Source organism: Clostridium sp. SHJSY1, from assembly GCF_031626875.1.
Classification (GTDB): domain Bacteria; phylum Bacillota; class Clostridia; order Clostridiales; family Clostridiaceae; genus Clostridium.
Genome location: NZ_JANDMF010000024.1, coordinates 1 through 57,671 on the forward strand (window position 1 = coordinate 1; position 57,671 = coordinate 57,671).

The window sequence follows — 57,671 nt, forward strand, 5'->3', positions numbered from 1 at the left end:
TTTGTTAACATTTTTATCACCCAAGAATATTTTATTATAAAAACGAAAGAGTGTCGACTTTGTCGACACTCTGAAATACCGTATTTTAGAATACGGTATTTTGCTGTTTATCATTTGAACTATTTACTTTTAATACTTTTATTCCTTTATTTTCTATCTGCTTAATTTCTTTTTCGTCAGCATTTGAATCTGTAACTAAATAAGATATTCTATTAATTTCACCAACTAAAAAATTATGATTTTTACCTATCTTTGAATTATCAGCTAAAATTATTGTTGGACCATTACATTTTTTTAGCATCATTGAATTAATAGTTGTTTCTTGAAGTACACATGTGCTAATTCCTAAGTTTGCACTTATTCCACTAACGCCTAAAAAACATTTATCAGCTGTAATCTTGGATAGCAGTTGTGTAGCATAATCTCCAACCATACAAAGCTTCTTTTTGCTAACTTCGCCACCAGTCAAAATTAAATCTATATTTGGACTGAGTGGTAATTGAAGTGCCTTACCATTATTGGTGACTATTGTAACATGCTTATCTTCTAGATATTCAAGTATTAGGAGTGCTGTAGAGCTAGAATTTATAAATATTATATCTCCATCTTCAATTAATTCAGCAGCACGTTTAGCAATTGAGTGTTTAAGTGATAAATATTCTTCACTAGAGTCATTAAATGAAGGGTCATTGTCTAATTCTTTTGATATAAGTTTTGCACCTCCATAGAACTTCTCTACTATTCCATTTTTTTCAAATATTTGCAAATCTCTTCTTATGGTTATAGGAGAAACTTCTAATTTTTTTGAAAGATCATCTATTTTTACTGTTCCATTATCCTTTAAATCTTGAAATATGAGTTGTTGTCTTTTGGATACTAAGCTATTGCTTTTTTTCATAATTATTTATTTAACCTCCTAGATTTTATCTTAAATTTTAATGCAAGTTCATTTGTTCTTTTTTGTAATCATTAAATTAAATGTTTCTTTAATTATATTATATATGTATACAATCAATAAATCAATCATAAAAAGTAAAAAGACGATTGATTCGTCAAGGGAAAAGAACATAAAAAATAGAAGCAAGGAAGTTTTATGAACGTTCTGAACTTTTTTTGATAAAAAATATGAATTTTTTCAAAAAAACTATTGCAAAGTGAACAAAAATGATTTATTATCATAGTATAGAAAACGATAACAGAACAAATTATATGAATGTTTTTAAATTTTCTTAAAATTCGACAAATTTGTATAATAAAAAAATGAAGTTGGAATAATAACTATAATGTTATGAAGAATTAAGGAGGAACACAAATGTCAAAAATTGATGAAATCACTAGGGATTCTTGGATATTAAGCACATTCCCAGAATGGGGTACATGGCTAAATGAGGAAATTGAACAAGAGGTAGTTAAACCAGGTACATTTGCAATGTGGTGGTTAGGATGTACGGGTATTTGGGTTAAATCTGAAGGAAATGCAAATTTTTGTATAGATTTATGGGTTAATAGTGGAAAGAAGACAAAAGCAAATCCATTAATGAAATCACAGCATCAACATCAAAGAATGATCGGTTGTAAAGCGATGCAACCTAATTTAAGAAATTCAGTTTGTGTAATTGATCCATTTGCAATCAAAGAAGTAGATGCTATTTTAGCAACTCATGATCATAGTGACCATATTGATGCAAATGTTGCAGCAGCTGTAATGCAAAACTGTTCATCAGAGGTTAAATTTATAGGACCAGAAGCTTGTGTAGAACTTTGGAAAAAGTGGGGAGTTCCAGCTGAAAGATGTATAGCAGTAAAACCAGGTGATGTTGTAAAAATCAAAGATACAGAAATAGTAGCACTTGATTCATTTGATCGTACTGAACTTGTTACAGCACCACAAGGAGTTATTTTAAAAGATAAAATGCCACAAGATATGGATAGATTAGCAGTAAACTATTTAATTAAAACTCCAGGAGGAAATCTATACCATAGTGGAGATTCTCATTATTCAAATTATTATGCGAAACATGGAAATGAACATAAGATAGATGTTGCATTAGGGTCATATGGTGAAAATCCAAGAGGGATGACTGATAAGATGACTTCCGTAGATATGTTAAGAATGGCTGAATGTTTAAATACAAAAGTAGTTATTCCATTCCATCATGATATATGGACTAATTTCATGGCTGACCCAAAAGAAATCATTGTATTATGGAATATGAAAAAAGATAGATTAAAATATCAATTTAAACCATTTATATGGGAAGTTGGCGGAAAATTTGTTTATCCAAATGATAAAGATAATATGGAATACCATCATGATAGAGGTTTCCATGATGCATTTGCGATAGAACCAGATTTACCATTTAAGTCTTTACTATAATTAAAAAAATCTTAATTTAAGGGGGGGAATTATGTTTAAAGAATTATTAGAGAAAAAAAGATACTCATTTCATGAAGGTTTTGATAATTGGGAGGATGCAGTTGCAGCAGCAGTTCAGCCTCTTATAGAAGAAGGAGTAGCTCTTCCAGAGTATGTGGATGAAATTATAAGTTCTGTAAAAAAACATGGGCCTTATATAGTTATTGCACCAAATATATGTATACCACATGCTCAAGAAGGAAAAGGAGTTAAAGATACAGCAATCTGTTTTATGAAAACAGATAGACCTGTTCATTTCAGTGATGATCCAGAACATGATGCACAGTTGTTTTTTGTGTTAGCGTCAACAGATAATGAAAAGCACATGAATAATCTTATGCAGTTAGTTGGATTTATTGAAAATGAAGAAATAGTTAAAAAATTGTTAGAATCTCATTGTTATGATGACATCAAGGATTTAGTTTAAAAAAGTTAATAATAAAAGGGAATTCATTGAGAAAAATATGTGCTTTTTAATAATGATGAAATAAAAAAATATGCATTTATTTTAAAAAGCATATATTCTCTCTCTTTATATTTAATCAACATAAGAATAAAGATATTGGAGGGTGTAAAAATGGACATTATTTTAGGAATTTGGAGCTTTTTCCAAACAAATATCCTTACTCAACCGGCATTTTTCATAGGTTTTATTGTATTAATAGGTTATTTGCTTTTAAAGAAACCGTTTTATGATGCTATAGCAGGGTTCATAAAAGCAACAGTTGGTTATTTAATATTGAATGTTGCAGCAGGTGGATTGGTAAGTAACTTTAGACCAATATTAGCAGGACTTAAAGATAGATTCAACTTAACAGCAGCAGTTATAGATCCATACTTTGGTCAAACAGCAGCACAAACTGCTATAGAAAAAGCAGGTAGATCATTTTCACTTATGATGGTAGTTTTACTTATAGCATTTATATTTAATATTATCTTAGTATTACTTAGAAAATGGACTAAAGTTCGTACAGTATTTATAACAGGCCATATAATGGTTCAACAATCTTCTACAGCTTTATGGATGGTATTGTTCTGTTTCCCTGGTATTCCAGATATGAAAGCAGTAATATTATTAGGCTTGTTACTTGGAACTTATTGGTCAATTTCCTCTAACCTTACAGTTGAGGCAACTCAAGAATTAACTGAAGGTGGTGGATTTGCAATTGGACATCAACAAATGTTTGGTATTTGGTTAACAGATAAAGTTGCTAAAAAGTTTGGAAATAAAGGGAAGAAGATAGAAGATTTAAAACTCCCAGGATTTCTTTCAATATTCAATGATAACGTTGTCGCAACAGGTATTCTAATGATGATTTTCTTTGGTGTAATAATGGGAATACTAGGATCAGATTTAATGCATGAAATAGACAAAGGTTTTGCAGCAAATAGAAATTTTGGATTCTATATAATGGAAAAATCCTTAAACTTTGCAGTTTACTTAAGTATATTACAACTTGGGGTAAGAATGTTCGTTTCAGAACTTACAGTATCATTCCAAGGTATTTCAAACAGAATATTACCAGGTTCAGTTCCAGCTGTTGATTGTGCAGCAGTTTATGGATTTGGTCATGCAAATGCTATAACAATAGGATTTATATTTGGAGCATTAGGACAATTACTTATAATATTAGGTCTTGTTGTATTCAAAAGCCCAGTATTAATAATTACTGGATTCGTTCCTGTATTCTTTGATAATGCAACATTTGCAGTATATGCGAATAAGAGGGGCGGATTAAAGGCAGCCATGATTATTCCGTTTATTTCAGGTATGATTCAAGTTGCAGGAGGAGCTTTTGCGGCATATTTCTTCCAAACAGCACAATATGGTGGATGGCATGGAAACTTTGACTGGGATACAGTATGGCCAGTAGTTGGGGTGATGATGAAATATGGTGGATATATAGGAGTAGGAGTAGCTATTATATTAATGCTTGCTATACCACAACTTCAATATATGAAAAATAAAAAGCATTATTTCTCAGTTACTGAGGATTATGAAGCATATGCAAAAGATATGGTTAAAGAATAAGATTAAAAATTATATTTAATTAATACATACAGAACTAAGGTTTAGTTATTTATTAAATCTTAGTTCTTAAATAAAAAAATTTGGAGGTATAGAGTTATGTTAAAAGTAATCGCAGCATGTGGAAATGGAATGGGATCAAGTCAAATAATAAAAATGAAGATTGAGAAAATATTTAAAAAACTTAATATAGAGGTGCAAATACACCATAGTAGTGTAGGGGAAGCTAAAACACAAGCGTCAAATTATGACGTAGTATTTTGTTCAGAAGCTCTTAAAAATAATTTTGCTCAAGCTGAAAAAACAGGAACAATAATTATTGGACTTAAAAATCTTTTGTCAGAACAAGAAATTGAACAGAAGATAGTTGAAAATATAGTTGATAAAAAATAATTTGTAGGATTTGTTAAAACACAGATGGGTTTTAATAAATCCTACAAATTTAATATGGTAAGTTATTTCTTTTTGAATGAAATTTAAATAATATTGTTTTTTATAGTATAAATTAAAGTAATTATTGAGGTGAATGTAGATATGAAGATAGAAAAAAAGAATTTAGATGAAATGTATCGTGCATATTCAGCAAGTTCAATTGAAATTGATGGGGAATTACATTTATTAGTGGCTTCTGAAGAAAAAGGATATCCTTGTTATTCTTATAGTGGTAAAGATTTTAATTATCGCCATACTGTTTGGGAGAACGGTGGAGGTTGTATGTCAATCATTCCTATTCCAAATCGTCAAAATGAGTTCTTAGCTGTTAGAGATTTTTATTTAAAAGAAACTCCAAGCAGTGCTCAATTAGTATGGGGACATTTAGTAGATGGAGAATGGGTGACTGAGACAGTTGTGAAGTTGCCATATTTACATCGGTTTGATGTTTGGGATGTTGATGGAGAAATTTATGTTATATGTGCAACTATAGCTGATGAAAAAGCTTCAAAAGATGACTGGAGCCATCCAGGAACAATTTATTATGCTAAATTATCACAAGTACCAACTGATGGATTGGAACTTAAAGTTCTTAAGAATGGATTGTTTAAAAATCATGGATACACACGTCATATGGTAAATGGAAAGCCTCAAGGAACTATTGGCTCAGATGAAGGAGTATTTGAGATTATTCCTTATAAGGATAAGGAATGGGAAGTTAAGCAGCTAATGAGTGGCCAAATTGGTGAAGTTGCTTGGTGTGATTTAGATAGTGATGGTGAAGATGAGTTAATGACAATTGAACCTTTTCATGGAAATTCAATAAAAATTTATAAACTTATTGATGGAAAATATACTGAAATTTATGTATATCCATATGAAATTGACTTCGCTCATACTTTAGTAGGAACAACGCTTTGTGGTGTACCAACCTTTGTTGGTGGTGTAAGACGTAAAGATGCTGAATTGTTCTATGTACAATGGGTTGATGGAAAATGCAAAGAAACAATTATAGAAAAGGGTGCTGGTCCAGCTAATGTGGCAGTAATAAATTTGGAAGACTGTGATTTGATAGTATCAGCTAATCATACAGAAAATAAAGCGGCAGTGTATAAAGTAACAAAAGCGTAAATTTAATTATTTTTCTAAACAGACAGTTTAGAAATTTGTAGAGTGGAGTGAATAGTATGTTAGAAGATTTAAAGAAAAAAGTTTATGAAGCAAATATGCTTCTTCCAAAATATAAATTAATAACATTTACTTGGGGGAATGTTTCAGCAATTGATAGAGAGTCTGGACTTATAATTATTAAGCCTTCAGGTGTTGAATATGACGATATGACTGCTGATGATATGGTGGTAGTAGATCTTGAAGGTAAGGTAGTTGAAGGAAAATTGAATCCTTCTTCTGATACAGCAACACATGTTAAATTATATAATGATTTTAAAAATATAGGTGGAGTGGTTCATACTCATTCTAGATGGGCAACAATTTTTGCCCAAGCAGGTAAAGGTATAAATGCTTATGGAACAACTCAGGCTGATTATTTCTATGGACAAATTCCTTGTACTAGAGATATGACAAAAAAGGAAATAGAAAATGATTATGAACATAATACTGGAGTTGTAATAACTGAAACTTTTAAAGATATAAATCCAGATCATATGCCAGCTATATTAGTAAAAAATCATGGACCTTTCACTTGGGGAAAGGATGCTTTTGATGCTGTACATAATGCAGTTGTACTAGAAGAAGTAGCAATGATGGCTTTTAACACAGAACTAATTACAAATTCTTCAGTAGATTCAATGCCACAAATGTTATTAAATAAGCACTTTATGAGAAAACATGGACCAAATGCTTATTATGGACAAAAAAATAAAGAATAAGGCAGGTGATTATTATGAAGGAATATATGTTAGGACTTTATGAAAAGTCAATGCCTATTGAGTTAACCTGGAGAGAAAAGTTATTATATGCTAAGGAAGCAGGTTTTGATTTTCTTGAGATAAGTGTGGATGAAACAGATGAGAAACTTAGTAGGTTAGATATGTCAAAAGAAGAAAGGCTTGAAATTGTTAAGGCGATGATGGAAACAGGACTTCCTATAAGAACTATGTGCCTTAGTGGGCATAGGAAATATCCTTTAGGTAGTAGTGATGAAAATGTTAGAAATCGTGGATTAGAAATAATGGAGAAGGCAATTGATTTAGCTTGTGATTTAGGGGTTAGAATAATTCAAATTGCAGGTTATGATGTATATTATGAAGAATCAACAGAAGAAACTAGAGAGTTGTTCAAAAAGAATTTAGCTAAAAGTGTTCAAATTGCAGGAAAAAAAGGAGTAATTTTAGCTTTTGAAACAATGGAAACAGAATTTATGAATACAGTAGAAAAAGCAATGTATTATGTAAATGAAATAAAATCACCATATCTTCAAGTTTATCCAGACTGTGGAAATATAAAAAATGCAGCAGTTATGTATAATAAAAATGTATTGGATGATTTAAAAATTGGTGAGGGGCATATTAGTGCAATGCATTTAAAGGAAACTGTTCCAGGCAAGTTTAGGGAAATTCCTTTTGGAACAGGGCATGTTGACTTTAAAGAAATGATTAAAACTGCATGGTTAATTGGGGTAAGAAAATATGTTGCAGAATTTTGGTATGTTGGAAATGATAACTGGAAAGATGTAATAATAGATGCAAGAAAGTTTATGGATAAAAACTTTAATGAGGCATTAGAAGAGATTAAATAGTATAAAAAATGACTGTAGAAAAATAATTATCTACAGTCATTGTATTATTTTAGAAATGCATTTATATTTTTTGTAATATCATTGTTTTTAAATACATCAGATCCAACAACTAATAAATCAGCTCTAGCTTTTACTAGTTCTTTATAATTGTTAGATTTAACACCGCCATCAACACTAATATTAAAAGACAAATTTAGTTCTTTTCTAAGTAAATAAAGTTCTTGGATTTTATTTAATGTGAATGGAATAAGAGATTGACCACCAAATCCAGGGTTAACACCCATAACTAGAATTAAATCTATATCATGAATTATGTGTTTTAGTGAACTTACTGGAGTAGCTGGATTTATTGCTATACCTGCTTTAATATTATAAGATTTTATTTGTTGTATTAATCTATGTAAGTGGTAATTTCCTTCATAGTGTACTGTGATGATGTCTGCACCATAATCTACAAATTCCTTAATAAAATTACCTGGATTATTAATCATAAGATGTACATCTAAAGTTAAATTTGTTGAAGATCGTATTGCTTGAAGTATTGGAAAACCAAAAGAAATATTAGGAACAAATTGGCCATCCATTATATCTATATGAATTGTTTGTATATTATTTTTTTCAAGTTCTTGTATTTGAGAACCTAGATTCAAAAAATCAGCAGATAGTACAGAAGGTAAAATTTTTGTCATAGTTAAAACTCCTTTTTATTAAATATTTTTATATTGAAGTAGTTTGAGTATTGTTTTATCATCAGTTATTAAGGTTTTTATGTAACCACCTCTTAAAGCGCCTAAAAGTGCTTTAGATTTATTTTCACCACTAGCTATACAGATTACATTTTCGATATTTTTTAAATCGTCTAGGTCAAGCCCAATTAACTTTTTATCAATATCAAGATCAATTTTATTTCCATTCATATCAATAAAATGTGCACAGATATGACCTACAGCGCCTTTTGATTGAAGATGATGCCTTGTATAGCTATTAAGGTAACCACGCCATAATGTTGTTTCAGATTCATTATCAACAGTACCAAGCCCAGTAAGTACAATATTTGAATGTTTAGCTAAGTTTAAAGTATCAGCTATTATTGGATCTTTAATTAATGTTTCTTTAGAACTTATATCCTCAACATAAAGTGGTGCATATAAATAATGATATTTTCCACCATAAGTTTGAGCAATTCTCCTAGTTAAATCTATTGCATCTATTTCAGGATTGTTCTTAGAAGCTGCCCCCATAATTTGAACCACTGTTAATGGTATGTTTTTGCTATTATTTAAAAAATTTATAGTGTTAGAAATAGTTTTCCCCCAAGAAACTCCAAGTATAGTATTTTTATCTATAATATTTTCTAAGTAATATGCTCCAAGTCTCCCTAGTTTGGAAGGAATTTCATCATCTAAAGAATTCTTGGTGTTGAGTACTCTAATATCTTTTAGATGAAACATACTCATGATTTGGTCTTCTAAATCAATAGATCTTTCCCAAGGTTCATTTATGTTAATTTGAACTATTCCCTTATCTTTAGCTTCTTTCAAAAGTCTTGAAATTTTGGATCGAGAAGTAAAGATTCTACTTGCAATTTCAGATTGAGTCATATTGTGGTTGTAATATAAACTAGCAACTTCAGATAAAAGAAATAATTTTTCATTTTCATTTAAATTGTCATAATCTTTCATTAGTATCACCTCGCGTTGAGAAAAAAATAAAATTTTGAACAAATGTTAATACAATTATATTAAACAAATAGATTTTTTTCAATAAAAATAGTTGTATTAGAAAAAGAAAATGAACAAATGTGCAAAAGATGAGAAAAAGTTGTTTAACTCGAAAACATATGATAATATTTAGGCAAGAAGAAAAACCTAAGGTTATAAATAAGAATTTATTATAAAAGCAGGAGGTTAAAAGAATGGATAAAGAAGTTCTGTTTAATAAGTCAAAAGAGATTAGAAAGAGTATTATTGAAATGATATATGAGGCTAAGTCAGGACATCCAGGTGGAGCTCTATCATGTACAGATATCATTACCTATTTATATTTTGAAAAAATGAGGGTTGATGTAAACGAACCTCAAAAGGATAATAGAGATAGATTTGTATTAAGTAAGGGTCATGCAGCTCCTGCACTTTATGCAACTTTAGCAGAGAAAGGTTTCTTTAGTAAAGATGAGCTAATAAAGTTAAGAAAGATAGGAGCTTTACTTCAAGGGCATCCTGATGCCAAAAATATTCCAGGAGTAGATGTATCTACTGGATCATTAGGTCAAGGAATTTCAAATGCTGTAGGAATGGCGTTAGGATTAAAATTAAAGAATAAAGATTCAAAAGTTTATGTTGTTTTAGGAGATGGAGAGCTTCAAGAAGGTTTAGTATGGGAAGCAGCAATGTGTGCAGCTCATTATAAATTAAATAATCTAGTTGCAATAATTGACCATAATGGATTCCAAATTGATGGAAAAAACGAAGAGGTTATGGGAATAAGTCCATTAGATGAAAAATGGAGAAGTTTTGGATGGAAAGTAATTGAATGTGATGGACATGATTTTGAAGAATTGAATAAAGCCTTTTATGAAGCGGATAAGGCACAAAATGCTCCTGTAGTTATTATTGCTAAAACTGTAAAAGGTAAAGGAGTAAGTTTTATGGAAAATCAAGCAGGATGGCATGGGCAAGCGCCTAATTTAGAACAAAAAGAAAAAGCAATAGAAGATATTTGTAAATAGGAGGAATTTAATTATGGGCAAAGCAACAAGAGAATCATATGGTATGGCATTAGTTGAACTAGGACATAGGAATGAAGATATTGTGGTTTTAGATGCAGACCTTTCAAAGTCTACAAAAACAAATGATTTTAAATCAAAATTTAGTGATAGATTTTTTAATATAGGAATAGCTGAACAAAATTTAATGGGAGTAGCAGCAGGATTAGCCAATGTTGGGAAGATACCATTTGCAAGTACATTTGCAGTGTTTGCAACAGGAAGAGCTTTTGAAGTTATAAGAAATTCAATATGTTATCCAAAAATGAATGTGAAAATTGCAGCAACTCATGCAGGAATAACTGTAGGTGAAGATGGGGGTTCACATCAATCAATTGAAGATATTGCGCTAATGAGTGCACTACCAAATATGACAGTAATAGTACCAGCAGATCATAAAGAAGCAATGGCAGCTGTTTATGCAGCTGCTGAAATTAAAGGGCCTGTGTATTTAAGATTTGGAAGATGTAATACAGAAGATATATTCGATGATAACTATAAATTTGAAATTGGTAAAGGTGTAGAAATTAAATCAGGAAATGATGTAGCAATAATAGCTACAGGTATGATGGTTCAAAAAGCTATTAAGGCAGCAGAAAAATTAGAAAAAGAAAATATAAGTGCAAGAGTAATAAATATCTCAACAATTAAGCCAATTGATGAAGAAATAATTTTAAAAGCTGCTAGGGAAACTAAGGCTATAGTAACTGCAGAAGAACATTCAATAATTGGTGGACTTGGGGCTATAGTTTCTAGTTTAGTGTGTGATAAACATCCAACAACAGTAAAAAAGATAGGTATTAAAGATGTTTTTGGTGAATCAGGAACACCAGATGAATTAATGGAGAAATACAAATTAACAGATGATGAAATAGTTAGAGTAGTAAAAGAAACCATAGCAAAATAGAAATTTAATTTAGAAATATAGATTAAAACGAGGAGTGAATAAAATGAAAATATTTATTGATACTGCCAATGTTGAAGAAATTAGAGAAGCGAGCAAATTAGGAGTATTAGCTGGAGTTACAACAAATCCATCATTAATAGCTAAAGAAGGAAGAGATTTAAAAGAAGTAGTTGAAGAAATTTGTTCAATAGTTGATGGACCAATAAGTGCAGAAGTTATTAGTCTAGAATCAGAGAAAATGATAGTAGAAGCAAGGGAACTAGTAAAATTACATAAAAATATAGTGATTAAAATACCAATGTGTGAAGAAGGATTAAAGGCAGTAAGTGTGCTATCAAGAGAAGGAATAAAGACAAATGTAACGTTAATCTTTTCACCACTTCAAGCATTATTAGCAGCAAGAGCTGGAGCTACATATGTAAGTCCATTTTTAGGAAGATTAGATGATATAGGAAATCCAGGTATAGATATAATAAAGCAAATTGTAGCAATATTTAAAGTACATGATATTAAAACTGAAATAATATCAGCAAGTGTAAGAAATCCAATGCATGTACTTGATGTTGCTATGGCAGGATCACATATTGCAACTATTCCATATAGTGTTATAATTCAGATGACTAAACACACATTAACAGACCAAGGTATTGAAAAGTTTTTAGCAGATTATGATAAAGCTTTTGGTAACAATTAAATAGTTAGACAAATTCATTTCTATAAATTATAAACTGCTATTACAAAATTAAATGTAAATTTATATTTTGTAATAGCAGTTTTAGTTTGGTTAGAATTGCATTAATTTTTTGATATTTTATTTTAAGGGATTAATGAGAAAGCTAGTATGATTCTAAAAATGTAGCAATATACTTATCATATAATGAATTACCAGATATTATAAGCAAAAGGGGTGAATTTATTGCTCAATTTTCTCAGATATGATCAGCCAGATAATCCTACAGATTTAGAAAGACATACTATGATAAAAATAGCACTAGATGAAGTAAAACGTAATGAAGATTATAATAATATTATAGAACTTTTAAGTCCACCAAAAGATATCACCACAATTGGAAATCCTGGAGAATTTAGAGGAATTAAAGTTGGAATAATTGGAGGAGGTCTTGCAGGATTAAGTTCTGCTTTTGAACTTAGAAAACTTGGTTTTGACATTACAATTTTTGAAACTCAAAAAAATCGTATTGGTGGTAGGGTTTACACCTATTATTTTGATAGAGAGAAAAGATATTATGGAGAATTTGGGGCTATGCGTATTCCAGTTATTCATGAAACTACATGGCACTATATTAATCTTTTTAGATTAAGGACAAGACCCTTTATTCAGAGCAATAAAAATGGAATAATATATATAAGAAATAAACATGCTAGGAACGATCCAGAAGGTAAAAGTGTGATGAGAAATATTTATCCTGAATTTCAATTAACTCCAAAAGAACAAAATACACCATGGCAAAAGATTTTAGGAAATTCATTAGGGAGTAATATTTACAAATTAGAGACATCGGTAAGAAAAGAGATATTACAAGTAAAAAAGAAATATTCACACTCTATTGAGTGTTATGGAAGACTTGGAATACGCAGGGTTCTTGAAGAAATGGAAGTGAGTAAGGGGGCTATTGAATTAGTTTCAGGAATTATCCCTTTCTTAGGTGCATTTTATTATAACAGTTACTATGAAAATCTTCAGGAAGAGTATACTGTAGATTCTGCATTTAGATATGAAATTGTTGGAGGAGCAACCAATTTACCTCTTTCATTTTATTATTCCTTAATGTCAAAAAATCCAAAGGAGTATCCTAACATTGATAAAAAATATTTAGGAAATGTAGATTTGAAAAGTGGGAAAACTGTAACAGGAATATATAAAAAAAATAATAAAGTTACTCTTGAGTATAAAGATAAAATAACATCACAAGTTCTATTTCAAGATTTTGATTTTATTATCTGTGCAATTCCTTTTTCTAGTCTTCGCAATATACGTATATATCCTATGTTTAGTAATGGAAAAATGCAAGCAATTAAAGAAGTTAATTATGTTTCATCTCAAAAAACAATTTTTATGTGTAATGAGCGTTTTTGGGAAAGAGGTGGTGTAGAAGAAAAAATAGTTGGGGGAGGATCAGTTACAGATTTGCCAATTCAGACTATTTGGTATCCAGGATATCATGAATTAATAAATAGTAAAAATAATAATTCATATATGGAGCCAGGGGCTTTGGTTGCGTCCTATAGCATTGGACAAGATGCTACACGTTTAGGAAATTTAGATGATACAATACGGTTTGAAGAAATAAAGAGACAACTAGAAGCTGTACATGGATTTCAAAGAGGATATCTTGATAAAATTGTAGAAATGCATAAAACTGTTCAATGGAATACAGAGGAAGGATTTTATGGAGCATTTTGTTATTTTACTCCTGAACAACAAGCTAACTTTTCATATTCAATGTCAATACCTGAATATAATAATAGAATATACTTTGCTGGAGAACATATATCTTTAACACATGGATGGATAGAGGGAGCAGTAAATACTGGAATGAAGGTAGCTAATGAAATTACAACGTATTGTAAATCTATTAAATAGGTGTAGAAGAATTATTATAAATATATAAAATTAATATTTAAAGAATCTTTTATCATATATAGCTAAAGCGGTGATAAAGGATTTTTTATTTTTTACTAATGTTGTTTTAAACAAGCTTTTATGATACTATTTCTAATAAAACATAATAAAAATTAGGTGATAAGAATGATATATAGTTTAAAGGATAATATTTTGCAAAAAGATAGTTGGGATAACTTTAATAGTGATAAAAACAATAAATATATTTACATTTGTAATTTTAAAGAATTAGATAATGTAAGTGACAAGATTGGAATGGATAAGGAATTAGTATCACAATGCATTAATGGGATAACATCAAAATTTGAAAGTCATTTTGGATTTGATTATATGGCATTAATGATTCCTGATATGAATAATCCATTAAGTGATGCAGAGAGAGTTTGCATTTATTTTAATAGTAATATTTTGATGTTTATTTGTAATGATGAAGAAATAATTACTAAATATATAGGAAATCTCTTTGAAGGAAATAAAAATATTTTAAGCATAGGTAGAGTTCTTGATCTTTTCCTTGATAAACTTACAGTTGAAGATACATATGTCCTAGAAAATATAGAAGAGGAAATTTCTGAATTAGAAGAAGGACTTTTTAATTCAATTAATAATGAATGCCTTAAAGAAATAATGATATTAAGAAAAAAACTATTAAAACTTAAAAGATATTATGAGCAATTTTGCAATATAGCAGAAGGAATAGAAGAAAATGAAAATGGATTAATAGACAAAAAAACTATTAAATCGTTTAGAATGCTTACAAATAGGGTTAATAGATTATATTCTAATGTAATTAACTTAAGAGATTATGTGAGTCAAGTTAGAGAAGCTTATCAAGCACAAGTGGATATAAATCAAAATAATTTAATGAAAGTATTTACTGTAGTAACAACTATATTTTTACCTCTCACATTAATTGTTGGATGGTATGGAATGAATTTAAAAATGCCAGAAGTTGATTATCCGTATAGTTATCCTATATTGATTTGTGTAAGTATAATTATAGTTTTAATTTCTGTAATTTATTTTAAAAAGAAAAAATGGTTCTAGGCTTAGAAATAAATATAAAATTTTATCATACATTTTATTGAAGAGAAATATTTAGAAGGTATATGTATGAGTTTAATAAGCAAAGCACTTTATAAATTTGCTATTATTGCTGGAGGAAAACTTAAAAATAACTTTAATAAAATAACAAAGGATTCTAGAAATGTTAATGAAGAAATTTTACAGAAGATATTAAAATCAAATTCTAAAAGTGAAATTGGAATTAAGTATGGATTTCAAAATATAAAGTCTATAGACAACTTTAAAAGAAAGGTCCCAATAAGTGAATATAAAGATTATGATAATTATATAGAAAGAATGGCTAATGGAGAAAAGAATATATTAACTAGCGATGATATACTGTACTTTGGACATACATCAGGAACTACAGGAAAGCAAAAGCTAATTCCATGTACAAAGAGAAGTAGACAAGTTGTTGCAAAATATATGGCATTACTTATTATTAGATTTTCATATGACAATTTCAAAGATAAGTGGAATTATGGAAAAGGATTAATGATATCAGATATGGTTATGACAACTTATACTAAAGGAGGGATTCCTATTTGTTCTGCTACTTCAGGTGGAATGAAAGGAATAAAAAGTATATATTCTTATTTATACACTTCCCCAATAGAAGTTATGGAAATAAAAGATAAAGATGCTTCAATATATTTGCATCTTTTATTTGCATTAGAGGAAATAGGACTCCTATATATAAGTGGTGTTTTTGTTTCAAGTGTTTTAGATTTATTTAGAGTTCTGGAAGAAAGACATGAGGAGTTAGTCATTGATATAAGAAAGGGCGAGATTAATAAGAAGTTAAATATAGATGAAAGCATAAGGAGTAAATTGAAAAAATATTTAACTCCAGATACTAGTAGAGCAGATAAATTAAAAGAAGAGTTTGATAAAGGCTTTAAAGGTATATGTAAGAGAATATGGCCAAGGGTTGCTTATATTAGTACAGTAACGGGAGGTAATTTTTCAATCTATAATGATAAAGTAAATTATTATACTGATTCATTACCTATATACTCACCAGCCTATGGTGCAACTGAAGCTATGATTGGAATTAATCCCTATGTAGATAAAATAAGATATGTACTTGTTCCTGATACTGCATTTTATGAATTTATTCCAAGTAAGGATTCAGATAAAAAGTTCACATCAACCTTTTGTTTAGATGAATTAAAATTAGGTGAAAAATATGAGGTAGTTGTTACAAGTTATAATGGATTATATAGATATAGAATAGGAGATGTTGTTAAAGTAGTTGGATTTTATAATAATTCTCCAGAAATTGAATTTTTATATAGAAAAAATCAAGTTTTAAATATGGTAGCTGAAAAAACCAATGAAGAACACTTAACAAGTTCAATAAGAAATACAATGAAGGAATTAGATTTAAATATAGTAGATTACACTACTGAGCCAGATAATTCAATTACTCCTGGTAGATATATATTTTATTTTGAATTTAAGAATAGAACACAACCTTCAAAAAAAATATTAGAAGATATTTTAGATAGGGAACTTAGAAATTCAAATTTAGCGTATGATAGAGCTAGAAACAATAATAAATTAGGAATGGTTAAGGTAGTGATTTTATATCCAAAAACATTTAATTTAATAAGAGAATTTCTAATTAAAAAAGGTGTATCTAAAAATCAAATTAAGATTCCAAGGGTAATAATTAATAATAAAAATATATTAGATATTTTAGATAAAAATAGATATAGTTAAAGTTACTTTTGCAATTATATTACCGTTAGTTTAATATATAATATGTAAAAAATAAGTATATAAGTTAGAACATTATATATAGTATAAAAACAAACAATAATCTAAATGATAAAAGGATGAATAAATGATGAAGAGTAAATTTAAAAAGCCAGAACTTTTAGCTCCAGCAGGAAGTTTAGAAAAATTAAAAATAGCATTTCAATATGGTGCAGATGCTGTTTATTTTGGTGGAGAACTTTTTTCTCTAAGAGCAGCAGCTAAAAACTTTTCATATGAAGATATGAAAGAAGGAGTTAAAATAGCTCATAATTTAGGGAAGAAGATGTATTGTACGATAAATGTAATGCCAAGAAATGAAGAACTAGATAAACTTCCAGAGTTTTTAAAAAAACTTGAGGAAATAGGTATTGATGCTGTTTTAGTATCAGATCTTGGAGTATTTTCAATGGTAAAGAAATATAGTAATTTGCCAATACATATAAGCACACAAGCCAATACAGTTAACTATGAAGCATGTAATATGTGGGAAAGTCTTGGAGCAGAACGTGTTGTTTTAGCTAGAGAATGTTCCCTTAAAGAGATTAAAGAAATACGTGAAAATATTTCAGCAGAGTTAGAACTTGAAGTATTTGTACATGGATCAATGTGTATCTCTTACTCTGGAAGATGCTTGCTTTCAAGTTACATGGCAAGCAGAGATTCTAATAGAGGATCATGTGCACAATCTTGTAGATGGAAATATTCTTTAATGGAGCAAAAGAGAGAAAATGAATATTTTCCAATAGAAGAGGATTCACATGGAACATATATTATGAATTCAAAAGATTTATGTATGATTGAGTATATTCCAGAACTTATGGAGGCAGGAATAACATCGTTAAAAATTGAGGGAAGAAATAAAAGTGAATATTATGTAGCTATAATTGTAAATGCATATAGAAAAGCTATAGATTTGTATTACAGTAATCCTGAAAATTATGAATTGCCAAAGGTATTATTTGATGAAATGTATAAAGTAAGTCATAGGGAATATCATACAGGATTTTTCTTTAATGAGCCTAAAACTGAAGGAATAATATATAATACTAATGATCATGTTAGAGAATATGATGTGGTAGCTATTGTTCATGAATATGATGAAGAAAATCAAATTGCTCTATGTAGGCAAAGAAATAAGTTTGTATTGGGAGATAGAGTTGAAATATTATCTCCAAATTCAGTAGGAGAATCGTTTGTTGTTGAAAACTTATATAATGAAGATGGAGAAAATATAGAATCTTGTCCACATCCAGGAATGATGTGTAAAATTAAAATACCATTCAAAGTTGAGAAAAATAGTTTTATTAGAAAAGAATTAATATAAAATTAAGAGTTTAAAGTTGAAGCTTTAAACTCTTAATTTTTCTATGATTGAAATAATTTGTAAAAAATATTCAAAAAAATGTACAAAATTAAAAGATTAGTATAGTATATTAATATAAGATATAAAACCTATATGAAATATAAGTTAATATGCATTGAGAAGAAATAGTACCATAATGAAAATTACCAGAGAAAGGTCTTCAAGGCTGAAAAAGACTTTAAATGGAAGTTATGTGAATGCGTCTTTGAGCACTGCTTTGAAAATATTAGTAGATAGCAGCGGGAACTCCCGTTATAGAGGCATAGTATTATATGTACTAGAGTTATGAGATACTATTAGAGGTTTTTTAATAGTAATTAGAGTGGAATCGCGGAATATCTTCTGCCTCTATAATTTAGAGGTAGGAGTTTTTTATTTTTTAAAGGAGGAAATTTTATATGAGTTCAAAACAATATTTTGATGACATAGCTCCTAAGTGGAATGAAATTAGAAGTGAATATTTTAGGGATGAGCTTAGAGAAAAAATATTAGAAAATGCAGACATTGAAAATAAAGTAGTTGGAGATTTTGGATGTGGAACAGGATTCATATCATTAGGATTGGCTGCTAAAAATCCAAGTATAATTTTTTCAATAGATCAATCTATTAATATGCTTAGAGAATTAAAAAAAGAAAGTATAAGGAAAGGGTACAAAAATGTATATCCTGTGAAGTCATCTTTAGATGAATTAGTTATTTTTGATGAATCTATTGATGTGATAACTATAAATATGGCATTACATCATGTGGTTGATGCTGAAAAAGCAGTGAAAGAAATGTACAGAGTTTTAAAAAAGGGAGGCAATTTAATAATATCTGATGTTTATGAACACAGTGGGGAATGGGCTAAGATTGAAATGTATGATGAGTGGTTAGGCTTTAGCAATAATCAAATAATGAAGTGGCTAGATAATAGTGGATTTAAAAATATTTCTATAAAAAATACTGGATTACAGGCAAAAGGATATTCTAGTAAAGGAGAATATACAGAAACCGACATTTTTATAGCTACTGCAAAAAAATAAATTATTAATGTTAGTCAAAAAAGTAGGGGAAACTCTACTTTTTGCTAATATAATTCCATGGAAGAAATTAAAGAGATAACTATAAAATTAATAAATCTATCAGAAAAGTTAGAGTCCATTGTTGTTAAATTAAGCTAGATATTATTTTTAGTTGTGATATAATAATAAAAATAATATTATTGGGGTGGTGTTTTTATGCGAAAACTAGATGAAATACTTAATTATAATAGTAAATTTGTTGAAGACAAAACTTATGAACAGTATGCAACGTCAAAAAATCCAGATAAAAAAATAGTTGTTGTATCTTGTATGGATACTAGATTGACAGATTTATTACCAAAAGCTTTGAATCTTAAAAATGGAGATGCTAAAATTATAAAAAATGCAGGGGCTGCAATAATGCATCCATTTGGAAGTATAACAAGAAGTATTATGGTAGCTATATATGAATTTAATGTTGATGAGATTTTAATTGTTGGCCACCATGGATGTGGTATGTGTAACTTAGACACAGGTAAATTAATTAAAAAAATGACAGATAGAGGGATATCTAATGATGTCATAGATACATTATTTCATTCTGGAATCGATGTTGAAAAGTGGTTAGTAGGATTTCATTCTATTGAAGAATCTATAAAAGATAGTGTTGAGCAAATAAAAAATCATCCTTTAATTCCTAAAGATATTATTGTACATGGATTGGTAATATCTCCTGAGACAGGAAAATTAGATGTAGTTGTTAATGGATATAAAGATAAATAACTAAATAATAAAAGAGCATATCTCTGATATGCTCTTTTATTATTATGTAATATATTTACATTGACATGAATAATGAGAACTGTTATTATTTAATACATACTAAACTTATATAACATATATGAGTTAAATAAAACAATAGGAGGAGAATTATGGATAGTACATTTTTTACAAATTTTATTATGCTTACTAGCATTAATACGATATTATTTATAGTGATTTTAATAGGAATATTTTTTGGAGCTAGAATATTAGAGAAGAAAAAGTTTAAGTTTTCAACACGTATGATAATATCTACTCTTATAGGACTAATTCTTGGATTAGTTATTCAACTAGTTGCTGGATTTCCAAATGATGTATCAGAGGTTAAATGGATATCAGAAGTGATAAAGTGGTATAGCTTATTTGGTAATGGGTTTATGTCTTTATTAAAAATGTTAGTTGTTCCATTAGTATTTCTTTCAATTTTAAAAGTTATTATAAATATGAAAGAGCAGCAAAGCTTAGGAAAGATTACGGGAAGATCAATGTTTGTGCTTTTGGGAACAACAGCAATTGCTTCAATAGTAGCTATTATTATTGGTAGTCTATTCAAATTAGGAGTAGGGGCAGAATCAGTACAAGGCAAAGCAGAAATGAAAGAAGTTAGTTCTTTTGTAGATACATTATTAGGACTTCTTCCATCTAACCCAGTTAAGGCTATGGCAGATGCTAATATAGTGGCAGTTGTTATATTTGCAGCTTTTATAGGAATAGCAATTAAGAGGTTAAACAAAAAGCATTCAGAAATTATAAAACCAGCTGTAGATTTGATAGAAGCATTTTATAAAATAATGACAAGTGTAGCAATGACAGTAATTAAATTTATGCCATATGCAGTAATACCATTATTAGCTAATACAATTGCAGGTAAAGGAATATCAGCTATATTAAATGTAGTTAATTTCATAATTGCATTATACATAAGTGTTATAATAGTATTCATTATTCATTTAGTAATAATTGCATTGAATGGTTTAAACCCAATTAAGTATGTGAAGAATGTTATTGAGCCATTAATCTTAGCATTTACTTCACGTTCTAGCCTTGGAACATTACCAGTTACAATAGAAACTTTAACAAACAAAGTAGGAGTTGAAAATGGTATTTCAAGTTTTGCAGGAAGTTTAGGTGCTAATATTGGAATGAATGGATGTGCGGCTATATATCCAGCATTAATGTCAATAACTATTGCAAATATGTCAGGTACACCAATGGATTTTAGTTTTTATGCTATGTTAGTAGTTATAATTGTAATTAGTTCTCTAGGAATTGCAGGATTACCTGGAACAGCAATAATGTCAGTTTCGGTTGTAATATCAGGTATGGGAATGGGATCATACTTTCCATTAGCAGGAGCTATATTAGCAATAGATCCTATTTTAGATATGGGAAGAACTGCACTTAATGTTAATGGTTCAATGGTTGCAGCTGTTACAGTAAGTAACTCTCTTAATGAATTGGATAAAGAAATTTTCAATAATAATTAGTAGACAAGCTAAAAGAAGGTTAAACCAATTGGGTTAGCCTTCTTTATAATATTAATAATATTAAAAGTGAGAGTCGATTTCTTCACTTTGAATTCTTTTCAGGTCTTTTAATCTTAAATGAGTCTTTTCCATGATTTTTTCAAAAGGTTCACCAGCAATAATCATGTCCTTTGCAATTTTATGTAGTTGTACATCATCTTGAGTATTCATTTTTATCAACCTCCTATCATTATCTATTTTGTGATAACAGAAGGGATTTATTCATTAATAAATTGTTTAGTTTTTCCCATCATATAAGCAAGTTTTATGATTTCTTTTTCTTCGTTAGTCATTTCTCTTCTATAAATTTTTTCAAATTGATTAATTAAAGCAACTGTGTTAATAGTTTCTTTTATAGAGGAATTTCTTTTGGTAAGTGGATATGAATATAATTTAGGCCTAATTTTTTTATTATTAATTCGTTTAAAAACTTCAGAAGTATAGTAGGCGTCATTTAAAGCATTATGAAATTCATCTTGGCTAAGTATATTAAAAGTAGTAACTGCATTTTTTAAACCTATTTTACAACCTGTAGGATAATTACAATATTTTGAAGCATACTTTTGAATATCAATATATTTTTTTGACAGATTTGAATCTGACAAGTTATGAAATCTTATGTTTTTTATAAATTGTGTTATATCATCACATCCCCATACTCCCCAAATTATATCATTTGTCCCTATAAAGTCTAAGAAGTTTTCATATATCTTAGGAAAGGTTTCACATATGCTAACCTGAGCTGTAGTAATACTTGTTAAATCTTCCACATAAGGATGGATAGTAGTATGTACAGTAGGTTTAACTAATGAATTAAAGGAACCTATAGTTTCTAACTGTTCATTAAGCTTTAAAGCACCTATTTGAATAATTTCGAACATTAGAGAGGGAGATTTAGTATTTTTATTATCAGGATGTTTTTGATTAAATTCTAGATCAAATATTATATAATTCATTTTAAATCTCCTAAATTCAAAGTCAATTTATAAATATATATTAAAGCGGTTTGTGTAATATATCAAGGTATTTTACAAATTTATATAATTTATAGGTTGGAATATCATATAGAAGTTTATGATATAATTAGTTAATTGTTTTAGGTTTTTGTATCAATTATTGTTTATTGAAAATTAATAAAGTAAAATATAACTAGAGTATAAAATTGTAAATAATATGAAAGTGGGTGCTATAGTTATGGCAGATGAAAGATTAAGTAAACTTGCTAAGTTATTGGTAAACTATTCAACGAAGGTAAAATCAGGAGATAAAGTTTTTGTATCTTGTAATGAAGTGGCAAATCCTTGGCTTGCAGAAGTGGTAAAAGAAGTTATTAAAGCTGGTGGAAATGTAGAATATAAATTGGAATCAGAAGAAGCTAAGAGGATAAAGTTAAAGTATGCTACAGAAGAACAACTTAAAGAGGAAGGTATTATTTTTGAAACTGTTTTAGCAGAAGTTGATGTATGGCTAAGTGCTTGGGCGAGCAGGAATACTAGAAATAACACCAATATTCCTCCAGAAAAGTTGCAAGCATCTACAATAGGAGCTAAAAGATGGAGAAAGAGCTATTCTGAAAGAACTGGAGATGGATCACTTAGATGGTGTGGAACTCAATATCCTACGCTTGCAGATGCACAAGAAGCATCAATGAGTCTTGATGAATATGAAGATTTTGTTTATGGAGCTGGACTTTTAGATAAAGATGACCCTGTAGCAGAATGGAAAAAAATCAGTGCTGAACAAGAAAAATGGGTAAAATATTTAGATACTAAAAGTGAATTACACATAATATCAGAAGGAACAGATATTACTGTAGGAGTTAAGGATAGAAAGTGGATAAATTGTGATGGGCAAGAGAATTTTCCTGATGGAGAAATATTTACTTCACCTATAGAGAATAGTATAAATGGACATATAAGATTTTCTTTCCCTGGAATTTATGTAGGTAAAGAAATAGAAGGAATAGAACTTGAAATAAAGAATGGGAAAGTAGTATCAGCTAAGGCTGAAAAAGGAGAAGAACTTTTAAAAACTTTATTAGAAACAGATGAAGGAGCAAGTTTCTTTGGAGAGGTTGCAATTGGAACAAACTATGGAATAAAAAGATTCACAAGAAATATGCTTTTTGATGAAAAGATAGGTGGGACTATTCATATGGCAATAGGTGATTCTATGCCAGAAGCAGGCGGAAAAAATAGATCTGTAATACACTGGGATATGCTTTGTGATATGAGAAATGGTGGAGAAATATATGCCGATGGTGAGTTGTTCTATAAGGATGGTTATCTAATAGAAGAGGTTTTAAATAATAAATAAATTATATTTAGAATATATTGAAATATAATGAAAGGTGTTAAGGTGTAAATATGGCAGTAAAGATAGTGACAGATAGCACAAGTTATATTCCAAAAGAACTTATTAAAGAATATGATATCTCTGTGGTATCACTAAATGTTATTTTTAATGGAGAGAGTTATAAAGAGGTAGAATTAAATAATGAAGAATTTTACAAGAAGATGGATGAATCAGGGCAAATACCAACATCATCTCAACCAGGAATAGAGGATATATTGAATGTATTCAAAGAAAAAGTAAAAGAAGATAATGATGTTGTTGGAATATTTTTATCATCTAATATGAGTGGTACATTTTCAAGTTCAAACTTAGTTAAAGAAATGATTCTTGAAGAATATCCAGATGCTAAAATTGAAATCATAGACTCAAAGACAAATTGTATGCAAATGGGATATGAAGTACTACAAGCGGCTAGAGCTGCAAAAGAAGGAAAGAGCATTAAAGAAGTAATAGGTGAGGCTATAAAGGTTAGAGATAATAGTAGATTTTTATTTGTACCAGATACATTAACATATCTCAAAAAAGGTGGAAGAATAGGTAAAGCTTCTGCGTTATTAGGGACAATACTTCAAATTAGACCTATACTAACTGTAGAAAATGGAGAAACTACAGTTTTTGAAAAGGTGAGAACAAAAAAGAAAGCAATTGATATGATTGTAAACAAGGTGCTTACAGACGTTAATGAAAGTGAACTAGGAGAAATAATAGTGCATCATATAAATTGTGAAGAAGAAGGCTATGAGCTTGCTAAGAGACTAGAAGAGAAATTAAATGTTCCAGTAACTACTCAATATATAGGACCAATTATAGGTTTACATGTTGGGCCAGGGAGCATAGGGGTTGCATATTATACTAAATAAGGTGTATTTCAAAAATAATAAGTCAATACACTGAATTATTGATTTATTATCTTCTTTTGTATGAGTAAATTAATGAATGAACATGTATAATAAAAGCAGGTAATGGAAACAAATTTGAAATTTGCATTACTTGCTTTTATTTATAGATATGATTTTAGATAATGAAGAGGTAAAAAGATGAAAAAAAATTTTAACATAGAAGAATTTTTTATTAAGTACCCATATATTAATGAAAAGATTACTGAAAACAATATAGATGTTAATAATTTAAAAGAAATTTATGATGATTATATGGAGTGTAAACTTTCTTATGAAAGTCAAGCTGATTTTATAGCTAATATACTTAGATCTCAAAGTATGGTTCATTCAGTTAAGTCAAGAATTAAAGATCCTGATAGATTAATAGAAAAAATAATAAGAAAAACAGAAAATAGAAAAGAAAAGTATTGTAGTGATTTTCAGTTTACAATAGATAACTATAAAAATGAGATAAATGATCTAATTGGAATAAGAGTTATACATATATTTAAAGATCAATGGCAAGATATTCATGAATTTATAATGAATACTTGGAATGTTATGGAGGTAACTGCAAATGTAAGAGAAGGAGATAACACTGAAATATTTAGAGAGTTAAATATAGAGGTATGTTCAAGAATATCTGGTTATCGTTCTGTTCATTATTTAGTAGAATTTTATCCTACTAACAAAAAGGTAATTGCTGAAATTCAAGTAAGAACAATATTTGAAGAAGGTTATGGAGAGATAGATCATAGATTAAGATACTCTCATGATAAAATTCCTGAAATATTACAATCAAATTTATTACTATTTAACAGAATTGTTGGAAGTGCAGATGAAATGGCTTCGCTTATAAACAACTTGGGGAAAGAATGGGGTAATAAAGAAATATATTATAAAAATCTATTAGAAAAACAACGTTTAGAGATAGAGAGATTAAATAATATGGTAGAAGAAAGGGAAAGAACTTTGTAAATAAATATAAGAGACAATCAAAAAAAATATAGAAGCTTTTTAATAGCATTAGTTTCTATGTTGTAGAATTTTAATTATATTATGTTGTATAATGAATCTTATTAGTGTAAAGTTTTATTATTAAACAAGGATATTATATAATAATTAATTATATATAGATAAAAAGTAAAATGGTTTTGTATATTTATAAGCAAAAGGAGAGAAAGAAATGAACAATAATAAAGTGAAACCCAGTATATTACCAGGATTCATGGAATTACTACCAAAAGAACAACAAAAATTTAATGATATAGTTAATAAAATTACAAAAGTATATGCAGAAAATGGGTGTCTGCCAATGGATACACCAATAATAGAAAAATCAGAAGTTTTACTTGCAAAATCAGCTGGAGAAACAGAAAAACAAGTATATAGATTTAATAAAGGAAGTAATGATTTATCTTTAAGATTTGATTTAACAGTACCTTTAGCTAGATATGTAGCACAATATTTCAATGATTTAAATTTCCCTTTTAAAAGATATCAAATAGGAAAAGTTTATAGAGGAGAAAGGAATCAAAGAGGAAGATATAGAGAATTCTATCAATGTGATTTGGATATTATAGGAAATGAAAAACTTAGTATTAGTAATGATGCCTTAGTTATAAGTATGGTATCAAAAGGATTTAAAGCTATTGGATTAAAAGATTATAAATTTCAAATAAGTAATAGAAAGATTTTATCATCAATATTAACTGAAATAGGTGTTACAGAAGCAACAGAAGTAATGATTTTAATAGATAAATACGATAAAATTGGAAAAGAAGAATTTGAAAAAAATCTTAAAGACTTAGTTGGAGAAGAGAAAAGCAATTTTATCAATGGTGTAATGAGTATTTCAGGAAGTAACAGTGAAGTTATAGAAAAACTTAAATCATTAAATTTAGAAAATGAAAAATTTAAATCTGGAGTAGATGAATTAGAAAATGTAACAAAAATGTTAGGTATACTAGGAGTAAATGAAGAGGAATATTTAATAAATTTAAAAATAATAAGAGGATTAGATTATTATACAGGAACAGTTTTTGAAACTTTCTTAATTGACAATGAAGGATATGGTTCGATATGTTCAGGTGGTAGATATGATAATCTAGCTCAAAATTATACAGATAAGCTTTTACCAGGAGTAGGAATTTCTATAGGATTAACTAGATTGTTTTTTGTTCTTGGAGAAATTGGTTTCTTAGATAAATATGAAGTTAAAAATCCAGTAGAGTATCTAATAATTCCAATAGGTGATACATTAGAATATTGTGGAGAAATTTTTAGAAAATTAGAAGGCCAAGGAAAAACTTCTCAAATATATCTTGAAGATGGAAAGCTTAAGAAAAAGCTTAATTATGCTGATAAATTAGGTGTTAATAAAGTTATTTTAGTGGGTGATGATGAAGCGCTAAATAAAGTAGTAAAGATCAAAGACATGATTAGTGGAGAAGAAAGTTTAAAATCAATAAACGAAATATAACAAAGTTTTAATATAATACTCTATTTAAATTCATATTTTGTGAATTTAAATAGAGTATTTTTTTATAAAAATAAATAGTTTGTAGGAAATTTAAGAGGATAATAAATAAATTTTAAATTTAGAATTAGTACAGTCAATATTGTTCTTTTTTAATTAATTCCAAAAAAGTTATATAAATAGATACTAGGATTATTTATTTATAGATAGAAAGTATCTACTATAAATAAAATAGGAAAATTGCATATAACTATAACTAGTAATATTAATTTAAATACCTAAATAATTAAATTTTATTTAATAAAAATTAAATAAAAAGGAGTGGTACAAATGAAAAAGAAGTTGATTGCAGTAGTAATTGGAGTTTCATTATTTTATGAAATGGGAATTACGACTAATGCATTAGAGAGTAGTACTACTGGATATTCATATTCAGAGCAAAGTAATACTGAAAAGGATATAGTAAGAAAAAAAGGATTAATTAGATATCTTTTTGATGGTGGTTATAATAATCTTACAGAGGGTGTAAAAAGCTTCTTTCAGCAAGCATTTGGAGAAGAAACACAATTGAATAATATTACAAATGATAATTTACAGTTAGATATAGGAAATAGCATAAAAGAAGATGAAAGTAATAAAGAAACAGTAGATAATTCTAAGGATAATATAGAAGTTCCTCAAGTAACAGAAACAGAGGAAAATAAACAAAGTTTACAAGAACAATCCCAAACAACTGAACCAACACTAATAGAACCAGCTCCAGAAACAACACCAACACCAGAACAAACAGCACCATCAGAACAGCAAGTAACACCAGCACCGACAACACCAGTCCAAGATCAAACAACAAAAGCACCAACAGAACCATCAAATAGTAGTCAAACACCAAATACAACTACTACACCAGAACAAACACCTGCAGCTACAAAGACTACTAATGATAAGTTTATGGCTCAAGTGGAGCAAGCAATATTTAAAAAGGTAAATCAAGAAAGGGCTAAAGCTGGAGTAAAAAGTTTGTCATACAACAAGACTATGGAGAAATATGCCAGAATTAAATCTCAAGATATGGGGGATAGAAAATATTTTAGTCATCAAGATCCACAAGGAAAACTTATAACAGCAAAGATGCAAAAAGATGGAGTTAAATATAGCGCTTGGGGAGAAAATATTGCCTACATAGGAGGAATATCAGATCCAAATGCTTTAGCTAATCAATTTATGAAGAATTGGATGAACTCCTCAGGTCATAGAGCTAATATTTTATCTAATAAGTTTTCAGGGATAGGTGTAGGAGTATATAAAATTGGAAACAAAGTTTATGCAACACAAGAATTTATTAGATAAAAATACAAAAAGTGAGCTATTCAAAATGGAAAGTTAACTTGTATTTTGAATAGCTCACCTATAGTATATTTAAAACTAGATTAAATTTTTAAATATTTATCCATAGATTCAGAAATTTGCTTAGCAGTTACAACAGCTTCAATAACAGTACTAGCACCATGAGCTACATCACCACAAGCAAAAACTCCTTCACGAGTTGTTTGTCCATTTTCATCAGTTAGAAGTAATCCACCTCTTTTAACTTCTAATCCTGGATTGTTTTTTACAATTGTATTTCTAGGAGTTTGACCAACTGCGATTAAAATAGAATCACACTTATACAATTTTTCAGTATTATCTACAGTAATGATAGAAGTGCTTCCATCATCATTTTGAACTTTTTTGGTATCAGCTAATATTATGCCTTCATCAACTATTTTAACAGGGGCTTTGAAGGTGCTAAAAGTAATATCATCTTCCCTTGCTTCTTGAATTTCTTGTTTAGTTGCTGGCATATCTTCAATGTCACGTCTATAAGCTATACATACATTCTTTGAATCATAATGTTTAGCTGTTCTAGCCGCATCCATGGATACATTACCTGCTCCTAAAACTATTACATTATCTCCAAGATCATATAGTTTAGGACTTCTTAAATAATCAATAGCATAATGCACATGACCTAAACTTTCACCAGGAATACCTAAAGCTCTTGGATTCCAAACTCCTGTACCAATAAATATTGATTTGTAACCATCTTCAAATAATTTATCCAATGTTACTACAGGACCTACTAAAGAGTTAATTTTAATTTTTACGCCTAAGTCCTTTAAATGTTTTTCAAGAAGTGTAATATATGTTTTTGGCAACCTAAAATCAGGTATACCATAAGTTAAAATACCACCTATTTTCTCATTTTTCTCAAATATAGTAACTTCATACCCTTTTTGGGCTAATTCAAAAGCAACTGTTATACCAGCAGGACCTGAACCTACAACAGCAACTTTTATTCCATTACTTCCAGGTTTTTCTAATTTAACATTTTCAAGATAACTAGTAGAAATATCTTTTTCTATATCATGAAAACGTACAGGTTCTCCTTTTATTCCTTTAATACAGTTTCCTCTACATTGATCTTCGTGAGGACATACTATTGCACATAAAGCTGATAATGGATTATTCTCAAAAAGAATTCTTCCAGCTTCCTCAGTGTTGTTTTCTTTGTAAAGTGTTATTATTTCAGGAATTGGAGTATTAATTGGACAATTTTTTTGACATCTAGCATTCTTACATATAAGGCATTTATTAGCCTCATTTAAAATATTATTCATTTACTCACCTACTTATATGTTATGATATCATTTGCTTTGAATAAATATCACCTTTTGTATATAATAAAATATACAAGAAATTAAATCAACCAGTAAAATATATTTGTTAGAAGGATTTTAGTTGAAGAAAACACAAATTAAGGGGAATAAGTGTGGGAGAACAAGAAAATCGTTACTATTTGTAACAAGTATAGTTTTAATCATAATGATTTGGAAGGTAATCTAATAACAGTTAAAAGTTTAATGATAAAGCTTATGCTACTCAAGAATTTTTTAGATAATATGATAAATTTTTAAGGAGGGTACTAGTTGAAAAAAGGAAATTTAAATTTTAAGAAAAATAGAAAGCTAAGAAAGTTTGTATTATGTGTAATAGGAATATTTTTAGTACTTTGTGCTGGTATATTGTTATGGATGAGTAAATCATATAAATATGAAGGAGTTGCAGCAGCAGCGCTTAAAAGTAATGATGTTATAAAAGTAAATGATGATAATTATATAACTTTTACACCTCAAAATGAAACATCAACAAAAGGTTTGATTTTTTATCCAGGAGCTAAGGTTGAACCAGAAGCATATTCTCCAATGTGTAAAAAAATAGCTGAAGCGGGATATAAAGTGATTATAGTTAAAATGCCATTAAATTTTGCTATTTTTTCACCAGATGAAGCAAAGAAAGTTATTGATTTATATCCAGAGATAGATAAGTGGGCTATAGGTGGACATTCCTTAGGGGGAGTTATGGCAAGTAATTATGCTGCAAAAGATGAAAAGATAAAAGGATTGGTTTTATATGCATCCTATCCTCAAGGTCAGGAACTTGAGGAGGCCGATAAACAGGTATTAAGTATATGGGGAAGTAAAGATGGAGTTGCAGACATAGATAAAATAAAAGATGCTAAACTTCCCAAAGATACAGAGTTTATTGAAATAGATGGTGGAAATCATGCACAATTTGGTGATTATGGAGAACAATCTGGAGATAATGAGGCAACTATAAGTGAAGAAGAGCAAATAAATACAGCAGTAAAAGAAACGATAAAAATGTTAGACAAACTTTAAAGTTAATAAATTAAAATTATTAGAGTAAACAAGGAGCAGATGAATATGGTATTAAATAATATACATCATGTAGCTATAATTTGTTCAAATTATGAAAAATCAAAAGAATTTTATACAAAAATATTAGGATTAGAAGTTATTAGAGAAGTCTATAGAAAAGAAAGAGATTCTTATAAGCTTGATTTAAAGCTTGGAAAAAATCAAATAGAGTTGTTTTCTTTTCCCAATAGTCCAAAGAGATTAAGTTATCCAGAAGCTTGTGGCTTGAGGCATTTAGCTTTTCAAGTTGATAATGTTGAAAAAGTGGTAAAAGAGCTTATAGATAAAGGAATAGAGGTAGAACCTATAAGAGTTGATGAATTTACAGAGAAGACATTTACTTTTTTTAGTGATCCGGATGGATTACCTTTAGAAATATATGAATAAGAAAGGATTTTAAAAATATGTTTGATGTAAAAATGTTTGAAAATATGACTTTAGAAAGTAAATTAGACACTATGCTAATAATGTTAGAGGGATTAGTAGAGGGAGATGACTTAGATTTAACGAAAGCTTGTAATGGAGTAGCTCTTATTAATGCATTGATAGGTAGGGCGAATTGGTGTGGCTTCTATTTTGTGAAAGGTAAAGACCTAATACTTGGACCTTTTCAAGGTATGCCTGCTTGTACAAAGATAGAGATTGGTAAAGGTGTGTGTGGTACAGCTGCTTATAAAAAGGAAACACTACTAATAAAGAATGTACATGAATTTGAAGGTCATATAGCTTGTGATGCAGCATCAAATTCAGAGGTGGTTATACCAATAGTTAAAGATAATGTTTTGTATGGAGTATTAGATTTGGATAGTGATGAATTTGAAAGATTTACAGCAGTGGAACAAAAATATTTAGAAAAAGCTGTAGAGATTATGAATAGACATATAAATTGGGAAAAAATATTTTAATATGAAATAAAAATTGTATAAGAATTTTTATATTAGCACAAAACTACTTTAGAATAGATAAATTTAAAGTAGGAGTGATAATTATGTTTGACAAGATAAAATTGCCTTATGAGTATAATGAATTAGAACCATATATTGATGCTCTGACAGTAGAAACACATTATGGAAAGCATCATCAAAAGTACTTAGATACATTGAATGGGCTTGTGAAGGAAAATGAAGATTTCTTTAAAGGAAAAACATTAAGCCATATACTTGCTAATTTAGATGAAGTACCAGAAAAAATTAGACAAGGAGTAATAAATCATGGTGGAGGAGTAGAAAATCACAATTTATATTTTTCAATATTATCACCTAAAGCAAAAAAATCGCCTGATGGAAAATTTTTAGAAGAGATAAATAAAACTTTTGGTGATTTGGAAAAATTAAAAACACAAATAAGTGAAGCTGCAATTGTACAATTTGGATCTGGTTATGCTTTTTTAGTAAAGGATAAATCAGATAAATTATTAGTTAAGACTGCAATGAATCAAAATTCTCCACTTAGTGAAGGATATATTCCTTTGTTAACAATAGATGTGTGGGAACATGCATATTATTTAAAATATAAAAATTTAAGACCAGATTATGTTAAAAATATATGGAATGTAATTGATTGGGAAAAGATTCAAGGGCTTTTTGAACATTGTGATTGAAAATAAAATATATAAAGAAAACTCCTAAGAAAAGTGTCTTGGGAGTTTTCTCTTTAATAATTTATATTGTTTTAATTATACATATTAATGTTGTTGAAGTAAGGTTTCCAATCGGTTTGAATTTTTTCTTCTCTAATAGTCCAAGTTATATCAGGATTAATTCTAGATGAATTGATAAGGCTAAATTTAGAGGTAAATGAATTTGTAAAAGAATTAAGCAATTCTGGTATCAAGGCTAAAGAAGCGTTGAAATTTTCTAAAGGGGTAGAATCATCGAGAGCACTTCTTGTAGAATAAATTACTTTGTAAAGATCAGCAGTTGATTCATCACATAAGTTGTTTATTTCTTTTTTGAAAGTAGAATCATAGTTACTTGGATAGCTTATTTCTAAGTCTATTCTATAACTAGTATTTCTAGTCTTGACACATGGAATTTCAGTTGTGATACTATTATCATCTATATAGCCTATAGTTTGATTAATAGAATCTTCCTTTACTTCTGGAATATCTAGAGAGGTTAAAGTATAAGTACAAACATCCCTAGTGTTATTTAAGTAATGGTCCTTTTTGTTAATTACAATTGGTTTTGTATATTCTCTAGAATTGCTACATTCTTTACAATAACCATCAGATATAGTTCTATAGCATACAAATGAGTCAATTCTGTTTAAAGATAATCCAAAATAAACCCAATTACGACCTATCCATCTAAATCCTGATACGGAAACTCTACTAACATTAAATAAGAAAGTCCAATAACTTCTGCCATTCTTTTCCCATATATATGTGAACTTATAGAGACAAAATCTTATTGAGTTTGGACTTACTGCTTTAGTTCCTATAGAATCTTTTTCTGAACTAAAGCTTTGAACTCCTTTATCTTTTTTGCTAGGAATATAATTTGGTGGTGGTGAATTAGGCATACCAGGTGGAGTAAAATCTGTACCAGGTGGATTAAAGTTTCCGCCAGGATAATCAAAGTCTGGTGGAGGAAATTTTTTACCAGGGTAATTATTTACGGGTGAAATATTGATACCAGGAATAGGTATAAACGGTGGTTCTCTTTGTAACGATTCATAAGGTACAGGAGAAAATTCAAAATCTACAAAATCCATATCATCTTCGTGAGTATAATCTTCTCTGTTATACATTTATATTAACTCCAATTAAATTAGTTATAAATATTATATTCATAAAAAGGCAATAAGTTGTATGTTTAATTTATAAGTTTAATCACTTGCAAATATACTAAAATTTAACTAAATAATTACTTTTTGTTTAGATTAAATCTAAAAATAAGAGTGTTTTATTACTATATTGAGGAATAAAAGTTGTATACTTGCATAAAATTTAGTAGATATATAATTAAAATCAGTACGAAAATTGACGTTATAAAAAGTAAAATATGTTTGAAATATAACGAATTTGTATACCAGTAAAAATAAAATTGGAGATTAAAGCGAAAAAAATAAGTAGATTTCTGGGAAATAATTTATAGACTTTTAGAAGAATAAAATGTTATTTTTATTCTATTAATCAATGAAATAGAAAGATTTAATTATAAAGCATATAATTATAATCAAAAAAATATTAAATAGTCAAAGAAAAGTGTGGGAAATAAAATGTGAAAAAAATGTAACTAATATACTAATCTTATTGACTTTGGAATAACAAGGTAATATAATAAGACCATGGAAGGAATACGTTTCCAAAGTGTTAATGATTATAAGAAGAGAGGGATTATTAGAATGAAAGACTATGCAAAGTGGATGGCCGATTCAATAATAGCAAGAAATACAGATTTAACAAGTTACTGGGCTTATGAGTTTGGGTTAACATTAGATGGAATTGCTGAAGTTTGGAAACAAACTAAGGATAAAAAGTATTTTGATTATGTAAAAGACGCTATGGATACTTTTATAGGAGAAGATGGAAGTATTAGAGGCTACAGAGTGGATGAATATAACATTGACCACTTAAATAACGGTAAAATTGTGTTGACTTTATATAAAGCAACAAAGGAAGAAAAATATAAAAAAGCTCTAGAATTATTAAGAACACAAATAAATAATCATCCAAGAACTAGAGAAGGTATTTTCTGGCACAAAGAAATATATCCTGAACAAATATGGTTAGATGGATTATACATGGGAGCAACTTTCTATGCAATGTATGTAAACGAATTCGGAGATGTCAAAGAATTTGATGATATAGCTAAGCAATTTATTGTTGCTAAAAGTCATCTAATTGATGAAAAAACTGGATTATTATATCATGCATATGATGATGCGAGAATTCAACCATGGGCTAATAAGGAAACTGGATTATCAAGACATTTTTGGAGTAGGTCAATGGGATGGTATGTTATGGCATTAGTAGATACTTTAGAAGTGCTACCAGAAGACAATAAACATAGAGCTGGAATGTTAAAGATACTTCAAGATACAATTGATGCTTTAGTAAAAGTGGCAGATAAGGATAGTCATGTATGGTATCAAGTATTAGATCAAGGTGATAGAAAAGGAAATTACTTAGAAGCTTCAGGATCTTCAATGATTTCATATGCTATATTAAAGGGTGCAAGACTTGGATACTTAAGAGAAGAATTAAAAGAATTTGGACAAGCTTCATTTAAAGGATTAGTAGATGAATTTATTCTTGAAACAGAAGAAGGTTACATTAATTTAAATAAAATATGCTTTGTCGCTGGACTTGGCGGAAAAGACAATAGAGATGGATCATTTACTTATTATATAAGTGAGCCAATAGTTGCAAATGAACCTAAGGGGTTAGGGCCTTTTGTATTAGCGGCTGCAGAAAATAATTTGTTACAATAAGATGAATTATCTAGTCGTTTATAAATTAAGATAAAACAATTTATTACAATATTAATAAGACAATGTTGATCGTGAGTATTTTAATACTTACGATCAATCCTAAAATTGCCATAAGGTATTATTTATTAAATTGGAGGAGAAAAAATGAAAAGAAAAATAAGCATCAAACACATGATAGGCTATGCATCTATTAATTTCTTAGGAAGTGGATCGCAAAAATTAGTGCAATTATACTTGACAATATTTTATACTCAACTTTGTGATCTTAGTATAGTGCAAGCGGGGTTTATATTCACAGTTACAAGATTTCTTGATGCTATTCTAAATCCAGTAATGGGATTTGTTAGTGACAACTTTGGAAGAACTAAATTAGGTAAACGTTTTGGTAGAAGAAAGTTCTTTGTTTTAATTGGTGCACCATTATCTTTGATTGTGTATCCAATGTTGTGGTCAGTTGGACATTCTTTTGCATACTATTTTATAATGAATATGATTTGGGAAATGGTATTTACTATGATTATAGTTTCTGCAATTGCATTACCTGCAGAAATGGCACAAACTGCAGTTGATAAGACAAAACTTGTTGCTGCTAAGTCATATTGTGGAACACTAGCACAAACTATAGCTGCAGCGGTTCCTGCATATTTGTTTGGTATGTATGGTGAAAATAACCCAACATCATTTCTTTTAACAGGTATTGTGTATGGTGCTGTACTTGCAGTTTCTTTACTTGTGGTTTATGCATTCACATTTGAACGTGACCCAAAAGATATTGTTTATGGTGAGGAAATTCATGGGGTAGGACATGTAATAAAGAAACTAGGATTAGATATATCTTCAAGTGTAAAAGTAAAGTCATTTAGACTTCACACAATTATGATGCTTACAATTGGAGTATATAAAAACTTAGCTGCTACTGTATTTACTTACTATGTATTGTATTGTTTATCATTAACAAAAGAAGCTACAGGTTATATTTCAGCTTTTTCTACATTGATTACTTTTGGAGCTTTAACAGTGTTTATAGGGCTTGCTTATAAATATGGTGGGCCAAAAACTTTCAGAATGTCTTCTACTTTGGTTATGATAGGATGTGTTGGAAGTTTTGGATTAATGTTTATGAAAGGATCAAATTTGTTAATTCCAGCATTGGTTATAGTTCAACTATTTAACGAAATTGGTAAAGGTGGTGTTGACTATATACCAGTATTCCAATTACCATTTATGGCTGATATAGATGAGGCTGTAACAGGAACTAGAAGAGAAGGTATACTTTCAGGTGTTAATGGAGCTATGTCTAAGGTTTCGTATGGTATAGAACAGCTTTTGTTGACTGTTGTATTGGCAGCGGTTGGATTTGTTAAAGGTACTGGTGAACAGCCACAGTCAGCTGTAATAGGCATAGGATTTATGGCTATTGGGGTTCCATTAATATTACTTGGTATTACTTGGGTAGTTTCTATTAAACTAAAATTAACTAAAGAAAATCATAAAATTTTAGTTGATGAAGTTAATAGAGTAAAAGCAGGTGGTGCTAAGTCAGAAGTTACACCAGAAGCTAAAATAGCAATTGAAGAATTAACAGGGTTTGCTTATGAAAATTGTTTTGGAAATAATAATGTATTATACAATTCAAAAAAAACAGTTAATGCATAAAAAATAAACATTTCATATTATACAGGTAAATATTTAAATTAATAAAATATAGTAGATAAATTTAATGTTTATCTGCTATATTTTTTATGGTTTTGTAATGTAAAATTAACAATTATTATATAATTAAAAATTATACTTAGGGGGATTTATTTATGGAATTAAAAAAGTTTGAATGGAATCAGGATTTATACGATAGAATAGAGAAAAAAGTTAATGAAAATATGCCTAATGTGGAAAAATTAAAGGAATATAATATTACAAATTCAGAATATGCTGAGCTTGTTAGAAGTGTTAATGAAGAGTATTTAACTCATGTTGATGGACCATATAAAGGTACAAAATCAGAACAGAAAAATGACAAGTTGTATATTGGAAAGTCTTTAATAAAGAATATTCAAGAAGTAAAATTTTATGGAGATGTAATACAAAAAGCTATTGATGAAGCTAGTGAAAATAATGGTGGTAAAGTTGTAATACCAGGAAATGATAAATCTAATAAACCTAATATTTATTATACAGGAGCTATAACATTAAAAAGTAATGTGGTACTTGAAGTGGAAGAGAATGCTATATTAAGATTCGTTAGAAATAAAACTAATGAATTTTATCCACTAGTGTATACAAGATGGGAAGGTGTTGAAATGATGAACTTCTCTCCATTTATATATTCTTATGAAGCAGAGAATATAGCTATTATTGGGAAAGGTATACTAGATGGTAATGCAGATGAATTTAACTGGATGCCATGGAAGTTTGGATATTTTGGGGAAGAAGATCAACAAATTCAAAGAGATAGATTATTTGAATTAGGTCAAATAAATGCAGATGTAAGAACTGAGAGAATATTTACAGATGATGTTTCAACTATAAGACCACCATTTATTCAACCATATAAATCTAAAAATATATTAATAAAGGATATAAAAATAATAAATTCGCCATTTTGGGAGATGAATCCAGTACTTTGCGAAAATATAAAGGTTGATAATGTAAAAGTTGATACCAATCTATATAATAATGATGGGTTTGATCCAGAGTCATGTAAAGATATGATTGTGGAAAATTGTTATTTCTTAACTGGGGATGACTGTATAGCAATAAAATCAGGAAGAAATAATGAAGGAAGAAACATTGGAGTACCATGTGAAAATATTATAATAAGAAATAATGAATTTAAAGATGGTCATGGTGGAATTACTATTGGAAGTGAAATTTCAGGTGGTGTAAATGATGTATTTGCACATGATAATTATTTTGATAGTAAAGAGTTAGATTATCCAATAAGATTCAAGACTAATGCAGAACGTGGAGGGAAATTAGAAAATATTTATGTTAAGAATAGTACTGTAAATAAATCAAAGATTGCTGTTATACATGCTGACTTTTTTTATGAAGAAGGTATACAAGGAAATCACAAACCTACATTAAGAAACATTACAGTATCAAATGTAAAAACAATTGAAGGTGGAAGTATAGATGCTAAAAATGCCCTATACATAAAAGGATTTGAACATGCACCTATAGAAAATATTCTGTTAGAAGATGCTTCTTTAAATGGTGTTAAAGGTGAAGCTGTACTTCAAAATGTAAAAAATATAACTTTCAAAAATGTTTTTGTTAATGGAAAAATGCTAAAAGATAAAACATTTAGTGTAAATAATGAATTTAAGGAAATATTATAAGGACTGTGGAAAATTTTTATAGTTAATGTATTGAATAATTTATTATATCTAGTATACTTGAATATAGAAAATATTATGAGGTTATAGCATGGAGGGATAATGTTTGATATTATATGATAAAATGGAAAAAGAAAGTGGAAAAGATTATGCTTATAGAGTGCTAAAAGAGAATATAATGTCTTTGGAGCTTAAACCTGGAGAGTTGTTAAGTGAAATTGAACTGTCAGAAAAATTAGGTATATCTAGAACACCTATTAGAGAAGTATTAATGAGACTAAAAAATGAACACTTAATAGAAGTAAAACCTCAATCAGGAACATATGTGTCTTTAATTGATTTAGATTTAGTACATGAGGCTAGATTCATGAGATTTACTTTAGAAGAGAAGGTACTAAAACTTGCTTGCGAAAAATTCAATGAAGAGTTATTTGTTGAATTAGACAAAAATCTATATGCTCAACAAATACTTGCGGATATGGAAGGCGGAGAAAAGGAATTCCATAAGTTAGATAACAGATTTCATGAATTATTTTTCTTAGGGGTAAATAAATCGAATGTTTGGCAAAGTATACTAAATATTAGTACACATTATAATAGAATGAGAATTTTGTCACAAGCTGAGGATCCAAAAAGAGATGTTGTAGAACAACATAGAGAATTCATAGAAGTTATTAAGAATAAAAATATAGATAAAGTTGAATCTTTAATTAGTGAACATATGAAGTATACAAAGAAAAGTTGGGAACATCTTTTAGAGGAAAGCAATGAGACACATAACTTTTTCAAAACAAATAAATAGTTTAAATTAAGGTGCTTATTTTTTAATAGGCATCTTTTTTGTGCAAAAATATTTAAAAATTGAAAAGGGTTGCAAAATTGGTAAAAAAGAGTATAATAAAAAACGAAGCTAGTATACAAGCAAAAAATGTTCGGACAAGCACAAGTTAAAGATTAGCAGATAGATTTTTCTAGAAACTAATTAAATTCTATTATGATGATTATAAGTATTGAAATACTAGTAATCATCTGAAAATTTTTCAGGGTATTTTTAAGTTGGAGGGAAAGATATGAAAAGGAAAGTAACAATCAAAAATATGTTAGGTTATGCATCTATCAACTTCTTAGGAAGTGGAGCACAGTCATTAATATCAGCATTCTTAATGTATTTTTATACAACACTTTGTGGCCTTAGTGCAACTCAAGTTGGGGTAATATTTTCAGTTACAAGATTGATTGATGCAATTGGTAATCCTATAATTGGCTTTATTAGTGATAATTTTGGTAAAACAAGAATGGGAAAAAGATTTGGTAGAAGGAAGTCGTTTACGTTAATTGGAATTCCTTTAACTTTAATAGTATTTCCAATTTTATGGACAACAGGACATTCATATGGGTTTTATTTCTTTATTAATTTAGTTTGGGAAGTTACATTTACTTTAGTTGTTGTTACAGGTACTACATTACCAGCAGAAATGGCAAGAACTGCTGCAGATAAAACAAAACTTGTATCTGCAAAGCAATATTGCGGTACAATAGCTAGTGCCATAGCTACATTTATTCCAGCGCAATTATTTCTTGTATTTGGACAAGATGATTCACAAGCATTCTTATTAACAGGTGTTATATATGGAGTTATTCTTTCATTGTCTCTTGTTGTGTTCTATTTATTAACATTTGAACGTGATCCAAGTGAAATTCAATATTCTGAAGAAGCTAAAGGCGTTGGACAAGTACTTAAAAAGATATTTACTGATATTCCTTCAAGTTTACAAATTAAAACATTTAGATTTCATGCATTAATGATGTTAATAATAGGAATTTATAAGAATTTAGCACAAGGTGTATTTACATACTTTGTAGTATACGTTTTATTATTGAGCTCATCAACTACAGGATTTATCACAAGTGCAAGTACATTGCTTTCATTTATAGGTCTTGCAATAGCAATAACATTATGTTATAAATTTGGAGGTCCAAAAACTTTCAGAGTAGCAGCTGTTGTGGTTATTGCTTCAACTCTTGGTTATCTTGGCTTAATAGGTCTTAAAGGATCGAGTATAATAGTTCCAGCATTAATTGTAGCTGCAGTAATTAATACAATAGGTAAACAAGCGTGTGATTATATTCCGGTGTTCCAATTACCATTTATGGCTGACATAGATGAGGCTGTTACAGGACAAAGAAGAGAGGGTATATTCTCAGGAGTTAATGGATTGTTATCAAAAGTTGCAACTTCAATAGAAGGTTTATTACTTGGTGTAGTGCTAGATGGATTTGGATTTACAAAGGGTGCAAAAGTTCAACCAGATTCAGCTATAACTGGATTAATAATATTATCAGTAGTCACTCCTATAGTATTACTTCTTATTACTTGGTTTATTACCACAAGATTTAACTTAACAAAAGAATCTCATAAGATTTTAGTTGATGAAGTTAATAGAGTAAAAGCTGGTGGAGATAAAGCATTAGCTACAGCTGAAGCAAAAGCTGTTATTAAAGATTTAACAGGATATGACTATGAACATTGTTTTGGAAACAATCATGTAGGATATCATGCTAAAAATACTACAGCTGGAGCATAAAAGCTTTACAAAAATAGAATAATTTATATAAATATATAGTAGATAAATATAATCTTATGTTTATCTACTATAATTTTTTATATACAAATATTTGAAAAGGGTTGCAAATTTAAAAGGAGAGTGTATAATAGAATTATAACTAGTATACAAGATGAGGCTGAATAAAGATTATTACCATTTATTAAAATAAGCTAAATTAAAAACCACTTAGAAAAAACCGTATGTTACATAGAAACCGTCTTTATTTTTCATATGTAATCTTTAGAAAAGTTAAATGTGAAATAGCCTCACTTAGTATACAAGAAAAAATTTAGGGGGAAGACATATGTTAAATAAATTAAAGGAACAAGGAATAGTAGCTGTAATTAGAGCTAAAGATCATGAAGAAGCAATGGGAATCATTGAAGCTTGCCTTAATGGAGGTGTTAAAGCTCTAGAATTAACTTATACAATCCCTAATGTTGTAGAATTAATAAAAAAAGTTAGTGAAAAATATAGTGATGCATTAGTTGGTATAGGTAGTGTATTAAATGGAAAGATGGCTTTAGATGCAATAGAAGCTGGAGCTAAATATGTAGTAAGTCCAGGATATTCAGAAGAAGCCAATACAGTATGTCATTCTAAAGGAGTAGTTTATCTACCAGGTTGTATGACAATCACAGAAGTAATGCATGCTATGGAAAAAGGAAATACAATGGTTAAAATTTTCCCAGGGGAAGTTTTTGGACCTAAATATATAAAAGCATTAAAGGCACCAATTCCTCAGGTTAATGTAATGCCAACAGGTGGTGTAAACATAGATAATGTTGAAGAATGGTTTAAGATGGGAGTTTCTTGCGTAGGTGTAGGTAGTGCATTAACAGGAGCAGGAAGCCTAAAGGATATAGAAAAATTAGCTAAGGAGTTTGTAACGAAGATTGAAAAGATTAGAGCTTAAGCAAGATGGAAAAATTTTAGGTTTTGGAGAAATAATGCTTAGATTAACTCCAGAAAATTCTCAGATGATAATACAAACTAGTAAATTCGATGCCACTTATGCTGGTGGAGAAGCTAATGTAGTTTGTAGTCTTAGCATGTTTGGACATGAAACTAAGATGTTAACAAAGCTTCCAGATAATCCTTTAGGGGAAAAAGTAGTAAGAGACTTAAGCACTTTTGGAGTAGATACAAAGGATATCATTAAAGGTGATGGAAGACTTGGAATATACTTTCTAGAACAGGGAGCTGGACTTAGAAATTCAGAAGTTGTATATGATAGAAAATATTCTTCAATTTCCTTAGCAAACAAGAATGAGTTTAATATTGAAAATATACTTAAAGATGTTAAAGTACTTCATGTTTCAGGCATTACACCAGCATTAAGTAGTGAATTGTTTGAATTCACTTTAGAATTAGTTAAATCTGCTAAAGATAAGGGAATAGTTGTATCTTATGATTCAAATTATAGAGCAAAACTTTGGAGCTTAGAAGATGCAGGAAGGTTTATGGGACAAGTATTGCCTTATGTTGATATAGCATTCCTTGGAATATTGGATTTCAAGAATATTCTAAAGTATCCATTAGAAAAAGAGGAAGAATTTGAAAAAAACTTAGTAGCATTGTATAGCAAGTTATTTGAAAATTATCCTAATTTAAAATTTGCAGCATCTACCAAGAGATGGGTAAATTCCGTAAGCAATAATTCTCTACAAGGATTTTTATTTAATGGAAACACATTAGAAAAGAGTAAGAAATATACCTTTGATATTATAGATAGAGTAGGTGGAGGAGATTCATTTACTGCTGGAGTATTACATGGGCTTTTATCAGAAGACATGAAGGAAGAAGAAATAATAAATTTTGCTACTTGTGCAAGTGTGTTAAAACATAGCATAAAAGGTGATATTAATATGGTTGGTTTAAATCATGTTATGACTCTTATGAATTCAGGAATAGAAAATATCAAAAGATAATTAATATTTCAATAGGAGATGTGAATGTATGAGTAAGATATATAAGTGTTTTCCTCAAGGAAAGTTCAAGGTACTGACGATGAGTTATGATGATGGGAAAATTCCAGATAAAAGATTAATTAAAATCTTTAATGCTAATGGAATTAAGGGAACATTTCATCTGAATTCGGGTTATATGGAAAAGAATGATCCTGCTGTAACCTATTCATATGGAGTAAGAATTCCTAAAGAAGAAATAAAGGAATTATATGAGGGACATGAGGTATCTTGTCATACAGTTACACATCCAACAATAGCAAGATGTCCTATGACTCAAGTAATAAGTGAAGTTTTAGATGATAGAAGAGCATTAGAAGCAATTGTAGGATATCCAGTAAGAGGGTTATCCTATCCAAATGGTTCCTATAATTTAGAAATTGAAAATATGTTAAAGCATGTTGGAATTGAATATTCAAGAATAGTTGGAAATAGTGAGAATTTTGATATGCCAAGAAATTATTATGAATGGAAGGCTACATGTCATCACAATCATAATCTACTAAAGTTAGCAGATGAATTTATTTCTCTAGATAAAAAGCAATATATGTATATGTTTTATGTTTGGGGTCATAGTTATGAATTTGAGAGAGATAATAATTGGAAACTTATAGAGGAGTTTGCTGAGAAAATAGGAAATAAGGAAGATATTTGGTATGCAACTAATATACAAATAGTTGATTATTTAAAGGTTTGTGATAACTTGCAATTTGCAGCAGATGGAAGTTTTGTTTACAATCCTTCAGCAGCATCAGCCTGGATTAGTGTAGATGATGTTGTTTATAAAATCCCTGGAGGAAAACAAGTATCTTTAAATTAATCTGAAATTATAAAAATTAATATAGAAAAAATACATTTATAAGGGAGAGTATACTTATGTTAAAAAAATTAAGTGTTGAATGTTTAAATGCAGAGCAAAAAGCTGTGTATGATAAAGTTGTTGATAGCCCAATTAAAGTTATGCAAATTGGAGAAGGAAACTTTTTAACATCATTCTTTGATTGGATGCTTTATAAGGCAATAGTAGCAGGAAAATATGAAGGTTCAGTAGCACTAACTTGTCCTTTAAATTTTGATCAAAAAATAAATACATTAAAAGAACAAGACATGCTTTATACAGTAACTCAAAGAGGATTTAAAGATAATGTTGAAATAGATGAAAGTGATATAATTTCTGTGTTTTCAAAAGTATTTAACTACAATGTTGACTGGAATTCTTTTATGGAAATTGCTGAACTTGAAAGCTTAGAAGTAATCATATCTAATACTACAGAAGCTGGACTAGCTTACAAGGAAGTTGAACTTGATAAGGTATCAGTTGATGGATTATATCCAGGAAAGTTAACTGCTTTCTTAATGCATAGATTTGAATCTATTAAAGACAAATCAAAGAAATTACTTATCTTCCCATGTGAATTAGTAGATGATAATGGTAAGGTTCTTGAAGAAATGGTTAAAAAGCATGCAGAAAGTTTTGGAACAAGTGCAGAGTTTAAAACTTGGCTTAATGAATCATGTGCATTCTTAAGCAATTTAGTTGATAGAATAGTTCCAGGATTCCCAAGAGAAAACACTCAAGAATATTTTGAAAAGTTAGGATATATTGATAATGCAGCCTCAGTATGTGAACCATTCTTTTTATGGGGAATTGAAGGAAGCGAAGAATATGATAAGATATTACCACTAAAATCGGCTGGATTAAATGTTAAATGGGCAGATTCATTATATGATATCCATTTACTAAAAGTAAGTATATTAAATGGATCACATACTTTAATAACTCCACTTGGAATCTTAAAAGGATTTGAAAGAGTAGATGAGTTAGTTGAAGACCCATCAGAAAAAGCATTCTTAAATGAAGCTTTACAAAATGAAATAATACCATCATTAAAGAATGATGATGCAGAAGAGTATGCTAAGACAATTCTTCAAAGATTTAGAAATCCTCATTTAAAACATAAGCTAGAATCTATATCAATGAATTCAGTATCAAAATTCGTTAATAGAGATTTACCAACTGTTAAGGCTTATATCAAAGATAATAATTCATTACCAAAAAACATGGTAACTGGTCTTGCAGGTCTTCTTAGATTCTATCAAATAGTACAAAAAGAAGACAAATATGTAGGTTATGGTTTTAAAGGACAAGAATATCCAGTATTTGATGTACCAAATGTATTAGAATTTATGAGTAATGTAAATAAAGAATATGCGGTAAAGAATGAAGAATATGTTAGAGCAGTACTTAAGAATGAAGAATTATGGGGAGAAGATTTAACTCAAATTGCAGGATTAAGTGAAGCAGTAAACGAAGCATTAGAAAGTTTGGAGAAGAAGTATGCAAAAGGTAATTAAGATAAATCATGATGATGATGTTGTAGTATTATTAGAAGATTGTAAAGCAGGAGAAATCATCAATAATAGAGATGAAGAAATAAAATTATTAGAAGATGTAGCCAAAGGTCATAAAGTTGCTATAAAGAATATAGAAAAAGGACAAGACATTCTTAAATATGGTTATAGTATAGGAAAAGCTAAAGAAGACATAAAGGTTGGAGAATGGGTTCATTCTCACAACCTTGGTACAGGACTTGGAGAAATATTAGAATATAGCTTCAAGGGAGCTATAGAAGAAAATGTTAAAGAAAATAGTGATATTACGTTCAAAGGATATGTTCGTGATAATGGAGAAGTTGGTATAAGAAATGAAATATGGATTATTAATACAGTAGGTTGTATAAATAAAACATGTGCAATATTAGCTAAAGAAGGAAATAAGCTTATAAATGATAAAGTTGATGGAGTATATCATTTTGAGCATCCATTTGGATGCTCTCAATTAGGAAGTGATTTAGAGAATACTAGAAAGATACTAGCTGACCTTGTAAATCACCCTAATGCAGCAGGAGTACTTGTTGTAGCACTAGGTTGTGAAAATAATACATTAGAAAGTTTTAAAGAACTTCTTGAGCCTATAAATCATGATAGAATTAAGTTCTTAAGAACTCAAGATGTTGAAGATGAAATAGAAGAAGGTAAGAAACTTATTGGAGAATTAGTTGAATATGCTTCTAAGTTTGAACGTGAAGATGTAAATATATCTAAACTAAAAATAGGATTAAAGTGTGGAGGTTCTGATGCATTTTCAGGAGTTACAGCAAATCCATTACTAGGAAGAATTTCAAATACAATAACAGCTTTAGGTGGAACAGCTATACAAACAGAGGTTCCAGAAATGTTTGGAGCTGAAACAATTTTATTTGATAGATCAACAAGTAGAGAAATTTTTGATAAGAGTGTAGATCTTATAAATGACTTTAAAGAATATTTCATAAGATATGACCAAGTTATTTATGAAAATCCTTCACCAGGAAACAAAAAAGGTGGAATAACAACTTTAGAAGAAAAATCCTTAGGTTGTGTTCAAAAAAGTGGTAAAGCTGTAGTGACAGATGTACTAGAATATGGTGATAGAGCTACTAAAACAGGTTTAAACCTAATTTCTGGGCCAGGAAATGATCAATGTGCAGTTACAGTACTTGCAGCATCTGGGGCACATATTGTATTATTTACTACAGGAAGAGGTACTCCATATGGAGGAAATGTTCCAACATTAAAGATTTCAACTAATACAGATCTTTATAATAAAAAGAGAAACTGGATTGATTTTAATGCTGGAGAACTTATAGGTTCAGCTAATCCAGAAAAAATAGATGAAGAGTTCCTTAATTTAATATTAAGAACTGCTTCAGGAGAATATAAGGCAAAAAATGAAGTTAATGATTATAGAGAAATATCTATCTTAAAAGATGGAGTAACATTATAGGAGGGATTCAACATGAAAGAATTCATGGGAGAAGATTTTTTATTATCAAGCGAAACAGCAAAGACACTTTATCATAATTATGCAAAGGATATGCCTATTTTTGATTTTCATTGTCACTTAATACCTGAACAAATTGCAAAGGATATTAAGTATAACAATATTACAGAGATATGGTTATATGGAGATCACTACAAATGGAGAGCTATGAGAAGTTATGGTATTGATGAAAAATATATAACTGGTGATTCAACAGATTTTGAAAAGTTTAAAGCATTTGCTTCAGTAATGCCTTATTTAATAGGTAACCCAATCTATCACTGGTCTCATCTAGAGCTTAGAAGATACTTTGGCGTAACTGAAACATTAAGTGCAAAGAATGCTGAAGAAGTATGGAATAAATGTAATAAAGTAATAAAGAGTGCTGGATTTACAGCAAAGTCAATCATAATGAATTCAAAAGTTAAATACATTGGAACTACTGATGATCCAGCTGATAGCTTAGAATTCCATCAAGAAATAGCTAAGGATAAGAACTTTACATGTGAAGTAAGACCAGCATGGAGACCTGACAAAGCAGTTAAAATAGGTAATGAGGGTTTTGCAGAGTACATTAAAGTATTAGGTGCATCTGAAAATACAACTATTACATCATATAGTGAACTTTTAGAAGTTCTTAAGAAAAGATTACAATTCTTTGTAGATAATGGATGTACAATTACAGACCATGCTATGGATAGAGTTTACTTTAATATAGCTACTGAAGAAGAAGTTGATATAATCTTAAAGAAGGTTTTAAGTGGACAAACTTTAACACAAGATGAAATAGAAAAATATAACACATTAACTATGATTAAATTAACTGAAATGTATCATAGTCATGGAATGGTTCTACAATTACACATTGGAGCTTTAAGAAATAACAATAGTAGAATGTTTAAGAAATTAGGACCAGATGTAGGTTTTGATAGTATTGATGATGGAGAAGTTGCTCAACCTTTAGCAAAATTCTTAGATGCATTAGAATCTCAAGATAAATTACCAAAAACTATACTATACTGCTTAAATCCTAAAGATAATGAAGTTCTTGCAACTATGCTTGGAAACTTCCAAGGTGGTGGAATAGCTGGTAAAATCCAATTCGGATCTGGATGGTGGTTCCTTGACCAAAAAGATGGAATGGTAAAACAAATGACAGCATTATCACAATTAGGACTTATAAGTAAATTTGTAGGAATGCTTACTGATTCACGTAGTTTCCTATCATATACAAGACATGAGTATTTTAGAAGAATACTTTGTAACTACTTAGGTAGTTTGGTTGAAAATGGCGAATATCCAGCTGACATGGAAGTGTTAGGTGATATGGTTAAAGATATCTGTTATAACAATGCAGCAAAATACTTTAAAAATTAAATAAACTATAATTTTTTTAGATCGTCTAAGATTAATTAGGCGGTCTTTTTTTATATGAAATTAGATTTGGGAAAATCATATATTAAAAATTATTTTTAATGTATGTTAATGATTGTGCAATTTATAACAAAGTAATATAATATTCTTAAAATATGCAATTTATAAAGTTGGAGGAAATCATGACCGTAACGATTAAAGATATAGCAAAACATGTAGGGGTATCACATTCTACAGTATCAAGAGCTTTAAATGGATGTAAGGAAGTAAATATAGAGACTAGAGAAAAGATAGTTAAAGCAGCAGAAGAACTAAATTATATTCCTAATATAAATGCTAGAAGTTTAAAACTTGCAAAAGCATATACTATAGGTGTTTTCTTTTCTACAATAGACAAAGGGACATCTGCTTTTGTATTTCAAAATGTCATTAACAGTGTTTATGATAGCATTGATAAAAGATATAATGTAACTGTTAAAGGAATAGATACATATGAGAAAAATACTATTAACCCTAAAAATTATGATGGAATAGTAGTGGTTAGTCAAAAAGAAGAAGATGATGTGTTTATAGAAGAAATTTTAGCAAAGAAGATACCAATGGTAGTTATAAATAGAGAAGTTAACTATGATGTTGTGAATATATTTACAAATGAAATCGTAGCAACAGAAAATGCAGTTGAAGAACTTATAATTAATGGACATAAGAATATTGGTATTATAGAAGGAAAAGAAGGTTTCTTATCAACTAAATTAAGAAGAGCAGGATATATGTCAGCTTTTAATAAGTTTAATATTGAAATAAATAATGATTATGTGACAAATGGAGATTTTACTGTTAGAGGAGGATATTTTGCAGCTAAAAATATAATAGAAAAAGATATTACTGCAATATTTGCATTTAATGATGAAATGGCGGTAGGGGCTATAAAAGCTATAAGAGAAACGGGGTTAAATGTACCAGAAGATATTTCAATTTTAGGTTTTGATGGAACTGAAATAGGAGAATTTTTGACACCTAGTATTGCAACAATAAGAAGACCAGTAGATAGAATAGCCAAGATAGCAACAGAACTATTAATTAAGTTAATTAATAATGAGGAAATAAGCAAGAAAAAAGTATATTTAGAATCTCATTTAGTTATTGGAAATTCCATTAGAAAATTAATCTAGGAATTTTCATAATAATTATTGCAATCGTGTGCAACCAATTATATAATATAAATATAAAGCAAATGAACACGTGTGTAAAATGTGCACAATAAATTTAGATAAGGAGATATTAATTATGGAAATGGAAATTCGTTATTCAAATCATCCATCAGATTCAATGCATTATACTACAGAAGAATTAAGAGAACATTACTTGGTAGAAAAGGTGTTTGTAGAAGAAAAAATTAATTTAGTATATAGTCATAATGACAGAATAATATTTGGTGGGGTTACACCAATAAAGGAAACTTTAAAACTAGGAGTTTGTAAAGAACTTGGTACTGATTATTTCTTAGAAAGAAGAGAGCTTGGAGTAATTAATGTAGGTGGAGAAGGTACTATTATTGTTGACGGCACAGAATATAGCATGGGATATAGAGATGGTCTATATGTTGGACAAGGTGTTAAGGATGTACAATTTAAATCAACTAACCCAGAAAATCCTGCTAAGTTCTATGTTAATTCTGCTCCTGCACTTGTAGCTTATCCAACAGTAAAAATTGGACTAGATAAAGCTAGAAAAGTTAAATGTGGAGAAACAGAAACAGTAAATAAGAGAACAATAAATCAATATATTCATCCAGATGTTTGTCAAAGCTGTCAATTAGTAATGGGATTAACAATATTAGAACCAGGTAGTGTATGGAACACAATGCCTGCACATACTCATGAAAGACGTATGGAGGTTTATTTATATCTTGATATTGCAGATGATCAATGTGTAATGCACTTTATGGGACAAGAAAAAGAAACAAGACACATAGTTATGCATACAGAACAAGCTGTAATTTCACCAAGCTGGTCAATACATTCAGGATGTGGAACTAAGAACTATTCATTCATTTGGGGAATGTGTGGAGAAAACCAAACATTTGATGATATGGATAATATAAAAATAGAAGACTTAAGATAATAAGAAATACTTTAGATAAATGGAGGAGTAAGATTATGTCAAATGTATTAGAACAATTTTCAATGGATTTCTTCTCTTTAAAGGGGAAAGTTGCAATAGTTACTGGTGGTAATACTGGACTTGGACAAGGGTATGCAGTAGCACTTGCAAAGGCAGGAGCAGATTTAGTTATTTCAGCTTTCAATAGTAATTGGGATGAAACTAAAGAATTAATTGAAAAGCAAGGAAGAAAAGTTGTATTTGTACAAGGGGATTTAACTAAAAAGACTGATAGAAAAAACTTAGTAGATACTGCTATGAATGAGTTTGGCAAAATTGATATATTAGTTAACAATGCTGGAACAATAAGAAGAGCTCCAATTCTTGAATATGAAGAGGAAGATTGGAATGCAGTTATGGACATAAACTTAAATTCTGTCTATTTCTTAAGCCAAGAAGTTGCTAAGATAATGGCCAAGCAAAATTCGGGAAAAATTGTAAATGTAGCATCAATGTTGGCATTCCAAGGAGGTAAATTTGTACCACCTTATACAGCAAGTAAACATGGTGTTGCTGGTATTACAAAGGCATTTGCTAATGAATTAGCATGTCATAATATCCAAGTTAATGCAATTGCACCTGGATATATTAAAACTGCAAATACTGCACCAATTAGAGCAGATGAAAAGAGGAACAAGGAAATTCAAGACAGAATCCCAGCTGATAGATGGGCAGAACCATTTGATTTAATGGGGGCTATGGTATTCTTGTGCAGTAGAGCATCTGATTATGTTAATGGACATATACTAGCAGTTGATGGTGGCTGGTTAGTAAGATAATTAACTAAAAATATAAAAAACAAATGTTAAAATAAATAACTATTTCTGATAAAAAATGCTAAAACAATAACTATTTCTGATATAAATAAATCCACTTCAAACTTTGAGATATAAGTTTGAAGTGGATTATTTTTATAGAAAAGAATAATTATCTAAATTGCATTAGAAAATTGGCTGTTATATAAGTTTGTGTAGAAACCATTTTTTAAAAGTAATTCTTCATGCTTACCTTGTTCAATTATTTTACCATCTTTCATAACTAGTATTAAATCAGCTTCACGAATGGTAGAGAGTCTATGAGCAACTATAAAGCTTGTACGACCTTTCATCATTTGATTAAAAGCTTTTTGTATATATGTTTCTGTACGTGTATCTATGCTGCTAGTTGCTTCATCTAATATAAGCATTGGTGGTTTAACAAGCATAATCCTTGCTATACATAATAATTGCTTTTGGCCTTGAGATATATTACTACCATCATCAGAAAGTAAAGTATCATATCCATTTGGAAGCTTCTTTATAAAATCATGAGCATGAGCAGCTTTAGCTGCTTCTATAATTTCATCTAAGGTAGCATTAGGTTTACCATAAGCAATGTTATCTTTAATACTACCAGAATATAACCAAGTATCTTGTAGAACCATGCCATATAGTCCACGAGTACTTTTTCGTGTAATATTTTCAATGTTTGTATTATCAATATTGATTTCTCCAGAATCAATATTATAAAATCTCATAAGCAGATTTATAAGGGTGGTTTTACCACAACCAGTAGGCCCGACAATAGCAATATTTTCACCAGGATTTACTTTCAGATTAAATCCTTCAATAAGTTTTTTATTTTCATTGTAAGAGAAAGAAACATTATTCATTTCTATATATCCAGTACATTCTTTTTTATTTATTGTATCAATTTTATCAGCTTTTTCATCTTCTTCATCAATAACTTCAAAAACTCTTGCTGCAGAGGCTAAGGCAGCTTGAAATTCAGTAACAACACCTGATATTTCATTAAATGGTTTAGTATATTGATTTGCATAAGTTAAGAACGAAGACATTTGACCAATAGTTAATCTTCCATAAATAGCACTTATGGCACCAACTACGCCAACAGCAGCATAAACTATTCCATTAACAAATCTGGTTGAAGGATTTGTTAATGAAGAGTAGAATTGTGCTTTAACTCCATAATTGTATAATCTAGTATTGATTTCTTCAAAACTAGATTGAGCTTTATCTTCATAAGCAAAAGCTTTAACTACTTTTTGATTACCTATCATTTCTTCAATATAACCAGTTAGTTCGCCACGAATAGCTGATTGAGCTTTAAACATAGAGTGGGAATGTTTTGCAATAAATGAAGCTACAAATAATGATAAAGGTGTAATTAAAATAACTACAAAAGTTATTGGAATATTAATTGAAAACATAAATAGGATAGTACCCAAAATTGTTATAATGCCAGTAAATAGTTGTGAAAAGCCTTGTATAAGGCCATCAGATATCTGATCTATATCATTTATAACACGACTTATTAAATCTCCATGAGCATTTTTATCAATATATTTGAGGGGGACAGAATTCAATTTATTAAATGCTTGAATTCTAATATCTTTAACAGTATTATAAGTAATAATATTAGTGCATCTAGTCAAAATTAATTGAAACAATGAACCTATTATTATACTGGTTGCTAGAATGAGTATAATTTTTAATATTCCATGAAAATCAACATTTCCTAGACCTATCATATAATCTATAGCTTTCCCTATTAAAATAGGACTTAGAAGTGTTACAAAAACACTAATTATTGCGCTTAAAAGAGCTATGATTAAATATTTCATATAAGGTCTAATGTAACTTAAAAGTCTTTTTAAAACTGATGATTTCATTAAATAGCCACCTCCTTAACACTTAATTGCGAAGAGTATATTTCTTTATATACTTCACAAGTTTTCATAAGTTCTTCATGATTTCCAATACCTTGAATATCTCCACCATCTAGGACTATTATTTTATCAGCATTTCTTATTGTGCTAGCTCTTTGAGATACTATAATAATTGTTGTATCTTTAGTTTCGGTAGTAATTGCTTCTCTAAGCTTTGCATCTGTAGCAAAATCTAAGGCACTAGCACTGTCATCTAAAATTAAAATTTCAGGATTATTAATAAGTGCTCTAGCTATGGTTAGTCTTTGTTTTTGACCACCTGATAAATTTTTACCACCTTGAGATATAATGGTTTCATAACCTTCAGGAAGTTTTTTAACAAACTCAGAAGCTTGGGCAATTTCTAAAGATTTTTTGATTTCTGCATCTGTAGCATTTTCTAATCCCCAGTATAGATTTTCTCTTATAGTTCCAGAAAATAAAACTGCTTTTTGAGGTACTACTCCTATTTGGGTTCTTAAATCTTTAAGAGCATAGTCTTTAACATCTATGCCATCAATTAAAATAGATCCTTCAGAGACATCATAAAATCTTGGAATTAAATTTACCAAGGTAGATTTACCTGAACCAGTTCCACCTATAATACCAATTATTTCACCTCTATTTATTTTTATAGATAAGTTATTTAGCGATTTTTCATTAGAGTTATCATAAAGAAAAGAAACATTTTTAAATTCTATTTTAGGTGAATCACTAGTATTAGAAGTAGTAGTAAGTTGTTTGTTTTCAGTAATTGTTGATTTAATTTCAAATATTTCATTAACTCTTTTTATAGATGCAAAAGCTTTTGAAAATATAACTATTAAATTTGCAACTACAATTAGTACAAGCAATATGTTAGTCATATAATTTACAAATGCTATTACTTCACCTTGAGTAAGATTACCAGAGTATACATGAAATCCACCAAACCAAAGTAAAATAGCTATAGAAAAATTAATAATTATAGAAGTTAATGGATTTAAAAGTGCAGATATCTTACCAACTGTGATTGATATTGAACTTAATTCATCACTAGCTTCCCTAAATCTTTTCTTTTCACTTTCTTCCTTAGAAAAAGCCCTAACGACTCTGGCACCTTCTAAACTTTCACGAGTAATTAAAGAGATTTTATCAAGTTTTTTTTGAATTAAAGTAAAGAAAGGAATAGATTTACTCATTACCATATAAAGTACGAATGCTATAAAAAATATAGTTGCTATAAAAATTATGGACAATTTCATATTTATCATCATGGACATAACAGTTGAGCCAATAATTAGAAAAGGTGCTCTAACAGCTAATCTTATAAGCATTGCTACTGCAGATTGTATTTGGTTTACATCATTAGTAATACGAGTGATTAATGATGGAGTTCCAATATTATCTATCTCAGAATGAGATAAACTATTTATATGCTTGAATAAATCTTTTCTTATATGAGTACCAATACCTTGAGATGCTACTGAAGCAAAATATTGACAGGTAATGGCAGAGGCTAAGCCTACTACACCTAATAAAATAAGAAGGCCTCCCATTTTAAGAATATAGTTTAGGTCTCTATTCTGGATACCAACATCTATAATCTTAGCCATAACTAAAGGAACAATTAGTTCAAATATGGCTTCTAATAATTTAAATAATGGACCAAGAATTACTTGTTTTTTAAAAAGTTTTAAATAATTTGTTAATTTAAACATATGTCTTCATATCCTTCTATTGTTTAGTTTTCTTATATTGGATATCATTATAACATAGGTATTTATATATTAATAATATCTAGTTTGTATATATAATATATAAAAAAAATATATAGCAAGAGGAGAAGAATGTGGATATAAAGAAATTAACATATTTTGTTACTATTGTTGAAGAAGGAAATATTAGTGCTGCATCAAAAAAATTACATATAGCACAACCACCTTTAAGCAATCAGTTAAAAATTCTTGAAGAGGAACTTGGGATTAAACTCATGGAAAGAGGAGCAAGAAATATAACATTAACTGAAGGTGGAAAATTATTATACAAAAGGGCAAAAAATATAATAGAACTTACTGAAACTACAAAGAAGGAACTAGAAGATTTTGAAAATGGTGAAAAAGGAATATTTTCATTAGGAACAGTATCATCTTCAGGAGCTATTTTACTAAGTCGGAGAGTAATTAAATTTCATAAAGATTATCCTAGAATATCTTTTAATATTCATGAAGGAAATACATATGAATTATTAGAATTATTAACAGCTGGTATAATTGAAATGGCAATTGTCAGAACTCCATTTAAGATGGATAAGGTTAATGGAATATTTTTAGATGAAGAGCCTATGATTGCAGTTATGAGAAAGGATTTAGATTGGGATAGTGATAAATTGGAAATAAAATTGAAATCCTTGGAAAACAAACCCGTTATATTATATAGAAGATTGAAAAGTTTAATAGTATCTTCTTGTAATAAAGAAGGTTTTGAACCAACAATATTTTGTGAAAATGATGATGCAAGAACAACATTGATGTGGGCACAAGCGGGGCTTGGTATTGCATTAATCCCTAAGTCTATATTTAATATAATCAATGATGAAAATATGATTTATAAAATTATTAATGATAAAGATCTTAATACAAAGATAGGTGCCATATGGATGAAAAACAGATATCTTTCATCTATTGCAAAAAGTTTTATAAAAGTTTTCAAAGAATGAGAGGATTAAATTTAAATGAGAATAAATAAACTTCTTAGTAATTATGGAATTTGTTCACGAAGAGAAGCTAATAGAATTATTGAAGATGGAAGAATAATAGTAAATGGAGAACTGTGCATACCTGGACAGTGGGTAGAAGAGGATGATGAAATATTTCTTGATAATATGCCTATAAAAAAAAGGGATAAAGTATATATACTTTTAAATAAACCAGTTGGAGTTACTTGTACTGCAGCAGAAGCAGTTGAAAATAATATAATAGACTATATTAATTATACAGAATATATTTTCCCAGTAGGTAGATTAGATAAGGAATCTCAAGGGTTAATATTACTTACAAATGATGGTGAACTGGCAAGTAAAATTTTGGAGTCAGATAATTATCATGAAAAAGAATATATAGTTACTTTGAATAAAACATATGATGAATTATTTTTAGAAGGAATGGCTTCTGGGGTTCAGATAGGTGATGTTAAAACTAGGCCTTGTGTTTTAAAGAGAGTTGATGATTTTAATTATTCAATTATATTAACTCAAGGACTTAATAAGCAAATTAGAAAAATGAGTAAAGCTTTTGGATATGATGTGGTAAAGCTTAAGAGAATTAGAATAATAAATTTAAAAATTGATGGACTGAAATATGGCAAATGGCGTTATTTAAGCTTTTCGGAGATAAATGAAATTGGCTCATTACTAAACTAATAATGAGCCATTTAAACTTATATTTTAACTAAATAATGTTACAAAAACTAAAGTCAAGGTGCTTACAAGTTTTATAAGAACATGAAGGGATGGTCCAGCTGTATCCTTAAAAGGATCACCAACAGTATCACCAACTACACTAGCTTTATGAGCTTCAGAATTTTTTCCGCCATGTTCACCTAACTCTATAAGTTTTTTTGCATTATCCCATGCACCACCACCATTATTTAAGAATAGGGCCATAATGACTCCAGCAATTGTAGTTATCATAAGAAAGGCGCCAGCAGCTTCCTTGCCTAAAAGTATCCCAACTATCACAGGAGTAAATATAACTAATATTCCTGGAAGAATCATTTCCTTTAAGGCTCCTTTGGTAACTATATCAACACAACTAGCATAATCAGGTTTTGAAGTTCCACTCATTATTCCTGGAATTGCTTTAAATTGTCTTCTAACCTCTAGTATTACATATTGAGCAGCTCTTCCAACAGCTCTTATAGCAGTAGAGCTAAACAAAAATACTATCATAGCACCAATAAATCCACCTATAAATACTTCAGGTTTTCCAATATCAATAGAAAACCAAGAATCTAAAGGTTGATTAAGTATTTTTTTAACTTCATCTAGGTATGCAGAGAATAGAAGGAATGTTGCAAGAGCAGCTGATCCTACTGCATATCCTTTGGTTAAGGCTTTTGTAGTATTTCCGCATGCATCTAATCTATCTGTAACTCTTCTTATTTCTTCAGGAGCGCCAGACATTTCTGTAATACCACCAGCATTATCAGTTATAGGTCCAAATGTATCCATAGCAAGAATATATGTGCAAGTTGATAACATTCCCATAGTAGCTATA

Annotated in this window: 51 protein-coding genes, 1 pseudogene and 1 other annotated feature (1 of these 53 running past the window's edge); of the genes and pseudogenes, 42 read left to right on the plus strand and 10 right to left on the minus strand. The window is 29.1% G+C overall.

The window, feature by feature from the left end:
• Positions 1 to 85: 85 nt before the first annotated feature.
• Complete coding sequence (locus NNC19_RS12015; protein ID WP_310938902.1) at positions 86 to 898, minus strand: DeoR/GlpR family DNA-binding transcription regulator; 813 nt, start codon at positions 896 to 898, stop codon at positions 86 to 88.
• A gap of 414 nt (positions 899 to 1,312) precedes the next feature.
• On the opposite strand from NNC19_RS12015, the gene ulaG reads away from it, so the two are divergent.
• The 7 genes from ulaG to NNC19_RS12050 all read left to right on the plus strand — a co-directional run bounded on the left by ulaG (position 1,313) and on the right by NNC19_RS12050 (position 7,635).
• Positions 1,313 to 2,377: an L-ascorbate 6-phosphate lactonase gene (gene ulaG, locus NNC19_RS12020; protein ID WP_310938903.1), complete on the plus strand. Its 1,065-nt coding sequence runs from the start codon at positions 1,313 to 1,315 to the stop codon at positions 2,375 to 2,377.
• Between the two features lie 31 nt (positions 2,378 to 2,408).
• Entirely contained in the window at positions 2,409 to 2,843 is a 435-nt protein-coding gene (locus NNC19_RS12025) for a PTS sugar transporter subunit IIA (RefSeq protein ID WP_310938904.1), read from the plus strand.
• 150 nt (positions 2,844 to 2,993) lie between these two features.
• The gene (locus NNC19_RS12030) at positions 2,994 to 4,448 is read left to right on the plus strand and encodes a PTS ascorbate transporter subunit IIC (RefSeq protein WP_310938905.1); all 1,455 of its coding nucleotides are present in this window, start codon (positions 2,994 to 2,996) and stop codon (positions 4,446 to 4,448) included.
• 96 nt (positions 4,449 to 4,544) lie between these two features.
• Positions 4,545 to 4,838: a PTS sugar transporter subunit IIB gene (locus NNC19_RS12035; RefSeq protein WP_310938906.1), complete on the plus strand. Its 294-nt coding sequence runs from the start codon at positions 4,545 to 4,547 to the stop codon at positions 4,836 to 4,838.
• 141 nt (positions 4,839 to 4,979) lie between these two features.
• Complete coding sequence (locus tag NNC19_RS12040) at positions 4,980 to 6,008, plus strand: hypothetical protein (protein ID WP_310938907.1); 1,029 nt, start codon at positions 4,980 to 4,982, stop codon at positions 6,006 to 6,008.
• 56 nt (positions 6,009 to 6,064) lie between these two features.
• Entirely contained in the window at positions 6,065 to 6,766 is a 702-nt protein-coding gene (araD, locus tag NNC19_RS12045) for an L-ribulose-5-phosphate 4-epimerase (RefSeq protein WP_310938908.1), read from the plus strand.
• A gap of 14 nt (positions 6,767 to 6,780) precedes the next feature.
• Positions 6,781 to 7,635 carry an L-ribulose-5-phosphate 3-epimerase gene (locus NNC19_RS12050; protein WP_310938909.1) on the plus strand — a complete coding sequence of 285 codons (855 nt, stop codon included), beginning with the start codon at positions 6,781 to 6,783 and terminating at the stop codon, positions 7,633 to 7,635.
• A 44-nt stretch (positions 7,636 to 7,679) separates the two neighbouring features.
• Here the strand turns inward: NNC19_RS12050 and rpe are convergent, their stop codons facing one another.
• Positions 7,680 to 8,324 (minus strand): ribulose-phosphate 3-epimerase, encoded by a 645-nt coding sequence (gene rpe / locus NNC19_RS12055; RefSeq protein WP_310938910.1) that lies wholly within the window; start codon positions 8,322 to 8,324, stop codon positions 7,680 to 7,682.
• A gap of 18 nt (positions 8,325 to 8,342) precedes the next feature.
• Positions 8,343 to 9,317: a sugar-binding transcriptional regulator gene (locus tag NNC19_RS12060; protein ID WP_310938911.1), complete on the minus strand. Its 975-nt coding sequence runs from the start codon at positions 9,315 to 9,317 to the stop codon at positions 8,343 to 8,345.
• Between the two features lie 230 nt (positions 9,318 to 9,547).
• On the opposite strand from NNC19_RS12060, the pseudogene NNC19_RS12065 reads away from it, so the two are divergent.
• The 10 genes and pseudogenes from NNC19_RS12065 to NNC19_RS12110 form a co-directional block, all read left to right on the plus strand.
• Positions 9,548 to 10,363, plus strand: a pseudogene (locus NNC19_RS12065) (transketolase); the annotation flags it as partial.
• A gap of 13 nt (positions 10,364 to 10,376) precedes the next feature.
• A complete protein-coding gene (locus NNC19_RS12070; protein ID WP_310938912.1) occupies positions 10,377 to 11,306 on the plus strand; it encodes a transketolase family protein in 930 nt (309 codons plus the stop codon).
• 43 nt (positions 11,307 to 11,349) lie between these two features.
• Entirely contained in the window at positions 11,350 to 12,000 is a 651-nt protein-coding gene (gene fsa / locus NNC19_RS12075) for a fructose-6-phosphate aldolase (protein WP_310938913.1), read from the plus strand.
• A 282-nt stretch (positions 12,001 to 12,282) separates the two neighbouring features.
• The gene (locus NNC19_RS12080; protein WP_310938954.1) at positions 12,283 to 13,911 is read left to right on the plus strand and encodes an FAD-dependent oxidoreductase; all 1,629 of its coding nucleotides are present in this window, start codon (positions 12,283 to 12,285) and stop codon (positions 13,909 to 13,911) included.
• Positions 13,912 to 14,076: 165 nt separating this feature from the next.
• Positions 14,077 to 14,997, plus strand: a complete 921-nt coding sequence (locus NNC19_RS12085; protein WP_310938914.1) for a CorA family divalent cation transporter — start codon at positions 14,077 to 14,079, stop codon at positions 14,995 to 14,997.
• A 66-nt stretch (positions 14,998 to 15,063) separates the two neighbouring features.
• Positions 15,064 to 16,740 carry a GH3 auxin-responsive promoter family protein gene (locus tag NNC19_RS12090; protein WP_310938915.1) on the plus strand — a complete coding sequence of 559 codons (1,677 nt, stop codon included), beginning with the start codon at positions 15,064 to 15,066 and terminating at the stop codon, positions 16,738 to 16,740.
• A 127-nt stretch (positions 16,741 to 16,867) separates the two neighbouring features.
• A complete protein-coding gene (locus NNC19_RS12095; RefSeq protein ID WP_310938955.1) occupies positions 16,868 to 18,103 on the plus strand; it encodes a U32 family peptidase in 1,236 nt (411 codons plus the stop codon).
• A gap of 145 nt (positions 18,104 to 18,248) precedes the next feature.
• Positions 18,249 to 18,495 (plus strand) — a binding site (T-box leader).
• Positions 18,496 to 18,540: 45 nt separating this feature from the next.
• Entirely contained in the window at positions 18,541 to 19,167 is a 627-nt protein-coding gene (locus NNC19_RS12100) for a methyltransferase domain-containing protein (protein WP_310938916.1), read from the plus strand.
• 195 nt (positions 19,168 to 19,362) lie between these two features.
• Positions 19,363 to 19,929 (plus strand): carbonic anhydrase, encoded by a 567-nt coding sequence (locus tag NNC19_RS12105; RefSeq protein ID WP_310938917.1) that lies wholly within the window; start codon positions 19,363 to 19,365, stop codon positions 19,927 to 19,929.
• A gap of 149 nt (positions 19,930 to 20,078) precedes the next feature.
• A complete protein-coding gene (locus NNC19_RS12110) occupies positions 20,079 to 21,455 on the plus strand; it encodes a cation:dicarboxylate symporter family transporter (RefSeq protein ID WP_310938918.1) in 1,377 nt (458 codons plus the stop codon).
• A 60-nt stretch (positions 21,456 to 21,515) separates the two neighbouring features.
• Here the strand turns inward: NNC19_RS12110 and NNC19_RS12115 are convergent, their stop codons facing one another.
• Together NNC19_RS12115 and NNC19_RS12120 are read right to left on the minus strand one after the other, a co-directional pair.
• Complete coding sequence (locus NNC19_RS12115) at positions 21,516 to 21,665, minus strand: hypothetical protein (protein WP_310938919.1); 150 nt, start codon at positions 21,663 to 21,665, stop codon at positions 21,516 to 21,518.
• A 47-nt stretch (positions 21,666 to 21,712) separates the two neighbouring features.
• On the minus strand, positions 21,713 to 22,450 hold the full coding sequence (locus NNC19_RS12120) for a 3'-5' exonuclease (RefSeq protein ID WP_310938920.1): 738 nt from the start codon (positions 22,448 to 22,450) through the stop codon (positions 21,713 to 21,715).
• A 238-nt stretch (positions 22,451 to 22,688) separates the two neighbouring features.
• Between NNC19_RS12120 and NNC19_RS12125 the strand changes: the two genes are divergently transcribed.
• The 5 genes from NNC19_RS12125 to NNC19_RS12145 all read left to right on the plus strand — a co-directional run bounded on the left by NNC19_RS12125 (position 22,689) and on the right by NNC19_RS12145 (position 28,553).
• Positions 22,689 to 23,810, plus strand: a complete 1,122-nt coding sequence (locus NNC19_RS12125) for an aminopeptidase (RefSeq protein WP_310938921.1) — start codon at positions 22,689 to 22,691, stop codon at positions 23,808 to 23,810.
• A 50-nt stretch (positions 23,811 to 23,860) separates the two neighbouring features.
• The gene (locus NNC19_RS12130) at positions 23,861 to 24,709 is read left to right on the plus strand and encodes a DegV family protein (protein ID WP_310938922.1); all 849 of its coding nucleotides are present in this window, start codon (positions 23,861 to 23,863) and stop codon (positions 24,707 to 24,709) included.
• A 177-nt stretch (positions 24,710 to 24,886) separates the two neighbouring features.
• A complete protein-coding gene (locus NNC19_RS12135) occupies positions 24,887 to 25,705 on the plus strand; it encodes a RelA/SpoT domain-containing protein (RefSeq protein ID WP_310938923.1) in 819 nt (272 codons plus the stop codon).
• 208 nt (positions 25,706 to 25,913) lie between these two features.
• Entirely contained in the window at positions 25,914 to 27,209 is a 1,296-nt protein-coding gene (hisS, locus tag NNC19_RS12140; RefSeq protein ID WP_310938924.1) for a histidine--tRNA ligase, read from the plus strand.
• A 327-nt stretch (positions 27,210 to 27,536) separates the two neighbouring features.
• Complete coding sequence (locus NNC19_RS12145; protein ID WP_310938925.1) at positions 27,537 to 28,553, plus strand: CAP domain-containing protein; 1,017 nt, start codon at positions 27,537 to 27,539, stop codon at positions 28,551 to 28,553.
• Positions 28,554 to 28,633: 80 nt separating this feature from the next.
• Here NNC19_RS12145 and NNC19_RS12150 read toward each other — a convergent pair whose 3' ends face one another.
• The gene (locus tag NNC19_RS12150; protein ID WP_310938926.1) at positions 28,634 to 29,863 is read right to left on the minus strand and encodes an NAD(P)-dependent oxidoreductase; all 1,230 of its coding nucleotides are present in this window, start codon (positions 29,861 to 29,863) and stop codon (positions 28,634 to 28,636) included.
• A 309-nt stretch (positions 29,864 to 30,172) separates the two neighbouring features.
• Between NNC19_RS12150 and NNC19_RS12155 the strand changes: the two genes are divergently transcribed.
• The 4 genes from NNC19_RS12155 to NNC19_RS12170 all read left to right on the plus strand — a co-directional run bounded on the left by NNC19_RS12155 (position 30,173) and on the right by NNC19_RS12170 (position 32,564).
• Positions 30,173 to 30,925, plus strand: coding sequence for an alpha/beta hydrolase (locus NNC19_RS12155; RefSeq protein ID WP_310938927.1), 753 nt, complete (start codon positions 30,173 to 30,175; stop codon positions 30,923 to 30,925).
• A 45-nt stretch (positions 30,926 to 30,970) separates the two neighbouring features.
• Positions 30,971 to 31,351 (plus strand): VOC family protein, encoded by a 381-nt coding sequence (locus NNC19_RS12160; RefSeq protein WP_310938928.1) that lies wholly within the window; start codon positions 30,971 to 30,973, stop codon positions 31,349 to 31,351.
• 17 nt (positions 31,352 to 31,368) lie between these two features.
• On the plus strand, positions 31,369 to 31,869 hold the full coding sequence (locus NNC19_RS12165; RefSeq protein WP_310938929.1) for a GAF domain-containing protein: 501 nt from the start codon (positions 31,369 to 31,371) through the stop codon (positions 31,867 to 31,869).
• An 83-nt stretch (positions 31,870 to 31,952) separates the two neighbouring features.
• Entirely contained in the window at positions 31,953 to 32,564 is a 612-nt protein-coding gene (locus tag NNC19_RS12170) for a superoxide dismutase (RefSeq protein ID WP_310938930.1), read from the plus strand.
• 71 nt (positions 32,565 to 32,635) lie between these two features.
• Here NNC19_RS12170 and NNC19_RS12175 read toward each other — a convergent pair whose 3' ends face one another.
• On the minus strand, positions 32,636 to 33,715 hold the full coding sequence (locus NNC19_RS12175; RefSeq protein WP_310938931.1) for a hypothetical protein: 1,080 nt from the start codon (positions 33,713 to 33,715) through the stop codon (positions 32,636 to 32,638).
• 597 nt (positions 33,716 to 34,312) lie between these two features.
• Between NNC19_RS12175 and NNC19_RS12180 the strand changes: the two genes are divergently transcribed.
• From NNC19_RS12180 to kduD, 14 genes are all read left to right on the plus strand, one after another.
• Entirely contained in the window at positions 34,313 to 35,401 is a 1,089-nt protein-coding gene (locus NNC19_RS12180; protein ID WP_310938932.1) for a glycoside hydrolase family 88 protein, read from the plus strand.
• A gap of 144 nt (positions 35,402 to 35,545) precedes the next feature.
• The gene (locus tag NNC19_RS12185) at positions 35,546 to 37,057 is read left to right on the plus strand and encodes an MFS transporter (protein WP_310938933.1); all 1,512 of its coding nucleotides are present in this window, start codon (positions 35,546 to 35,548) and stop codon (positions 37,055 to 37,057) included.
• 152 nt (positions 37,058 to 37,209) lie between these two features.
• Entirely contained in the window at positions 37,210 to 38,739 is a 1,530-nt protein-coding gene (locus tag NNC19_RS12190) for a glycoside hydrolase family 28 protein (protein WP_310938934.1), read from the plus strand.
• Positions 38,740 to 38,842: 103 nt separating this feature from the next.
• Complete coding sequence (locus NNC19_RS12195) at positions 38,843 to 39,538, plus strand: GntR family transcriptional regulator (RefSeq protein ID WP_310938935.1); 696 nt, start codon at positions 38,843 to 38,845, stop codon at positions 39,536 to 39,538.
• Positions 39,539 to 39,806: 268 nt separating this feature from the next.
• Positions 39,807 to 41,321, plus strand: a complete 1,515-nt coding sequence (locus NNC19_RS12200) for an MFS transporter (protein ID WP_310938936.1) — start codon at positions 39,807 to 39,809, stop codon at positions 41,319 to 41,321.
• A 325-nt stretch (positions 41,322 to 41,646) separates the two neighbouring features.
• On the plus strand, positions 41,647 to 42,258 hold the full coding sequence (locus NNC19_RS12205; protein WP_310938937.1) for a bifunctional 2-keto-4-hydroxyglutarate aldolase/2-keto-3-deoxy-6-phosphogluconate aldolase: 612 nt from the start codon (positions 41,647 to 41,649) through the stop codon (positions 42,256 to 42,258).
• Complete coding sequence (locus NNC19_RS12210; protein ID WP_310938938.1) at positions 42,239 to 43,273, plus strand: sugar kinase; 1,035 nt, start codon at positions 42,239 to 42,241, stop codon at positions 43,271 to 43,273. Before NNC19_RS12205 ends, NNC19_RS12210 begins: the two co-directional genes overlap by 20 nt.
• Before the next feature lie 28 nt (positions 43,274 to 43,301).
• Positions 43,302 to 44,129, plus strand: a complete 828-nt coding sequence (locus NNC19_RS12215) for a polysaccharide deacetylase family protein (RefSeq protein WP_310938939.1) — start codon at positions 43,302 to 43,304, stop codon at positions 44,127 to 44,129.
• Between the two features lie 56 nt (positions 44,130 to 44,185).
• Positions 44,186 to 45,664, plus strand: a complete 1,479-nt coding sequence (locus NNC19_RS12220) for a tagaturonate reductase (RefSeq protein ID WP_310938940.1) — start codon at positions 44,186 to 44,188, stop codon at positions 45,662 to 45,664.
• Entirely contained in the window at positions 45,648 to 47,135 is a 1,488-nt protein-coding gene (locus NNC19_RS12225) for an altronate dehydratase family protein (RefSeq protein WP_310938941.1), read from the plus strand. The genes NNC19_RS12220 and NNC19_RS12225 overlap by 17 nt, the downstream gene beginning before the upstream one ends.
• Before the next feature lie 12 nt (positions 47,136 to 47,147).
• Positions 47,148 to 48,548: a glucuronate isomerase gene (uxaC, locus tag NNC19_RS12230; RefSeq protein ID WP_310938942.1), complete on the plus strand. Its 1,401-nt coding sequence runs from the start codon at positions 47,148 to 47,150 to the stop codon at positions 48,546 to 48,548.
• Positions 48,549 to 48,727: 179 nt separating this feature from the next.
• Positions 48,728 to 49,717 (plus strand): LacI family DNA-binding transcriptional regulator, encoded by a 990-nt coding sequence (locus NNC19_RS12235; RefSeq protein ID WP_310938943.1) that lies wholly within the window; start codon positions 48,728 to 48,730, stop codon positions 49,715 to 49,717.
• Positions 49,718 to 49,832: 115 nt separating this feature from the next.
• A complete protein-coding gene (kduI, locus tag NNC19_RS12240) occupies positions 49,833 to 50,669 on the plus strand; it encodes a 5-dehydro-4-deoxy-D-glucuronate isomerase (RefSeq protein WP_310938944.1) in 837 nt (278 codons plus the stop codon).
• A 35-nt stretch (positions 50,670 to 50,704) separates the two neighbouring features.
• A complete protein-coding gene (kduD, locus tag NNC19_RS12245) occupies positions 50,705 to 51,487 on the plus strand; it encodes a 2-dehydro-3-deoxy-D-gluconate 5-dehydrogenase KduD (protein WP_310938945.1) in 783 nt (260 codons plus the stop codon).
• A gap of 152 nt (positions 51,488 to 51,639) precedes the next feature.
• On the opposite strand, the gene NNC19_RS12250 is transcribed toward kduD, so the two are convergent.
• Together NNC19_RS12250 and NNC19_RS12255 are read right to left on the minus strand one after the other, a co-directional pair.
• Complete coding sequence (locus tag NNC19_RS12250) at positions 51,640 to 53,379, minus strand: ABC transporter ATP-binding protein (protein WP_310938946.1); 1,740 nt, start codon at positions 53,377 to 53,379, stop codon at positions 51,640 to 51,642.
• Positions 53,379 to 55,115, minus strand: a complete 1,737-nt coding sequence (locus NNC19_RS12255; RefSeq protein WP_310938947.1) for an ABC transporter ATP-binding protein — start codon at positions 55,113 to 55,115, stop codon at positions 53,379 to 53,381. Before NNC19_RS12255 ends, NNC19_RS12250 begins: the two co-directional genes overlap by 1 nt.
• Positions 55,116 to 55,246: 131 nt before the next feature.
• Between NNC19_RS12255 and NNC19_RS12260 the strand changes: the two genes are divergently transcribed.
• Both NNC19_RS12260 and NNC19_RS12265 read left to right on the plus strand, forming a co-directional pair.
• Positions 55,247 to 56,113, plus strand: a complete 867-nt coding sequence (locus NNC19_RS12260) for a LysR family transcriptional regulator (protein ID WP_310938948.1) — start codon at positions 55,247 to 55,249, stop codon at positions 56,111 to 56,113.
• 15 nt (positions 56,114 to 56,128) lie between these two features.
• Positions 56,129 to 56,815, plus strand: a complete 687-nt coding sequence (locus NNC19_RS12265; RefSeq protein WP_310938949.1) for a pseudouridine synthase — start codon at positions 56,129 to 56,131, stop codon at positions 56,813 to 56,815.
• Positions 56,816 to 56,839: 24 nt separating this feature from the next.
• Here the strand turns inward: NNC19_RS12265 and NNC19_RS12270 are convergent, their stop codons facing one another.
• Positions 56,840 to 57,671, minus strand: partial view of a sodium-translocating pyrophosphatase gene (locus NNC19_RS12270; protein ID WP_310938950.1) — the 3' portion only. It continues 1,304 nt past the right edge of the window; the window shows 832 of its 2,136 coding nt (coding positions 1,305-2,136); its start codon lies beyond the right edge, outside the window — the gene reads right to left on this strand; the stop codon is at positions 56,840 to 56,842.

What these genes read in the sequence shown, in the direction of transcription:
- NNC19_RS12015 (WP_310938902.1), bottom strand. Translation starts at nt 898, where the DNA reads ATGAAAAAAAGCAATAGCTTAGTATCCAAAAGACAACAACTCATATTT.
- ulaG (WP_310938903.1), top strand. Translation starts at nt 1,313, where the DNA reads ATGTCAAAAATTGATGAAATCACTAGGGATTCTTGGATATTAAGCACA.
- NNC19_RS12025 (WP_310938904.1), top strand. Translation starts at nt 2,409, where the DNA reads ATGTTTAAAGAATTATTAGAGAAAAAAAGATACTCATTTCATGAAGGT.
- NNC19_RS12030 (WP_310938905.1), top strand. Translation starts at nt 2,994, where the DNA reads ATGGACATTATTTTAGGAATTTGGAGCTTTTTCCAAACAAATATCCTT.
- NNC19_RS12035 (WP_310938906.1), top strand. Translation starts at nt 4,545, where the DNA reads ATGTTAAAAGTAATCGCAGCATGTGGAAATGGAATGGGATCAAGTCAA.
- NNC19_RS12040 (WP_310938907.1), top strand. Translation starts at nt 4,980, where the DNA reads ATGAAGATAGAAAAAAAGAATTTAGATGAAATGTATCGTGCATATTCA.
- araD (WP_310938908.1), top strand. Translation starts at nt 6,065, where the DNA reads ATGTTAGAAGATTTAAAGAAAAAAGTTTATGAAGCAAATATGCTTCTT.
- NNC19_RS12050 (WP_310938909.1), top strand. Translation starts at nt 6,781, where the DNA reads ATGAAGGAATATATGTTAGGACTTTATGAAAAGTCAATGCCTATTGAG.
- rpe (WP_310938910.1), bottom strand. Translation starts at nt 8,324, where the DNA reads ATGACAAAAATTTTACCTTCTGTACTATCTGCTGATTTTTTGAATCTA.
- NNC19_RS12060 (WP_310938911.1), bottom strand. Translation starts at nt 9,317, where the DNA reads ATGAAAGATTATGACAATTTAAATGAAAATGAAAAATTATTTCTTTTA.
- NNC19_RS12070 (WP_310938912.1), top strand. Translation starts at nt 10,377, where the DNA reads ATGGGCAAAGCAACAAGAGAATCATATGGTATGGCATTAGTTGAACTA.
- fsa (WP_310938913.1), top strand. Translation starts at nt 11,350, where the DNA reads ATGAAAATATTTATTGATACTGCCAATGTTGAAGAAATTAGAGAAGCG.
- NNC19_RS12080 (WP_310938954.1), top strand. Translation starts at nt 12,283, where the DNA reads ATGATAAAAATAGCACTAGATGAAGTAAAACGTAATGAAGATTATAAT.
- NNC19_RS12085 (WP_310938914.1), top strand. Translation starts at nt 14,077, where the DNA reads ATGATATATAGTTTAAAGGATAATATTTTGCAAAAAGATAGTTGGGAT.
- NNC19_RS12090 (WP_310938915.1), top strand. Translation starts at nt 15,064, where the DNA reads ATGAGTTTAATAAGCAAAGCACTTTATAAATTTGCTATTATTGCTGGA.
- NNC19_RS12095 (WP_310938955.1), top strand. Translation starts at nt 16,868, where the DNA reads ATGAAGAGTAAATTTAAAAAGCCAGAACTTTTAGCTCCAGCAGGAAGT.
- NNC19_RS12100 (WP_310938916.1), top strand. Translation starts at nt 18,541, where the DNA reads ATGAGTTCAAAACAATATTTTGATGACATAGCTCCTAAGTGGAATGAA.
- NNC19_RS12105 (WP_310938917.1), top strand. Translation starts at nt 19,363, where the DNA reads ATGCGAAAACTAGATGAAATACTTAATTATAATAGTAAATTTGTTGAA.
- NNC19_RS12110 (WP_310938918.1), top strand. Translation starts at nt 20,079, where the DNA reads ATGGATAGTACATTTTTTACAAATTTTATTATGCTTACTAGCATTAAT.
- NNC19_RS12115 (WP_310938919.1), bottom strand. Translation starts at nt 21,665, where the DNA reads ATGAATACTCAAGATGATGTACAACTACATAAAATTGCAAAGGACATG.
- NNC19_RS12120 (WP_310938920.1), bottom strand. Translation starts at nt 22,450, where the DNA reads ATGAATTATATAATATTTGATCTAGAATTTAATCAAAAACATCCTGAT.
- NNC19_RS12125 (WP_310938921.1), top strand. Translation starts at nt 22,689, where the DNA reads ATGGCAGATGAAAGATTAAGTAAACTTGCTAAGTTATTGGTAAACTAT.
- NNC19_RS12130 (WP_310938922.1), top strand. Translation starts at nt 23,861, where the DNA reads ATGGCAGTAAAGATAGTGACAGATAGCACAAGTTATATTCCAAAAGAA.
- NNC19_RS12135 (WP_310938923.1), top strand. Translation starts at nt 24,887, where the DNA reads ATGAAAAAAAATTTTAACATAGAAGAATTTTTTATTAAGTACCCATAT.
- hisS (WP_310938924.1), top strand. Translation starts at nt 25,914, where the DNA reads ATGAACAATAATAAAGTGAAACCCAGTATATTACCAGGATTCATGGAA.
- NNC19_RS12145 (WP_310938925.1), top strand. Translation starts at nt 27,537, where the DNA reads ATGAAAAAGAAGTTGATTGCAGTAGTAATTGGAGTTTCATTATTTTAT.
- NNC19_RS12150 (WP_310938926.1), bottom strand. Translation starts at nt 29,863, where the DNA reads ATGAATAATATTTTAAATGAGGCTAATAAATGCCTTATATGTAAGAAT.
- NNC19_RS12160 (WP_310938928.1), top strand. Translation starts at nt 30,971, where the DNA reads ATGGTATTAAATAATATACATCATGTAGCTATAATTTGTTCAAATTAT.
- NNC19_RS12165 (WP_310938929.1), top strand. Translation starts at nt 31,369, where the DNA reads ATGTTTGATGTAAAAATGTTTGAAAATATGACTTTAGAAAGTAAATTA.
- NNC19_RS12170 (WP_310938930.1), top strand. Translation starts at nt 31,953, where the DNA reads ATGTTTGACAAGATAAAATTGCCTTATGAGTATAATGAATTAGAACCA.
- NNC19_RS12175 (WP_310938931.1), bottom strand. Translation starts at nt 33,715, where the DNA reads ATGTATAACAGAGAAGATTATACTCACGAAGATGATATGGATTTTGTA.
- NNC19_RS12180 (WP_310938932.1), top strand. Translation starts at nt 34,313, where the DNA reads ATGAAAGACTATGCAAAGTGGATGGCCGATTCAATAATAGCAAGAAAT.
- NNC19_RS12185 (WP_310938933.1), top strand. Translation starts at nt 35,546, where the DNA reads ATGAAAAGAAAAATAAGCATCAAACACATGATAGGCTATGCATCTATT.
- NNC19_RS12190 (WP_310938934.1), top strand. Translation starts at nt 37,210, where the DNA reads ATGGAATTAAAAAAGTTTGAATGGAATCAGGATTTATACGATAGAATA.
- NNC19_RS12200 (WP_310938936.1), top strand. Translation starts at nt 39,807, where the DNA reads ATGAAAAGGAAAGTAACAATCAAAAATATGTTAGGTTATGCATCTATC.
- NNC19_RS12205 (WP_310938937.1), top strand. Translation starts at nt 41,647, where the DNA reads ATGTTAAATAAATTAAAGGAACAAGGAATAGTAGCTGTAATTAGAGCT.
- NNC19_RS12215 (WP_310938939.1), top strand. Translation starts at nt 43,302, where the DNA reads ATGAGTAAGATATATAAGTGTTTTCCTCAAGGAAAGTTCAAGGTACTG.
- NNC19_RS12220 (WP_310938940.1), top strand. Translation starts at nt 44,186, where the DNA reads ATGTTAAAAAAATTAAGTGTTGAATGTTTAAATGCAGAGCAAAAAGCT.
- NNC19_RS12225 (WP_310938941.1), top strand. Translation starts at nt 45,648, where the DNA reads ATGCAAAAGGTAATTAAGATAAATCATGATGATGATGTTGTAGTATTA.
- uxaC (WP_310938942.1), top strand. Translation starts at nt 47,148, where the DNA reads ATGAAAGAATTCATGGGAGAAGATTTTTTATTATCAAGCGAAACAGCA.
- NNC19_RS12235 (WP_310938943.1), top strand. Translation starts at nt 48,728, where the DNA reads ATGACCGTAACGATTAAAGATATAGCAAAACATGTAGGGGTATCACAT.
- kduI (WP_310938944.1), top strand. Translation starts at nt 49,833, where the DNA reads ATGGAAATGGAAATTCGTTATTCAAATCATCCATCAGATTCAATGCAT.
- kduD (WP_310938945.1), top strand. Translation starts at nt 50,705, where the DNA reads ATGTCAAATGTATTAGAACAATTTTCAATGGATTTCTTCTCTTTAAAG.
- NNC19_RS12250 (WP_310938946.1), bottom strand. Translation starts at nt 53,379, where the DNA reads ATGAAATCATCAGTTTTAAAAAGACTTTTAAGTTACATTAGACCTTAT.
- NNC19_RS12255 (WP_310938947.1), bottom strand. Translation starts at nt 55,115, where the DNA reads ATGTTTAAATTAACAAATTATTTAAAACTTTTTAAAAAACAAGTAATT.
- NNC19_RS12265 (WP_310938949.1), top strand. Translation starts at nt 56,129, where the DNA reads ATGAGAATAAATAAACTTCTTAGTAATTATGGAATTTGTTCACGAAGA.